General features: G+C 62.2%; 51 protein-coding genes and 1 pseudogene (2 of these 52 only partly in view). 11 read left to right on the top strand and 41 right to left on the bottom strand.

Translation table 11 applies throughout. From position 1 onward, the window contains the following. Positions 1-938 carry the final stretch of a 5'-nucleotidase C-terminal domain-containing protein gene (locus tag DLM86_RS17090; RefSeq protein WP_158289522.1) on the top strand. Its footprint begins 1,033 nt before the window's first position, so only the last 938 of its 1,971 coding nucleotides appear in the window; the start codon falls outside the window, past its left edge; the stop codon is at positions 936-938. A gap of 289 nt (positions 939-1,227) precedes the next feature. Here the strand turns inward: DLM86_RS17090 and DLM86_RS17085 are convergent, their stop codons facing one another. The 3 genes from DLM86_RS17085 to DLM86_RS17075 all read right to left on the bottom strand — a co-directional run bounded on the left by DLM86_RS17085 (position 1,228) and on the right by DLM86_RS17075 (position 4,007). Beyond that, a complete protein-coding gene (locus DLM86_RS17085) occupies positions 1,228-2,064 on the bottom strand; it encodes a YitT family protein (protein ID WP_245954684.1) in 837 nt (278 codons plus the stop codon). A 154-nt stretch (positions 2,065-2,218) separates the two neighbouring features. After that, a complete protein-coding gene (locus DLM86_RS17080; protein ID WP_245954671.1) occupies positions 2,219-3,082 on the bottom strand; it encodes a DMT family transporter in 864 nt (287 codons plus the stop codon). A 157-nt stretch (positions 3,083-3,239) separates the two neighbouring features. After that, a complete protein-coding gene (locus DLM86_RS17075) occupies positions 3,240-4,007 on the bottom strand; it encodes a DeoR/GlpR family DNA-binding transcription regulator (RefSeq protein WP_110841377.1) in 768 nt (255 codons plus the stop codon). Between the two features lie 230 nt (positions 4,008-4,237). Between DLM86_RS17075 and DLM86_RS32735 the strand changes: the two are divergent. The 4 genes and pseudogenes from DLM86_RS32735 to DLM86_RS17055 all read left to right on the top strand — a co-directional run. Continuing rightward, positions 4,238-4,435, top strand: a pseudogene (locus tag DLM86_RS32735) (YiaA/YiaB family inner membrane protein); the annotation flags it as partial. Next, a complete protein-coding gene (locus tag DLM86_RS32730; protein ID WP_245954682.1) occupies positions 4,415-4,681 on the top strand; it encodes a YiaA/YiaB family inner membrane protein in 267 nt (88 codons plus the stop codon). The pseudogene DLM86_RS32735 and the gene DLM86_RS32730, both read left to right, overlap by 21 nt. Before the next feature lie 609 nt (positions 4,682-5,290). After that, positions 5,291-5,542, top strand: coding sequence for a DUF4183 domain-containing protein (locus DLM86_RS32105; RefSeq protein ID WP_110841252.1), 252 nt, complete (start codon positions 5,291-5,293; stop codon positions 5,540-5,542). 83 nt (positions 5,543-5,625) lie between these two features. Beyond that, a complete protein-coding gene (locus DLM86_RS17055) occupies positions 5,626-5,910 on the top strand; it encodes a DUF4183 domain-containing protein (protein WP_110841251.1) in 285 nt (94 codons plus the stop codon). 71 nt (positions 5,911-5,981) lie between these two features. Here the strand turns inward: DLM86_RS17055 and DLM86_RS17050 are convergent, their stop codons facing one another. Together DLM86_RS17050 and DLM86_RS17045 are read right to left on the bottom strand one after the other, a co-directional pair. Further along, positions 5,982-6,971: a Gfo/Idh/MocA family protein gene (locus tag DLM86_RS17050; protein WP_110841250.1), complete on the bottom strand. Its 990-nt coding sequence runs from the start codon at positions 6,969-6,971 to the stop codon at positions 5,982-5,984. Beyond that, complete coding sequence (locus tag DLM86_RS17045) at positions 6,968-7,972, bottom strand: Gfo/Idh/MocA family protein (RefSeq protein ID WP_110841376.1); 1,005 nt, start codon at positions 7,970-7,972, stop codon at positions 6,968-6,970. The genes DLM86_RS17050 and DLM86_RS17045 overlap by 4 nt, the downstream gene beginning before the upstream one ends. A gap of 135 nt (positions 7,973-8,107) precedes the next feature. Between DLM86_RS17045 and DLM86_RS17040 the strand changes: the two genes are divergently transcribed. After that, positions 8,108-8,995 carry a helix-turn-helix domain-containing protein gene (locus DLM86_RS17040; RefSeq protein WP_110841249.1) on the top strand — a complete coding sequence of 296 codons (888 nt, stop codon included), beginning with the start codon at positions 8,108-8,110 and terminating at the stop codon, positions 8,993-8,995. Between the two features lie 56 nt (positions 8,996-9,051). Here DLM86_RS17040 and DLM86_RS17035 read toward each other — a convergent pair whose 3' ends face one another. After that, complete coding sequence (locus DLM86_RS17035; RefSeq protein WP_110841248.1) at positions 9,052-9,447, bottom strand: hypothetical protein; 396 nt, start codon at positions 9,445-9,447, stop codon at positions 9,052-9,054. A gap of 178 nt (positions 9,448-9,625) precedes the next feature. Here DLM86_RS17035 and DLM86_RS17030 point away from each other — a divergent pair, with 178 nt between their 5' ends. Further along, positions 9,626-10,597, top strand: coding sequence for an HD-GYP domain-containing protein (locus DLM86_RS17030; protein ID WP_110841247.1), 972 nt, complete (start codon positions 9,626-9,628; stop codon positions 10,595-10,597). An 86-nt stretch (positions 10,598-10,683) separates the two neighbouring features. Here DLM86_RS17030 and DLM86_RS17025 read toward each other — a convergent pair whose 3' ends face one another. From DLM86_RS17025 to DLM86_RS32100, 4 genes are all read right to left on the bottom strand, one after another. After that, a complete protein-coding gene (locus tag DLM86_RS17025) occupies positions 10,684-12,228 on the bottom strand; it encodes a flotillin lipid rafts scaffold protein FloT (RefSeq protein WP_425453973.1) in 1,545 nt (514 codons plus the stop codon). A 16-nt stretch (positions 12,229-12,244) separates the two neighbouring features. After that, positions 12,245-12,808 (bottom strand): NfeD family membrane protein, encoded by a 564-nt coding sequence (locus DLM86_RS17020; RefSeq protein ID WP_110841246.1) that lies wholly within the window; start codon positions 12,806-12,808, stop codon positions 12,245-12,247. 105 nt (positions 12,809-12,913) lie between these two features. After that, positions 12,914-13,717: a sugar phosphate isomerase/epimerase family protein gene (locus tag DLM86_RS17015; RefSeq protein ID WP_110841245.1), complete on the bottom strand. Its 804-nt coding sequence runs from the start codon at positions 13,715-13,717 to the stop codon at positions 12,914-12,916. Then, positions 13,714-13,887, bottom strand: coding sequence for a hypothetical protein (locus tag DLM86_RS32100; protein ID WP_158289521.1), 174 nt, complete (start codon positions 13,885-13,887; stop codon positions 13,714-13,716). Before DLM86_RS32100 ends, DLM86_RS17015 begins: the two co-directional genes overlap by 4 nt. 95 nt (positions 13,888-13,982) lie before the next feature. Between DLM86_RS32100 and DLM86_RS17010 the strand changes: the two genes are divergently transcribed. Genes DLM86_RS17010 through DLM86_RS17000 form a run of 3 tightly spaced genes read left to right on the top strand, consistent with a single transcriptional unit; the run spans position 13,983 to position 16,200 of the window. Beyond that, a complete protein-coding gene (locus tag DLM86_RS17010; RefSeq protein WP_158289520.1) occupies positions 13,983-14,615 on the top strand; it encodes a YdcF family protein in 633 nt (210 codons plus the stop codon). 56 nt (positions 14,616-14,671) lie between these two features. Further along, complete coding sequence (locus DLM86_RS17005) at positions 14,672-15,292, top strand: GNAT family N-acetyltransferase (protein WP_110841243.1); 621 nt, start codon at positions 14,672-14,674, stop codon at positions 15,290-15,292. Positions 15,293-15,297: 5 nt separating this feature from the next. Continuing rightward, the gene (locus DLM86_RS17000) at positions 15,298-16,200 is read left to right on the top strand and encodes a carbon-nitrogen hydrolase family protein (protein ID WP_158289519.1); all 903 of its coding nucleotides are present in this window, start codon (positions 15,298-15,300) and stop codon (positions 16,198-16,200) included. Here the strand turns inward: DLM86_RS17000 and DLM86_RS16995 are convergent. The 9 genes from DLM86_RS16995 to cymR all read right to left on the bottom strand — a co-directional run bounded on the left by DLM86_RS16995 (position 16,197) and on the right by cymR (position 22,502). Beyond that, positions 16,197-17,270 (bottom strand): AI-2E family transporter, encoded by a 1,074-nt coding sequence (locus tag DLM86_RS16995; protein WP_110841241.1) that lies wholly within the window; start codon positions 17,268-17,270, stop codon positions 16,197-16,199. The two genes, DLM86_RS17000 and DLM86_RS16995, sit on opposite strands and share 4 nt — an antisense overlap. Positions 17,271-17,373: 103 nt before the next feature. Beyond that, entirely contained in the window at positions 17,374-17,718 is a 345-nt protein-coding gene (locus DLM86_RS16990) for a DUF6463 family protein (RefSeq protein WP_110841240.1), read from the bottom strand. Positions 17,719-17,737: 19 nt separating this feature from the next. Continuing rightward, positions 17,738-17,983 (bottom strand): hypothetical protein, encoded by a 246-nt coding sequence (locus tag DLM86_RS16985; RefSeq protein ID WP_110841239.1) that lies wholly within the window; start codon positions 17,981-17,983, stop codon positions 17,738-17,740. 3 nt (positions 17,984-17,986) lie between these two features. Continuing rightward, positions 17,987-19,186 (bottom strand): ArsA family ATPase, encoded by a 1,200-nt coding sequence (locus DLM86_RS16980; protein ID WP_110841238.1) that lies wholly within the window; start codon positions 19,184-19,186, stop codon positions 17,987-17,989. Positions 19,187-19,289: 103 nt separating this feature from the next. Continuing rightward, positions 19,290-19,772 carry a MarR family winged helix-turn-helix transcriptional regulator gene (locus DLM86_RS16975; protein WP_110841237.1) on the bottom strand — a complete coding sequence of 161 codons (483 nt, stop codon included), beginning with the start codon at positions 19,770-19,772 and terminating at the stop codon, positions 19,290-19,292. Between the two features lie 163 nt (positions 19,773-19,935). Continuing rightward, entirely contained in the window at positions 19,936-20,133 is a 198-nt protein-coding gene (locus DLM86_RS16970) for a hypothetical protein (protein WP_110841236.1), read from the bottom strand. Positions 20,134-20,138: 5 nt separating this feature from the next. Beyond that, positions 20,139-20,657, bottom strand: a complete 519-nt coding sequence (locus DLM86_RS16965) for a PRC-barrel domain-containing protein (RefSeq protein WP_110841374.1) — start codon at positions 20,655-20,657, stop codon at positions 20,139-20,141. 260 nt (positions 20,658-20,917) lie between these two features. After that, a complete protein-coding gene (locus DLM86_RS16960) occupies positions 20,918-22,069 on the bottom strand; it encodes a cysteine desulfurase family protein (protein WP_110841235.1) in 1,152 nt (383 codons plus the stop codon). Positions 22,070-22,082: 13 nt separating this feature from the next. Beyond that, entirely contained in the window at positions 22,083-22,502 is a 420-nt protein-coding gene (cymR, locus tag DLM86_RS16955) for a cysteine metabolism transcriptional regulator CymR (RefSeq protein ID WP_110841234.1), read from the bottom strand. A gap of 374 nt (positions 22,503-22,876) precedes the next feature. Between cymR and mnmA the strand changes: the two genes are divergently transcribed. After that, positions 22,877-23,968: a tRNA 2-thiouridine(34) synthase MnmA gene (gene mnmA / locus DLM86_RS16950; RefSeq protein WP_110841233.1), complete on the top strand. Its 1,092-nt coding sequence runs from the start codon at positions 22,877-22,879 to the stop codon at positions 23,966-23,968. A gap of 68 nt (positions 23,969-24,036) precedes the next feature. Here mnmA and DLM86_RS16945 read toward each other — a convergent pair whose 3' ends face one another. From DLM86_RS16945 to DLM86_RS16840, 22 genes are all read right to left on the bottom strand, one after another. Next, entirely contained in the window at positions 24,037-25,149 is a 1,113-nt protein-coding gene (locus DLM86_RS16945; RefSeq protein WP_158289518.1) for a Gfo/Idh/MocA family protein, read from the bottom strand. Between the two features lie 292 nt (positions 25,150-25,441). After that, positions 25,442-26,233, bottom strand: coding sequence for an IclR family transcriptional regulator (locus DLM86_RS16940; protein ID WP_110841231.1), 792 nt, complete (start codon positions 26,231-26,233; stop codon positions 25,442-25,444). A gap of 153 nt (positions 26,234-26,386) precedes the next feature. Further along, positions 26,387-27,820: an ABC transporter substrate-binding protein gene (locus tag DLM86_RS16935; protein ID WP_110841230.1), complete on the bottom strand. Its 1,434-nt coding sequence runs from the start codon at positions 27,818-27,820 to the stop codon at positions 26,387-26,389. Positions 27,821-28,062: 242 nt separating this feature from the next. After that, positions 28,063-29,268: an N-acetylglucosamine-6-phosphate deacetylase gene (locus tag DLM86_RS16930; RefSeq protein WP_110841229.1), complete on the bottom strand. Its 1,206-nt coding sequence runs from the start codon at positions 29,266-29,268 to the stop codon at positions 28,063-28,065. Between the two features lie 46 nt (positions 29,269-29,314). Next, positions 29,315-30,142, bottom strand: a complete 828-nt coding sequence (locus tag DLM86_RS16925; RefSeq protein ID WP_211326547.1) for a carbohydrate ABC transporter permease — start codon at positions 30,140-30,142, stop codon at positions 29,315-29,317. Between the two features lie 19 nt (positions 30,143-30,161). Further along, positions 30,162-31,043 carry a carbohydrate ABC transporter permease gene (locus DLM86_RS16920; RefSeq protein WP_158289517.1) on the bottom strand — a complete coding sequence of 294 codons (882 nt, stop codon included), beginning with the start codon at positions 31,041-31,043 and terminating at the stop codon, positions 30,162-30,164. Between the two features lie 119 nt (positions 31,044-31,162). Next, on the bottom strand, positions 31,163-33,478 hold the full coding sequence (locus DLM86_RS16915; RefSeq protein ID WP_158289516.1) for a helix-turn-helix domain-containing protein: 2,316 nt from the start codon (positions 33,476-33,478) through the stop codon (positions 31,163-31,165). A gap of 108 nt (positions 33,479-33,586) precedes the next feature. Continuing rightward, positions 33,587-34,540: an aldo/keto reductase gene (locus DLM86_RS16910; protein WP_146250231.1), complete on the bottom strand. Its 954-nt coding sequence runs from the start codon at positions 34,538-34,540 to the stop codon at positions 33,587-33,589. Beyond that, on the bottom strand, positions 34,537-35,310 hold the full coding sequence (locus tag DLM86_RS16905) for an SDR family oxidoreductase (protein WP_110841224.1): 774 nt from the start codon (positions 35,308-35,310) through the stop codon (positions 34,537-34,539). Before DLM86_RS16905 ends, DLM86_RS16910 begins: the two co-directional genes overlap by 4 nt. 39 nt (positions 35,311-35,349) lie before the next feature. Further along, positions 35,350-36,132: an SDR family oxidoreductase gene (locus DLM86_RS16900; RefSeq protein ID WP_110841223.1), complete on the bottom strand. Its 783-nt coding sequence runs from the start codon at positions 36,130-36,132 to the stop codon at positions 35,350-35,352. Then, positions 36,129-36,968 carry an HpcH/HpaI aldolase family protein gene (locus DLM86_RS16895; protein WP_110841222.1) on the bottom strand — a complete coding sequence of 280 codons (840 nt, stop codon included), beginning with the start codon at positions 36,966-36,968 and terminating at the stop codon, positions 36,129-36,131. Before DLM86_RS16895 ends, DLM86_RS16900 begins: the two co-directional genes overlap by 4 nt. Beyond that, positions 36,965-38,011, bottom strand: coding sequence for a Gfo/Idh/MocA family protein (locus tag DLM86_RS16890; protein ID WP_245954669.1), 1,047 nt, complete (start codon positions 38,009-38,011; stop codon positions 36,965-36,967). The genes DLM86_RS16895 and DLM86_RS16890 overlap by 4 nt, the downstream gene beginning before the upstream one ends. Before the next feature lie 642 nt (positions 38,012-38,653). Then, positions 38,654-40,015 carry an FAD-dependent oxidoreductase gene (locus DLM86_RS16885; protein WP_110841221.1) on the bottom strand — a complete coding sequence of 454 codons (1,362 nt, stop codon included), beginning with the start codon at positions 40,013-40,015 and terminating at the stop codon, positions 38,654-38,656. Between the two features lie 21 nt (positions 40,016-40,036). After that, on the bottom strand, positions 40,037-40,891 hold the full coding sequence (locus DLM86_RS16880) for a carbohydrate ABC transporter permease (protein ID WP_110841220.1): 855 nt from the start codon (positions 40,889-40,891) through the stop codon (positions 40,037-40,039). Further along, positions 40,881-41,843, bottom strand: coding sequence for a carbohydrate ABC transporter permease (locus DLM86_RS16875; RefSeq protein WP_110841219.1), 963 nt, complete (start codon positions 41,841-41,843; stop codon positions 40,881-40,883). The genes DLM86_RS16880 and DLM86_RS16875 overlap by 11 nt, the downstream gene beginning before the upstream one ends. A gap of 7 nt (positions 41,844-41,850) precedes the next feature. Beyond that, a complete protein-coding gene (locus DLM86_RS16870) occupies positions 41,851-44,946 on the bottom strand; it encodes a family 20 glycosylhydrolase (protein WP_110841218.1) in 3,096 nt (1,031 codons plus the stop codon). A 51-nt stretch (positions 44,947-44,997) separates the two neighbouring features. Further along, a complete protein-coding gene (locus DLM86_RS16865; protein WP_158289515.1) occupies positions 44,998-46,323 on the bottom strand; it encodes an ABC transporter substrate-binding protein in 1,326 nt (441 codons plus the stop codon). 126 nt (positions 46,324-46,449) lie between these two features. Further along, on the bottom strand, positions 46,450-50,883 hold the full coding sequence (locus DLM86_RS16860) for a LamG-like jellyroll fold domain-containing protein (protein WP_146250230.1): 4,434 nt from the start codon (positions 50,881-50,883) through the stop codon (positions 46,450-46,452). A 250-nt stretch (positions 50,884-51,133) separates the two neighbouring features. After that, the gene (locus DLM86_RS16855) at positions 51,134-52,444 is read right to left on the bottom strand and encodes an ABC transporter substrate-binding protein (protein ID WP_110841215.1); all 1,311 of its coding nucleotides are present in this window, start codon (positions 52,442-52,444) and stop codon (positions 51,134-51,136) included. A 19-nt stretch (positions 52,445-52,463) separates the two neighbouring features. Then, on the bottom strand, positions 52,464-53,243 hold the full coding sequence (locus tag DLM86_RS16850) for a response regulator (RefSeq protein ID WP_342773092.1): 780 nt from the start codon (positions 53,241-53,243) through the stop codon (positions 52,464-52,466). Then, positions 53,230-55,047, bottom strand: coding sequence for a cache domain-containing sensor histidine kinase (locus DLM86_RS16845; protein ID WP_245954667.1), 1,818 nt, complete (start codon positions 55,045-55,047; stop codon positions 53,230-53,232). Before DLM86_RS16845 ends, DLM86_RS16850 begins: the two co-directional genes overlap by 14 nt. Positions 55,048-55,257: 210 nt before the next feature. After that, positions 55,258-57,671: the 3' portion of an Ig-like domain-containing protein gene (locus DLM86_RS16840; RefSeq protein ID WP_158289514.1), read on the bottom strand. Its footprint extends 2,179 nt past the window's final position; 2,414 of the gene's 4,593 nt are visible here — the last part of the coding sequence; the start codon falls outside the window, past its right edge; the stop codon is at positions 55,258-55,260.

Genomic DNA, 57,671 nt, shown 5'->3' with positions numbered 1-57,671 from the left:
ACTACCGGACCGACGTCGCGTTCGCGAACGGCGGCGGCATCCGGGCAAGCGCGAAAGCGGGAACGTTCACGTTGAAGGACGCCAAGTCCATCCTGCCCTTCGGCAACAAAATCGTCGCGGCGGAGATGAGCGGGGAAACGCTGCTAGCCGCTCTGGAGAACGGCGTGTCCGCGACCGAACAGCTGGCCGGCCGGTTTCTGCAGGTGTCCGGCGTCTCGTACGTCTACAATCCCGGCAAGCCTACGGGGCGGCGGATCGAGGATGCGGAGGCGAACGGCGTTCCCGTCGACAAGAACGCCCGGTACAAGGTCGCCTTGTCCAACTATATGTTCACGGGCGGCGACAGCTATACGATGTTCGGCGACGCGAAAAGCATCGTCTCGGCGAATGAAGCGCTGACCGACGTCGAGCTGCTCGTGGCGTATGCGAAGAAGCTGGGCACGATCGATGCGAAGACCGAAGGACGGATCCGCGTTAACGGCTTCGTCGACGTCCCCTTCGGTCATTGGGCGCAGGAAGGCGTGTACGGGCTGTACGGCCAAGGCTGGATGGACGGAACGGATGCCGGACGCTTCGGTCCCGATCAAGCGATAACCCGGGCGGAATGGGCCGGGCTGCTGAACCGCTCGTTCCCCTTCGATTCCGGATCGGCGTGGAACGGGAACGGTTCGAACCGGCAAGAGCCGGACGCCCCGTTGATGCGGGAAGAAGCGGCGGTTATGCTGAAGGCGGCGCTGGACGCCAACGGCCGTCCGGTCGCGGAGGCGGAATCGGCGAATTTTGCGGACGACGACCGGCTGTCGGACTGGGCGAGAGGCGCGGTAGCCGGATTGGCCCGGCAAGGCTTGCTGACGGGGCGGCTTCACAACCGGTTCGCGCCGAAGGAATACGTCACGCGCGCCGAGGCCGCCCATCTGCTGTGGAAGGCGATGAAATGAAGATGGAAACGGCTCCCGACTTGATCGGGAGCCGTCTTGAGGCTGTTGAGAAAGTCGGGATAGAGAGGAAGTAGGTAAGGCATGGGGCAAGGGAATGCGCTCCACTTCCGTTAAAATCGAGCTGTTTTCTTTGAAAATCGGGATACAGCTCGATTTTAAAGTCAGCCGCTTCGCTTTACGCGCATCTCCCTCCCCCATTTCGTATCTCATAAACACTCCTAGGACTTTCTCAACAAGCCGGTGACGGCTCCCGATCTAATCATCGGGAGCCGTTGTGTTGAGGGAAGAGCTAATGGATGTCCTTTTTCTTGAACCGGCCGCCCCGCACGTCATGGATGTTGCCGATGGCGAGAAACGCCGACGGGTCGAGCTCCTCGACGATCGACTTCAGCTTCGCTTCCTCGAGCCGGGTGACGACGCAAAAGATGACCTGCTTGTCGTCGCCGGTATAGGCGCCTTCCCCGCTCAAATACGTGACGCCGCGGCCGAGCCGGTTCAAAATCGCGTCTCCGAGCGTCCGGTACTCGTCGCTGATGATCCAAACCGACTTCGACTCGTTGAACCCCTCGATCGTCAAGTCGATCATTTTGAAGGCGATGTAGTACGCGATCAGCGAGTACATCGCGCGGTCCCAGCCGAAGACGAAGCCGGCGCTGCCGAGAATGAACAGGTTGAAAAACAGGACGATTTCGCCGACCGAGAACGGCGACCGCTTGTTCAGCAAGATCGCCACGATCTCCGTCCCGTCGAGCGAGCCGCCCGTCCGGATGACCATGCCGACGCCGATGCCGAGGATGATGCCGCCGAATACGGCCGCGAGCAGCGGATCGATCGTAATCGGAGCGACCGGGTGAAGCAGCGCCGTGCCGACGGACATGACGATAACGCCGTACAGCGTGGACAACGCGAACGTTTTGCCGATTTGCTTGTAGCCGATATACAGAAACGGCAAGTTGATCACCGTCAAAAACAGGCCTAACGGCAGCCCCGTCAAATGCTGGCTGATGATCGAGATGCCGACGACCCCACCGTCGATAATATGGTTCGGCACCAAAAAAATTTCGAGACCGACGGATACGAGCGCCGCGCCCAAAAAAATAAGCAGCGCCCGGCTGACGATTTGCAGCTTCGTGCTGCGCTTGTGCTGCCGGCAAGCTTCGGCCGGCGTTCCGGGGGATGACGCCAATGCGAACGTCTCCTTTCTGCCACAGGTCGGAGTGGATCACGGTTGTAGTGTACCCACGATTCCCCTTCGTTACCAACCCGGCTTGCGGAAGCGTTCACCGGTAGCCCGATACCGCGATGAGGAAAATGCCCGTTACGACGACGACGGAAGCCGCAATCCGGACCGCGCCGTGCTTCTCCTTCAGGACGACCATGCCGAGCAGCGCCCCGAACACGATGCCGACCTCCCGCAGCGGCGCGATATACGTCACCTGGGCGTGCTGCATCGCGAACAGGAACAGCAAATACGAGCCCGGCGACAGAACCGCCCCTACCGCGAACGACTTCCAGCGGCGGACGACCGTGCGCCGGATGGCGCCGGAGGCGACAGCCGCCGGGGTCAAGCCCAGAATGAACCCGACATTCGTGACGGCGAGCAGCGCGAGCGGCGACAAGGCAGCGAGATTAAGCTTGTCGACGAGCGTATAACACGTCGTGCATAACCCGACGGAGAGCGCCAGCAAAAACGGCTTGAACGGCACGTGCGGACGGCCGCGCAGCGGATTCCAGCCGCTCATGACCGCAAAGCCCGCGATCAGGCACGCGATGCCGAGCCAGCCTCCGACGGGAAGCGACTCGCCGAGGAAGACGACGCCGAGCACGGGGATGAGCAGCGTGGACGTTCCCCGCATGACCGGGTAAGCCTGGGACAGGTCGCTCCGCTTGTACGTCCGGGCGAGCAGCAGCGCGTAGACGCTTTGGAGCGCGATCGACAGGGCGACCGGAAGAAGCGCCCGGGCCGTAACGGGAAGCCGCGACGCTTCGGCCACGGCGAGCGGCAGCAGCGCAATCGTCGACGGGATGTACATCGCCCACAAAAAAGCGGCCTTGTCCTCGCTTTGCTTGGCAAACAAATTCCACACCGCATGGGCGAGTCCCGAACCGATGACGAAAAGCAGCGAAAGCTCCGGCAATGACATGACGTCCCTCCTCATTTCACACAAAAACAAATATACACACATATATACAACATAATTAACATAAATACAACATCATTTTCGGGCAAAAAAAAGAACCGACCGTTTCTTCGGCCGATCCCGTTCGAATGTCCGCCTTCCTTTCCGTTCCTTGCCCGCCCTACTCGAAGACGATTTCGATTCCGTGCCGGGCATATCGCTCCACAATAGCCCGGTCGATGCCCGGGTCGGTGACGAAGCGCTCCACCTCGCCGGCGCCGCATATTTTCGTCAGCGACACGCAATCGAACTTGCTGCTGTCCGCCAGCGCGATCGTGCGCTTCGCGTTGCGCAGCATCGTCTTCTTCACCTGGATTTCCCCGATGCCGAAGTCGGTTATCCCTTCGGCGATCGTCACCCCGCTCATGCTCATGAAGAACAGGTCGGGATGGAACCGCGCCGCGAACTGTTCGGCCAAGTCGCCGATGACGCTCTGCTCCGCGTTGCGGATGACGCCCCCGATCAGCACGATCGTATAGTGAGGCATGTCGACGAGCACGTTCGCGATCGGCAGCGAGTTCGTAATGACCGTCAGCCGCTCGAACTTCGTCTTCAGCAGCTTGGCGAATTCGGTATTCGTCGTGCTGACGTCCATGGCGATCGACTGCCCTTCGGAGACGTACCGCGAAGCGATTTCGGCCAGCTCGCTCTTCTCCTTCCGGAAGGCCGTCTCCCGGACCGGAAGCGGAATTTCCCGGCTGTAATCCAATTCGTTCGAGATCGCGCCGCCGTGAACGCGCTTCAGCGCTCCTTGCGCCTCCAAATGCTCCAAATCGCGGCGAATCGTCTCGAACGACACGCCGAACAGCTCGATCAGCTCCGACGCCTTGACCGATTTTTCCCGCTCCAGCTTTTGAACGATCGCTTGATGCCTTTGCTGCGCAAACAATCCGTTCCCCTCCGTCCGCATCGCCGCCGCCGGCGGCACATCGCTATGTCCCACAGTGTACCATAAAGCCCGGTACTACGGAAAGTTAGTACTATTCCGCCGCTTGCCGCCGTCGTAAACTAGGATCAGGTGCTAAGACGTGACCATAACCGTCCGATAACGCGGACGATACCGGGCTCAAGGCTCATCCGCAGCGTCCGGCGCCAAACTCCCGAACGAGGTGTTGGATCATGACAAGAAGAAGAAATACGGCGGCATTTACGTTTCTGGCTTGGGCGTCGTTCGCCTGCGCGTTTATCGCCATGTTCATCGGCATTTATACGCTGGAGGAGCCGCTTTCGGTCAAAGGCTACTACGCCGTAGCGGCCCTGTACTTGACGATGTCCGCTTTCGTCCTGCAGAAGACGATCCGCGATAACCAGGAAGACGCCCCCACCGGCAAAAGACGGAATACCGGCGCCTTCACGTTCCTGTCCTGGGCGGCGTTCGGCACCGCGCTCGTCGCCATGTTCATCGGCATTTGCAACCTGAACCAGCCGCTGTCGGTGCAAGGCTACTATGCGGTATGCGCGCTGTTTCTGACAATGTCCTCGTTCGTTCTGCAAAAGACCGTCCGCGACAACAAAGAGGACGACGACCTGATCGTCTCCGTCCCGTCAGAGCCGCACGAGTAACCGGGCGCGATGCGCCGGTTGCAGCCGGAAAGTCGGGCTCCCGTCCGCCTCCATGCCGGTCACCCGCCCCTTTCGGATCGGCGGGCGCCGACATACACATATTGGAAAATAGGGAATCGGGGGAATGCGAAAATGGGATGCCGACGAACACGAGGGCGATCCCGACGGGGTGCCATGCGCGTCAAAACGCGAAAGCGAAAAAGTGTGCGCGGCAGACGCGGAGCGCGTGTATGGAACAGGCGCTCCGCCTGTAGGCGCGTACGAAGACGGCGGAGAGGATGGCTCGCTTACCGGCCCGGGCCAAACGGAGCCCGGGGACCGGGGGGGCTGCTTGGCCCGCCCGGACCGGCGGGGCTTCCGGGGCCGGCCGCCGAGGGGCCGGCAGGTCCGCGAGGAGCGGAAGGGCCGGGCGGGCCTCCGGGCGGAGAAGGGCCCGCGGGGCTGCAAGGCCCTCGAGGCGCATCGGGCGGGCCCGGCGCCCGCGGCGAGAGCGGCGCGGCCGGTCCCGTCGGGCCGGAAGGGCCGCAAGGCATACCGGGGGAGGTCGTCGTCCCTCCGATTGCGATCGTCCCCGGAGGGGGACGCTATTTCTACATCGCCGATTCGGACATGGACTTGACGGCGCCCGTCGTCCTCCCGGCCTCCGAGTTTACGAACGACGACGGAGCCGAGGTCGCCTCGTTTCCGACGCTCGGGCCGTTCAGCTATACGAATTTGTATGTCAACGGCATGATGCAAGGAGGCGGATCGTTCCGCGCGACGCCAACCGCGCTTACGCTTAACGCGGGGGACGGTACCATTATGGCCGGAACGCCGATCGTTCTCGAGGTGATGAACTTCACCGCCGTCCCGCTCCTGTAAAATTGAGGAAATCCACCCTCGCGCTCCGCCCTTCCTTTTCGAGACAAGCTGCATTTACTAAGGAAAGGAGGGAGGTGAGCACAATGCCGATAGTCAAACCGTTTATGGCCGGCCGGCGCTTCTCCGGCACGTTCGGAGCCGGTACCGGCACCGGCGCCACATTCGCCATCGCCGCCACGGCGTTCACCGACGATACCGGCGCCGCCGCGACCGCATTCCCGGCCTCGTACGCGTACTACAACCTGTATATCAACGCGGTGCTGCAGACGGGCGACACGTCCACCGTCACGACGACGGCGATTACGATTCCGGGCGGCGACGCCCTGGACGACGCCACCCCTCTTATTGTCGAATTTATCATAACCTGATTCGTCCGGCCCAAAACAAAGAAGCAGAGAGCGATTGGCGTCTCTGCTTCTTTGTCGTCCGGCTTGCCGACTTACAGCTTGACCGGCTGGCCGAGCTTGACGGATTCGTAGCCGGCCAAGGCAACCTCGGCGGAACGAAGCCCGTCGACCCCGCTGATCGGGGCGGGGGCGCCGCTCAGCAGCGCGTCGACGAACGATTCGACCATGTGATGGTCCATCGAGTCGCCCCAGAACAAATACTGCCCTTTCCCCGCATCGTCGTTGTAGAGCTCGGTCTTCTGCGCGAAACTGTCGACCGAGATCGAGCCTTTCGTGCCGACGATTTCCATCGTCACATCGCCCCAGGTCGGGAACGACTTCGGCCGCGACCAGCTCGTGTCGAGCACGCCGAAGACGCCGTTTTCGAACTTGACGTGGATCATTCCCGCGTCGTCCACCTTGAGCTCCTCATGGAACAGCGTGGCCGCGTACGCGTACACCTCCGTTACCTTCGAGCCGGTAAACCAGTTCATCAAGTCCATGACGTGGACCGTATGGTCGAGCAGCGCACCGCCTCCGGACAGCTCCGGCTCGACGAACCAATTGCCCGGCATCGAGCCGCGGTTCGTTCCTTTGATCGCCAGGATGCGTCCGATTTCGCCGCGGTCGATCGCCGCCTTGGCGTTGACGACGGCCGCTATGTACCGGCAAGGAAACGCCGTCATGAGCTTAACGCCGTTTTCGTCGCACGCATCGATCATCCGTTTCATTTCTTCTACGGACAGGCCGAGCGGCTTTTCGCAAATGACGTGCTTTTTCGCTTTCGCGGCGTCGATCGTCAGCTGCGCATGGAACGCGTTCTCCGAGCAGATGACGACCGCGTCGAGCGAATCTTGCGCGAGCAAATCCCGGTAATCGGCGTAATAAGCGAGCCCGTGCTTCCCGACGACTTCCTCGACGCGGCTTTTCACCTCGTCCGCGATGCCGACGAGCTCGACTTGCGGAAGCGCGAGCAGCGAGTGCAAGTAAGAGAACGCATGCCCGTGCGCAAAGCTGATCATGCCGACCTTCAGCTTATTCATCGCGATCCCTCCCGTGCTGCGGATTCGAATTGGACGGCTCGGCCGGTACGGGTCGATTCGACGATCGCGAGCCCGATTTCGAGCGCTTTATAGGCGTCCTGCGCCGTTACGAGCGGCTCCCGGTTTTCCCGCATGCAGTCGATGAAATGTTCGATTTCCAGCTCGAACGGCGACCGGTAGCCGGGGCTTTGCGGCACTTCGACGAACGGGCCGCCCGCATCGGCGGCCGCCGCCTTGCGCACCTGGAGCGAAACGGACTTGGAGCTGTCGCTGCGGATGACGCCTTTGCTTCCGGCGATTTCCGCGGCCGTCGTGAACGGTCCCGGGTATCCCCAATACGCCTCGACGTTCGCGACCGCGCCGCTTTCGAAGACGAGCGTGGCCGACGCGTAGTCGACGTCCCCTTCGACCGTACGCAGCCCGTAGGCCGAGCGCACCTCGCCGAGCGACCAACGGAAGAAGTCGATATCGTGAATCATCAGGTCCAGAATAACGCCGCCGCTCTGGGCGTCGTCCATGAACCACGGCCGGCGCAGGCCGGGATGTCCGCCGATCCGCTTGGCGTGGGCGACGCCGACGCGTCCGATCGAGCCGGCTTCGATTTGCCGTTTCATCTGCGCGTATTCCGGGAAGAAACGGACGACGTGGCCGACGAACAGACGGACGCCGTTCGCTTCGCATTCGCGGATCATCTCCGCCGCATCGTCCAGATGGAGGGCGATCGGCTTCTCGCAGATGACGTGCTTGCCCGCACGGGCCGCCTGAATCGCGAACGGCTTGTGCAGGTTGCTCGGCAGCGTGACGCTGACGACGTCGCAGCCGGATTGCGCCAGCATTTCGTCGAACGACGCATACGCTTTCGCTCCGGTACGCTCGGCCAGCTTCTCCCGCAGGTCCGGCTCGATATCGCATACTCCGACCACGGTCACGCCGGGGATGGCCGCATAACAGCTCGCATGCACGTTCCCGAGTCCGCCGCAGCCGACAATGGCTACTTTCATGGCTTTTCCTCGCTCCATTTCGTTGTATAATGGTAACTAAAGCCTAGATTACCTCCTTTGCAGGGCGGCGTATATGCCGTCATTTGTCCGCTTTGTATCCAATTTTGTCACGACCGAAAGCGCGGTGCGTCCGAAATGGAAATTTATAAGGAACCGATCCATTATTTAAATCCCGTCTTGTGCATCAAGGTGGGGCAGTTCATGGTGCAGCCGCCGAAGCGTCCGGCCGTCCATCAGGAGATTCGATGGCATTATCATAAGGAAGTCGAGTTCATCCTCGTCCAGCAGGGCGTTCACGAAATTTATACGCCGAACCGGGCGTACACGCTCCGTCCGCGGGACGTCGTCGTCATCGGCTCCTCTCAGCTGCACCGGGGCCGAGCCTCCGGCGACGAGGAGCTGGTGTACATCGTGCTGCACGTCGATCTCGAGCCATACTTCGACCCGGCGATGATGCGCTATTACCGGCATTTCTCGGAGGTGCACCATCCTCTCGAGGAGCTGAATTACATGTTTCGGGAAGATCCGGACGTCCGGGCCGAGGTAGGATTCATCATCGAAAAAATTCACGAGGAAATGACGGGGAAAGCGAAGGGGTACGAAATCGCCGCCAGCATGCATATCAAGCATTTGCTGCTGACGCTGCTGCGTGGCGATACGCGCGGGCTGCTCCAAGCGCATGAATTCGTCGACGCCGGCGTCATGAAGCCGATTCTCGAGTATGTGGACCGCCATCTCGCGGAGAAGCTCGATATGGAGACCGTCAGCCACATTGCCGGCATGAGCTACTTTTACTTTTCGAAATATTTCAAAAAAGCGATGGGCTCCTCGTTCATCGACTACGTTAACCGGAAGCGGATCGCCAAGGCGGAGCGGCTTCTCGTCACGAGCGGCGAAAGCGTGAACGAAATCGCCCGGTCGGTCGGCATCGAGAATATGGCCCATTTTTACGAGCTGTTCAAGCGGTACAACGGCTGCACGCCGAAGCAATATTTGCGCAAAATCGGGACGGGGGGCGAATGAAGGCTTGGCGCGAACCGGACGCCCGGCCCCGATCACAACGGATGCCGTTCGTTATCTCATTGTCCGCCCCCCGACTGCTGCCGGCCGGTTGATGACTTTTTGTCGCCTCCCTGCTTCTTGTCCTCCTGCTTGTTTTTGTCCTCTTTCTTCTGCCCGCCCGCCTTTTTGTCTTTCGAGCTCATCCCGCCTCCCGCCTTCTCGGAGGACGTTTTCTTGAGCTGCTCCTGCTCGGCCTTCTGTACCTGCTGCCGGTCGTACTGCTGAATTTCTTTGTACATCTGATAATGCTTTTTCAACTCCTGGTCGATGATGCTTGGCTGCTGCTGCTGTTGCTGCGACTGCTGCTTTTGGGCGTTCTGGTCCTGCTTCTTCACCGGTCCCCCGCCTCCCCCGCACGAAGTCAAGGCGACGGCGACCGCGGTCGCGACGATCCATTCGGCACGCTTCTTCATGGCGTTCCTCCGTTCTTTTTTGGGTTTAGCTTTCCCCCATTTGCGACGCTCATGCCCGCGGCAGAGTCGGACCCCGATTGGAAAAAGTTTCATCCCTCCAATTGTTCGACAATAATTGACACTGTTCGTCAAAATCCTATACGATTATGGCAGTCTCTATTTTGCGCGGAGGGTTCTTATGCGACTGATCCAAATCTCGGAATACGACGAACGCACGATGCAGCTGGCCAAGCCCGTGTACGACTCGCACCGCCGGGTACTGTTAGGTGCGAACCACCGGATTCATCCGAAAATTCTCGATCGGCTCATCGATATGGGCATTCGCATTTTGTTTATCGAAGATGCGGAATCGCGGGGCATTACGATGGAGGAAATGATGGACATGCCGACATGGCTCGACGTCGTCCAAGTCGTGCGCGAATGCTTCGACGCCGCGTCCGCCAAAAAACCGTTGGCGGTCAAACCCGTGCTGGCCGCCGCCGGGAAGCTGATTGCCGAAATGAAGCAGCGTCCGGTGCTCGTCCCGATCCCGACCACGACGGTCCCTGCGGAGCTGAAGGCGTATGCGCACGCCGTCAACGTGGCGCTGCTGTCGCTGCAAATCGGCAAGCATCTCGGGTATAACGAGCTGCAGCTGCGCGACCTGGCGGTGGGCTGCCTGCTGCACGATATCGGCAAGGCGATCGCCGCCGATCGCGCGAAGCATCCGGAGGCCGGCTTCGAGCTGCTTCGCGGCATCCGCGAGCTGAGCCTGCTGTCCGCCCACGTCGCGTTCCAGCACCACGAGACGCTGGACGGCGAAGGCTTCCCGCGCGGGCTCAAAGGCGACGTGCTCGAATTCGCGCAAATATGCGGGCTCGCCAATCTATACGAGAACGCCGTATCCGAGCGAAGCTTGCCGCCGCACGAGGCGCTCGAAATCGTCATGACCAAAAACGAAACCGCCTATGCCGGCAAGCTCGTGCAGGCGTTTGTTACCGGCGTTCCGTCCTATCCGCCCGGCACGAAGGTGAAGCTGAGCAACGGCTTCGATGCGATCGTCGTCCGCATCGAAGCCCACATGCACCGTCCGGTCGTCCGTCTCGTGTCAAACGAAACGGAGCTGCCGCTGGCCGACCATCCGTCGGTGACGGTGCTTCAAGTATGCTGACGGTCGGAACGCCCGATATACGGCGAAAAGCCGTGAAGCGAAGCTCGCTTCACGGCTTTTCGTCATTTCGTATTTCGTATCGTCTTTCAGGAAGTAGCCGTAGAGTCCGGCTCCTTGACCGCCGGCTGAACCGTCGATCCCGTTTCGGTCGCCGCCGCCACCGGCGGCAAACCGGCGGCGCCGGACAGGCGCGAGGTCAAGCCCTTCACCAGCTTGTCGACATCGATGCCCGAGACGCTCTTGAGCATCTCCGGGGCGGTCGCCATCAGCGACGTTACGTAATTGCTCACGCGAGCCGCTCCTTCGCCGTGCCCGGTATCGACGACGGTCAGCTTGTCGATCGAGCCGATCGGCTCGGCGACTTTGCCGGCCAGCTCCGGCAGCATCTTCACGATGATGTCGAGCACCGCCGCCTCGCCGAACTTCTCGAACGCCTCGGCCAGCTTCTGCTTCGCTTCCGCCTCGGCGAGGCCTCGCAGCCGGATGACCTCGGCCTCCGCCGCCCCTTTCGCCCGCTCCGCCTCCGCGATCGCGAGACCTTCGAGCCGCTTCTGCTCGGCCATCGCCCGCGCTTCCGCCTCGATCTTATACTGCGTCGCATCCGCCTCGAACATGCGCCGCGCTTTGTCCGCCTCCGCCGCCTGCTCGACGGCGTACCGGTCGGCGTCCGCCTTCTTCTTCACTTCCGCGTCGTACTGCTTCTCGCGGCGCAAAATTTCTTTCGCCTCGAGATCGATTTCCCGCTCCTTGCGGACGAGCTCGACCTTCATCTGCTCCTCGACGACGCTCTGCTTCGACCGGGCCTCCTGGATATGATACGCCTGATCCGCTTCGGCTTTCGCCATATCCTGGTCCTTCTTGAACGCCGCCGTCTTCAGCTCCTTCTCCTTCGTCGCCTCGGCGATGTTCGTATCGCGCAGCAGCTCGGCCTTCATCCCTTCCTCCTCGGCTTTCGCCTTCTGGATCCGGGAATCGCGGATCGCCTCCGCTTCGGCGATTTCGGCGTCCCGCTTCACCGCCGCGATGCGCGGCTTCCCGAGCGAATCGAGATAGCCGTGCTTGTCGCGCACGTCCTTGATCGTGAACGAGACGATTTGCAGCCCCATCTTCTTCAAATCTTTCGCCGCGACGCCTTGGACCTCCTGCGCGAATTTATCGCGGTTGCGGTATACCTCCTCGACCGTCATGGAGCCGAGAATCGAGCGCAGATGGCCTTCGAGCACTTCCTGCGCCTCGCCCTTGAGCGCCTCCGTCGGCTTGCCCATGAACTGCTCGGCCGCCGTCGCGACGTCCTCCACCGATCCGCCGATCTTGATGATCGCGACCGCGTCCGTCATGACCGGTACGCCCTGCTCGGTATACACCTCCGGCGTCGACACGTCCAGCTTGAGCGACAACAGCGACAAAAATTCGGCTTTCTGGAAAATCGGAAGAATGAATGCCCCTCCGCCGCGCACGATTTTGATGCGGCGTCCCGTCTCGTCGACGAGCGTATTTTTGCTGCCCAAAAACGATCCGGTCACGATCATCGCCTCGTCCGGACTGACCGTCTTGTACCTCGCCCAAAAGGCCAAACCGAGCACCACGATAACGCCCACGACGATTACGGGAATCAACAACGCTTCCGACAATACGATCTCTCCTCTCCTAATTGGCGTTTCCTTCGGTATGACCGCGCTCCGTACCGCCGTCGAAACGGCTGACGAACAGCGTGTCGTCGCGCACCTCGACGACGACGACGCGCTCTCCCGCATGGAGCGTCTCTCCGTCGAAGCTCGCGGCGATCTGGTTCGTACGGCCGGCTCCGACCTTCACCAGCACTTCCCCGTAGCCTCTCGGCGGAATCGGGACGAGCACCTCGCCGATCCGGCCGGTCAGCTCGCGGATGGAGAAGGCCGTGGAATTCTCGCTGTCGTCCATCGGCCGGACGTACGCGACGTAGACGACGTACGCCACGACGACGGCCGCGACGAGTGAAACGACGACGGCCGGCGCCCCGCCTAGAGGCGTATAGTGCAGCAGCAGCAAGCCTGCGCCGCCGAACGCCGTAATGCCGCTGACGATCACCATCGGCTTCAGCTTCCGGTGGCCGTCGACGGACAGAAAGTCGAGCATCCCGTCCACCGCGTGGCTGACCAAATCGCCGAAGATGACGGTGACGACGGCGAACAGGACGCCTCCCGCGAGACATGACCAGAACAGTTGCTCCACGCGCTTCGCCTCCGTTTCTTCCTGCTTTTGTCAAACCGGCAAGCGGTTTTCCAGTCGTCAGGTAATACGCGCGTACTCCGCTTCGGTTTCACAATTTCGACATATTTATGGCCGATTCAACAGCCGGTTGACGAACGCGATCGAGCGAACCGTATCCTCGACCATCGACCGGACCGGCTTCGTCTCGGGCGGATGCCACAGCTCGAGCGCCAGCCAGCCCTCGTAGTTCGCCGCTTCGGCGGCGCGGAACAGGCCGGCGAAGTCGATGTCGCCCTCCGTCAAGTCCTCCGTCGGCACGCGGCCCGATTGATTGCGAAGATGGAACGCGAAGACGCGCTCCGGATATTGCCGCACCCACTCCGTCGGATCGCAGCCGGCCGAATGCGCCCAGCCGGTATCGACGCACAAGCCGACCGATTCGCCGGCAAACTCGACGACCGAGCGGAGATCGGCTTCGCAAAGCGCCTTCGAGTCGGCGTGGTTGTGCATGCATACGTTCAAGCCCAGCGTGCCGACGCGCTCGGCGATGCGAGTCAAGTTCTCGCCCTGCCGCTTCAAATCGTCGTCCGTCTTGGGCTGGCGCTCGCGCCATGAGCCTTTCGGATCGGCGTTAAGCAGCAGGTCGGTTCCGCCCGCCTCGGCCAGCCGTTCGGCGAACGGCATCACCGTCCGGTCGGCGTCGATATCCGCGTAAGGGACGTGCAGCGGCAAGCCGACGTACGAGGCGGAAACCGCCAGCCCGAAAGAGCGCGCAAGCGCAAGCGTCTCCGGCGTCGCGTCGATCTCGACCGCGTCGATCCCCGCCTCCGCGCAAGCCCGGAACAATTCGGCGAAAGCCGGCTCCTTGCCGTCCGCCTTCCACCGTTCCGTCCAGCCGTACATCCCGGTCGATATTCCCCGTACGTTCATCGTCCCGCCTCCCGCTCTTGTTCCGGTCGTCTCACGGCGACCGTTTGGTTCTCTCCGGTTTCCGCGCAAGCGCAAATCGCCGCGATGCAGCGGAAACGATCGACCGCGTGCGCGCCGACGTTGGCGTGCGTCCGGGCGATAACGCCCGCTCCGTTCCAATAAACTCTCATCCGGCTCACCTCGTCTACTATTTTGAGTTTCGGCTTCGAAACAAGTTATAATGGATCATATTTATACTAACCCTATTCTTACGGCGGGAGAAGCGATGAAAAAAAAGAAAACAAAGCGCCGTCCGTTCCGCGCGCTCGCCCGCTTGCTGCTGTTCGCCGTCGTCCTGTCCGCGCTGTTCGTCGGGGGGATGAGCGGAGTTATTCTGTATACGTGGAAAACGTCCTCCGGCTCGCCCGCCGACTGCATCATCGTGCTCGGCGCCGCCGTTTGGAACGGCAAGCCGAGTCCGGCGCTCAAGGAGCGGCTCGACGTGGCGCTCGACGCCTATAACCGCAAGCTGGCCCCGCGCCTTATCGCCACGGGGGGAATCGGACTGCCGGGAGAGCCTTCGGAAGCCGAGACGATCAAATCGTACTTGGTTCAGCACGGCGTACCCGCAAACGCCATTCTCGTCGAAGACCGGTCGCGCAGCACGTACGAAAACTTGCAAAACAGCCGTGCGCTTATGCGGGAGCGCGGCTGGAAGAGCGCCGTCCTCGTCACCCACGGCTTTCACGCGTTTCGCGCGCATATGATGGCGAACATGCTCGGCATCGAATCGACCGTCGAGCCGGTCCGCATCCGGCCGGGGCGATTGGCCTATTATACGATTCGAGAAGTCGGCGGCATCGCTTATTTGCTCGTCACCGATCCGCTTCGCTCGATTCGGGCGATGCTTGCGTCCTGAGCTTGTCCGTATCGCCCTGATCCGTTAACCCGATCCGATTGACAGGAGGGAGTCCGTTGTCCGTTATCGTGCGTTCCTATACGTTGGACGATTATGAAGCGCTGCTGGACGTCCAGCGCGAATCGTTCCCGCCCCCGTTCCCCGAAGAGCTGTGGTGGAAGCGGGAGCAAATTGCGGCCCATGTGGCCACTTACCCGGAAGGCGCGATGGTCGCCGTCTGCGACGGGGAAATCGTCGGCTCCGCCACGTCGCTGCTCGTCACGCATACGGGCAAGCCGCATACGTGGGAGGACGTATCCGACCGCGGCTACATCCGGGGCTCCCACGACCCGAACGGCGACAGCTTGTACGGCATCGATCTTTGCGTCAAGCCGGCGTACCGGTCTCGCGGCGTCGCCGCGGCGCTGTATGACGCGCGCAAGCAACTCGTCGTCCGTTCCGGCCTCAAGCGGTTTTTGGCCGGCTGCCGCATTCCCGGCTACCACCGGTACGCGGACCGGATGAGCGCGGACGAATACGTGCGCCGCGTCGTCGCCGGCGACATTCGGGATCTCGTTCTCTCTTTTATGCTCCGCCAAGGACTTACTCCGCTACAATTGCTCGAACATTATGTGGAGGACGAGGAATCGCTCCATTATGCGGTGCTCGTCGAATGGGCACATCCGAAAGGAGTATAACGACCATGAAACCGAACCGAATCGCCGCCGTCCAATACGGCATCGGCCCGCTCCGCTCCGAGAACGAGTTCTGGAACCGGATTCGCCGTCATATCGCCAAGGCGGAAGCCGAAGAAGCGCGGGTGATCGTATTCCCCGAATATATGACCGGCCATCTGCTCTCGCTCGCGTCGCCGATGAGCAACGTCGAAGCGTGCGAATATTTGCACCGGTTCACCGACGAATACAAGTCCCGGTTTACCCGGCTCAGCCGCGAAACGGGCATGCTCATCCTGGCCGGCACGCACATCCATCGGGACGGCGCGCCGACCGAAGCGGAATCGCACGCCTACTACAACGAAGCGTTTTTGTTTTTCCCCGATGGGCGTATCGAAGGGCATAAGAAAAACCACCTGACCCCTGAGGAACGGCGGTCTTGGCCGCTTTTGCCGGGGGACCGGTATGCGGTGCACGACACCGATATCGGCCGGGTGGCGATACAAATTTGTTACGATATCGAGTTTCCCGAAGGCTCGCGCATACTCGCCGACATGGGAGCGGATATCATTTTGTGCCCGTCCTATACCGACGCCGCCGCCGGCTATTGGCGGGTACGCCACTGCAGCCAGGCGAGGGCGATCGAGAATCAGCTCTACGTCGCGCTGAGCGGCATCGTGGGCAGCATGCCGGACGTCGCCCAAGTGGACGAAGGGTATTGCCAGGCGGGCATCTTCGCGCCGTGCGACCGTCCGTTTCCGCCGAACGGCATCCTTGCCGCCGGCACCGTCAACCGGAACACGATCGTATGCGCCGACGCGGACTTGGAGCGGCTGGCGGAAAACCGCAGCTTGGGCGCCGTTTCCCCGTACTTCGACCGCCGTCCCGACCTGTACGCCGCCTATCCGGCCAACCGGGAACGCCCGAGCTAAGTCGTCGGCTTGCGCTGCACGTAGTAGAGGAAAATATGCTGGACGATTACCTTCAGCACCGCGAAGCAGGGCACGGCTAGGATGAGTCCAATGATGCCGGCCAGCTCGCCGCCGATCAGCAGCGCGAAAATGATGAGCAGCGGATGCATATGCAGCGTCCGGCCGACGACCTGCGGCGAAATGACGTTTCCTTCGAGAATTTGCACGATCAGATTGACGACGACGACGAACAGCACCATCTTGAACGAGACGGTCGACGCCATGACGATGGCCGGAGCCGCGCCGAAAAACGGACCCAGATACGGGATGATGTTAAACACCGCCACGATGCTCGCCAGCAGGAGCGCGTACGGCATCCCGATCATCCAATAGCCGACGTACGCGAGCAAGCCGACCAGCAGACAGACGAGAAACTGGCCGCGGATATAGTTGCCGAGGGCGGTGTCGATGTCGATGACGAGCTTGATCGCGTTTTTTCGGTGCGCGCGCGGAACGGTTGCCAGCACCGTTTTCTCGATCAGCCGGTAATCTTTCAGAATGTAGAAGGCGAGGAACGGCACGATGAACGCGACCATGAGCATGTTGATCGTGCTGCCGATACCGTTGACGAAATTTTCGACGAAATGGGCCAGCCCGTCCTCCGCTTTGGCGAGCGCATTGTTGATGCCGCTGCGCACGCTCTCGGGCACCATCCGGTTGTCGTTCAACCCGTCGAACAGCCCCTGCGCGCGCATCGTCAGCTCCGGCATATGCTCGTTCAGCTCGCCGAACTGCTTGACGAACATCGGCGTCAAATTCATGACGACGACGATGACCGACGTGACGAACACCGCGTAAATGAGCAGCACCGCCATCGTTCGCGGTACTTTGCGTTCATTCAGCAGCCGGACGATCGGATTGAGCACGTATGAGATGATGAGCGCGATCAAAAACGGCGCAAGCACCGCTTTCAAAAATCCGTAAGCCGTCGACAGCATCGGCTTGATTTGCTGCAGCAAGAACAAGATGATGAGGCCGAGCAGCATGTAGACGAGCGCGACGAACGTCCGGCTTTTCAAAAACTTATCCATTCCCCGCCCCCCTTTCCTCTTACAGTATATGTACAACCCCGCCCGGATCATTCAACAAGAAAAGAAGCCCGTTCCGTCGGGCGGAAGGGGCTTTCGCATAGAGCTATCGGCGCAGCAGGACGATCGCCTGCGGGATGACGAGCCAGAAGCCGGACAGCGGCGCGAAAAAGACGCCGATCAGGCCTACCGCAAGCAAATGCGCTCCGAGAAAGAGCGGGACACGCTGCCCGTTGTTCGCCAGCCAGCCGACGACCCGGGATAACGTCCAAATCATGGCTCCGAAAAGGAAAAACCAAAAGGCGCTGCTGCGGCCGCCGGAGTCGACCGAATTGAACAACCCGTCCCTCGCCATATCGGCGAGCTGTCCCCTGTACAAAAAAATGCCGACGACCGTGTGCAGCACGGCCGTCCACGCCAAGGCGACGGCAACGAATCTTTTCGATTTCATAAGCATTCCCTCTTTCCGGTCAATCGTCGATTTCGATTTTACGGTTCGAGCTTCGCTTGCCCGCCTCTTCGCCGGGGTTCGTCGACGTCCCCGACTTTTCCAGCTTGCCGATTTCGGCGTCGAGCAGGGCGCGTACGCCTTTGAGCGCCTCCGCCCTCGAAGCGCGGAAGTGACGCATCGCATCCGATGGCGCGAACGCTTCCTCGAACGTTTCGCGGATCAAGCTTCCGGCCTCCAGCAGCTTCCATACCGCCTCTCGTTTCATCGCTTATTCCTCCTCCGCCCGTTCATGTTCCCGCTGCCGTTCCCCGAATCGGAGGACCAGCCTGCCGTCCGTAAAACGCGCCCCTTCGATCGAGCGGCCGAGCAGCAGATTCGGCAGCACCACTTTGCGCTTGTACGGACCCGCCTGCACGGTCAGCTCGTCGCCTCGCTGGTTAAGCTGCAGCAGCTCCTTTTCGACGAACGGCAGCGCCAGCTCCATCAAGTAGCCGTCGCCTTCCTTGCGGATCGATTGCGTTTTGTCCCGGTGCAGCACGGCGGATACGTCACTCCCCTCGAAGGCGATGTCGCCGAGCCGCTCCAGCATCGGAACGCCCACGACCTCGGACTCCATCATCGGGATGCGGAACGTCGGCAGCGCGCCGAAGCTGTCCTCGATTTCCTCCATATATTTCTCCTGTACGGTCCGCCATTTCGTCCAATACCCGCCGGTCGCCTCGGGCGGCCAAATCCGGTTGACGACGACCGCATCGGTATGGAAGCCGTATAGGTTCAAGTAGGTGAACGCCCGTCTCGCCTCGGAGATGACCATCTTCTCGGGATTGACGACGAGCCGCACCGTCGTCACGTCGCCGTCCATAATCCATTCCTGCAGCGCTTCGAGCTCGCGGACGAACGATTCCACGCTGTTCATCACGTTGTCGTCCGGCAGCTCGAGACCTCCGGCCACCAGCTTCGCGACGGGGCGAGCCAGCTTGATCAGCCTGCGTTCGACCGGAAAAATTTTGTTCACCCACCAGCCGAGCACGCTCGGATAGCTGAGCAGCCGCAGCGTCTCGCCCGTCGGCGCGCAGTCGACGACGATGGCGTCGTATTCGCCACCGGCCGCATGACGCTTCAGCTCCATCAAGCTGAACAGCTCTTCCATGCCGGGGAATACGAGCATCTCCTCGGTTGCGACATCGTCCAGCTTCGCCCAGCCCATAAACCCGGACAGCCAGCCTTGCACCGCTCCCCAATGCTTCTCGGTCTGCTTGACGCTGTCCACCTCCTGCGCCCACAAACGGTCGGATACGTGCACCGGCTCGGGGCCGAGCGTCGTATCGAGCGAGTCGGCCAAGCTGTGGGCGGCGTCCGTGCTCATGATGAGCGTCCGCAGCCCCTGCTTCGCCAGTCGAACCGCCGTCGCCGCCGCTACGCTCGTTTTGCCTACGCCGCCTTTTCCCGTGTAAATGATAATTCGCATGGGTATACCTCCCGCCGATTATTAATACGATTTCGTAGTATTAGGCTGAAAAGGAAGGCAGCGACGGAAGCCGTCTCTCTGCCCCTTTCCTTTCGGTTGCCGGTCAATCGTCGATCCGGATGCGCGACAGCTTCTCCTTGCCGGCGGCCGGTTTCTCCTTCGCGCCCTTGTCCTGCTGCAGCGCCTTCCCCACCTTGAGCGCCAGAGCCAAAAACTGCTCCAGCTCCTTCGGCGTCAATGCGGCTTGCACGCGTTCGAACCATACGCTCATCGTCGCGTAGGCCCGATCCCCGATCGCCTTCCCTTCGTCCGTCAAGCGGACCCAGTAGACGCGCTGATCGGCATCGGACCGGGTGCGTTCGATCCAGCCTTTGCGCACGAGCCGCTGCGCCAAGCTCGTCACCGTGCTGAGCGGCGCGCCGAGCTCGGTCGCCAGCTCCGACATCGTCAGCCGGCCGCGGTAGCGGATCGTAAGCAAGGCGGCCAGCTCCGAGCGGTTCATCTTGCTTTCCAGCTCCGCCGCACCGTCGAGCAAGCTTAACGGACGCAGGCCGTTGCGGAAAAACAGCTCGAACAGTTGCTCCATGCCGAATGCATCCTCCATTGCCGCGAATTGTCAACGTTGCTTGGATGGTTTTATAATACTACGATATCGTACTAATTGCAATCGGTTTGTTGTTTTCGCTTCAAAAACGTCAAAAACCCGTCCGGTTCGATCGGACGGGTTGGCCGGCAGGCCGGCTTTCGCATCAGGTAGCGTGAACTTCGGGCATTTCCTCTTCGAAGAACAGATCGTCCAGCGAGCTGAGCGTCCCGTCCTCCTCCACTTGGTAAACGGACATTTTGTCCCCGTTCACGGTCAGCTCGATAAAGCAGCTCCAGCAATAGTATTGGTGGGAGCCGATTTTCCCTATATCTTTCGAATTGCAATTCGGACATCTCAACATTATACTCACCCTATTTCATGAAATGATGGCGTGTCTTGCGCGACGCAACCGACGGGCACGATGACGGCGTCCTCCCCGATCGTCGCCGATTCCGGCGAGGGGAGCCATTTGCGCCCTTCCTTGATGTCGGATATGAAACCGCCGGACAACTCGTAGCCTACTATCTTTTTATCCATTTTTTCCCCGAAGTAAACATCCTCCACCAGGCCGAGCTGATCGCCGTTCACCGTAATGACCGGCATTCCTTTCAGCTTGAAGTTGCCGTTCAGCAAGCCGAACGTGTCGGACTCGTCGTCCCAGCTTCGGACCGCTTCCTCGTTCCCGATCGTGACGGCGTCCGCCCCGATCGAGACGATGTCGTCCCATGCCACATACCGGGGAGAAGCGAACCAGTGCTTCGATTCGAGAAGCACACCCTGAAGATTCCAATCGCGGTCGATCAGAAAATCTTTTGCTGTCCCTACTTGCTTGCCCGCCTCGATCTCGATGACGGGAAGCCCCATGATGTCTTGTGCCCTGCGCAAGGTGTACCCTCCTAAGAGCTTTGCCGGAGGCAAAGCTTGCATCGAAAGCATCCGCTTAGCTTTGCCGGAGGCAAAGCTTGCATCGAAAGCATCGGCCAATCCGTATATATGATGCACGCACCGGCGGAATTTCATTCCATCGGATGCAGGTTGTCCTTGCATGTACAGTTCGTTCCATCCAGTCGAATCAAGAGCGTACCCGAACGCAGCGTCCTTCGACGCGATGCTCACCTCCTTGCGATACGGTACGGGGGATGCCCTTACGATCTATTACGAATGCGGCGCGAAATGGTTGCAGCTTTTTCCGCCGCATAACGAATTTGTTCGAAATTTTGCGAATAACCGAAGCTGAACCGAACGGCGGAGCGCATTACCGCGTCCGGCAGCTTCATCGCGCGCAGCACGTGGGACAGCTCGAGCGACCCCGACGTGCAGGCCGACCCGCTCGCCGCGGCGATGCCTTCGAGATCGAGGCTCATGAGCATCGTCTCGGTGTCGACTCCCGGAAAGCTGACGTTCAAAATGTGCGGCAGCACGTCGGAAGGATGCCCGTTCACGGTAAAGCCGTCCGCTCCCAGCTCGCGCGTCAGCGTACCGATCATGCATCCGCGCAGCTCGGCTACGTGTCGCGCGTTGTCCTGACGGGCGGCGACGGCCAGCTCGGCCGCCTTCGCGAAGCCCGCGATGCCGGCCACGTTCTCGGTGCCGGCGCGGCGCTTCCGTTCCTGGGAGCCGCCGTACAGAAGAGGCTGGATCGCGATCCGCTTATTCACGTACAGCGCGCCCACGCCTTTGGGGCCGTACAGTTTGTGCGCGGAAAAGCTCATCAAATCGACGGGCAGCTCCGACAGGTCGATCGGCAGCATGCCGAACGCCTGCACCGCATCCACATGGAACGCGATGCCGCGCTCGCGGGCAAGCTCGCCGATTTGCCGGATCGGCTGCACCGTGCCGACCTCGTTGTTGCCGTACATGACGCTGATGAGCATCGTGTCGCCGCGGACGGCCGCTTCCACGTCCTCCACGCGGACAAGGCCGGTTTCGTCGACCGGCAAGTATGTGACGTCGAAGCCGGCCCGCTCCAGCCGCTCGCAGGCATGAAGAACGGCGTGATGCTCGACTTGCGTCGTCACGATATGTTTGCGTTCGGCGCCGAATTGCGCCGCCGCCCCGAACAGCGCGGCATTGTCGCTTTCCGTACCGCTGCCGGTAAAGATCAGCTCTCCCGGCGCGCAGTTCAACAAGCCGGCGAGCGTATCGCGGGATCGGCTCACGGCAATGCGAGCCTCCCTGCCGAACGCATGGAGGCTTGATGGGTTGCCGAACGTTCCGGTGAAGTACGGAAGCATCGCCTCCAGCACTTCCGTCCGCACCGGCGTCGTCGCGGCGTGATCGAGATAAATCGGATTCATCGGTCGGTTCCCGTCAAATGTAGAACATGTAGTTCTCGTTTTTGCCTTCGTCCTGGTACGAGATCAAGCCGGCGAGCGTCGTCGAATCGAGCACTTCGGCGATGCTGTTCTTGATCCGGATCCACAAATCCCGCTTGGCCGGGTCGTCCTCGTCGGTGAAATCGACGGGGCTGATCGGTCCTTCCAATACCCGGATGATATCCCCGGACGTCACTTCCTCCGGCGGCCGCGACAGCACGTAGCCGCCGTAGGCGCCGCGAATGCTTTTGACCAGCCCCGCGTTGCGCAGCGGCGCGATGAGCTGCTCCAAGTAATGCTCCGACAGCTGGTGTTTCTCCGCAATGCTCTTGAGCGATGTGGGGCCCTCTCCGAATCTGGTGGCCAGCTCCATCATGATCGTAAGCCCGTATCGGCCTTTCGTCGATATTTTCAAAGTTGCACCTCATTTGCCATTGTACGTTTCTATTTATTGTAGCCAAGCGGCGGACGATGATTACGTTCCGCCCGGCGGAATATTGGAAAAAACTTGCATATGGTAGCGAATATCATATATATGTTATCATAGTTGCCCCCGTTATGGTATCCGAAACGTTGACAACTTCGAGAAAAGTTTGCGAAAACCGATAGGGAAGTTTTGGCGGGAACAGGCCCATCCGGAGGCTTCCGCGGGAACGACCGCGTCATGCGAAGACCGGCGCAGCCGCAAAACCCGGACGCGTCCTCCGAGCGAAATCGAATCGTTTGTGGTAATATAGAGGGATCGATGGCAGCATTACGAAGAACGTCGCGAAAAGAGGTCGACACATTATGGCAACGAACCACGCCAACACGCGGATCGTCGTCGGCATGTCGGGCGGAGTCGATTCGTCCGTCACCGCGCTGCTGCTCAAGCGGCAAGGGTTCGACGTCATCGGCATTTTCATGAAAAACTGGGACGATACGGACGAATTCGGGCATTGCACGGCCGAAGAGGACGCCGAAGACGTGCGTCGCGTCTGCGCCCAGATCGATATTCCGTTTTATACGGTCAATTTCGAGAAGGAATATTCCGAGAAGGTGTTTCAATATTTTCTCGACGAATACCGCAAAGGCCGGACGCCGAATCCGGACGTCATGTGCAATCGCGAAATCAAATTCGGCGAGTTTTTGCAAAAGGCGCTCGCGCTGGGCGCCGACTATTTGGCCACAGGCCATTACGCCCGCGTCGAGCGCAAGGACGGCGAGTACAAGCTGCTGCGCGGCGTCGATCCGAACAAGGACCAGACGTATTTCCTGAACGCGCTGAACCAAAGCCAGCTGTCCAAGGCGATGTTCCCGATCGGTCATTTGCCGAAGGCGAAAGTGCGGGAAATCGCCCTCGAAGCCGGGCTCGCCACGGCGAAGAAAAAAGACAGCACCGGCGTCTGCTTTATCGGCGAGCGCAATTTCAAGGAATTTTTGAGCCAATACTTGCCGGCCAAGCCCGGCGAAATCCGGACGTACGACGGCGAGGTGAAGGGCCGGCACGACGGGCTGATGTACTATACGCTCGGTCAGCGCCAAGGGCTCGGCATCGGCGGGTCCGGGACGGGAGAGCCGTGGTTTGTGGCGGGCAAAGATTTGGAATCGAACGTCCTGTACGTCGTGCAGGGCGAAACCGATCCCCGTCTGTACACGAAAGGACTTTCCGCCACCGACTTGAACTGGATCAGCCCGACGCTGCCGGAAGCGCCTCTCGCATGTACGGCCAAGTTCCGCTACCGTCAGCCGGACCAAGGCGTGACGGTCCGCTTCACGGGAGAAGGCCGCTGCGAGGTCGAGTTCGACAAGCCGCAAAAAGCGGTCACGCCGGGACAAGCCGTCGTCTTCTACGACGGAGAGACTTGCCTCGGCGGTGCGATTATCGACAAAACGTACTGAATTTATGCGAAAGGCGGGAACGTCCCGCTTCCGGCCGATCCGGAAGCGGCGTTCCCGCCTTATTTCGTTTATCGGTCCGGCACGATCGGGACCTGCTGCGGCACGCCACTACGTCTGGAGCTCATCGCGGCCGACGCCGTCGCGATCGACAGGAGCGCGCCCGTGCCGTCGAACAGCGCCCGTTTGTCGTCCTCGATCGGTTTCCCCCCGATCGCGTCGAGGAAGCATCGCATCTCGCGCCTCATCGCCGTCTGCAAAAAGGCGGGAGGCCGTTTTTGCGGGTCGCCGTAAATGACGCCGCCGTCCATCACCTCGTAGATGCGGATGCGCTCCTCGTTGTCGAGCGGCTCGTCATGCAGCCCGAACGAAACGGTCCTCTCCCCCGGCTTGCGAAGCTCGACGGCGGACCGGCGGAAGTCGATCCGGATCGCGCCCTCCGTGCCGTTGATTTTCATGTAATGCTCGCCCCAGCGGAAGCCGGAGCCGGTCTGGAGCGTGCCGAAGCCGCCGTTCGCGAACCGAAGCGTGAGCAGAAGCACGTCGTCCTCGTCGCCGAAGCCCGGTCCGCGATGCGCCACGTTGTCGCCCGCCATGTACAGCTCCGCCGGCGCTCCCATCAAGGCGAGCATCAGCTCCAGCTCGTGGATGTGATGGAACAAGTGTCCGCCGGACTCGCGTTCGTTTTTTTTCCAGCTGACGTCCGGCTTCGGCTCCTCCCAGCCGGTCCGTTCCGAGTGAATCGCGATGGGCCGGCCGATGACTCCCTCCCGGATCCACCGCTTCACCCGCTCGATGCCGTCGAAGAAGTGCAGAATATGGCCGGCCATGAACCGAACGCCGGCGCTCCGGCACGCCTCCGTCATGTCGCGGCAATCTTCATTGCTCAGCGCGACCGGCTTTTCGCAAAAGACGTGCTTGCCGTGCCGCGCGGCCAGCAGCACCGGCTCCCGGTGCAAGTGATTCGGGCTCGCCACGACGATCGCGTCCACGTCGTCTCGCCGCACCAAATCTTCGAGCCGCTCCTCGAAGCCGCAGCCGATTTCCTCCGCGACGGCGCGCGCGCTTTTCCCGCTCCCGCCTTGTACCGCCGCCACCCGTGCCCCCTCCATCTCCTGCAAAAGCCGGGCGAACTCGCCCCCGAAAAAGCCGCAGCCGACAATGCCGAATCCGATCGGTTTCATCTTCATCTCCGCCTTCATAAATATAATATGGTATGACCAATAAAACATGAAAAAAATCCAAGTCCGACTCTTTCGATTCTCCTTTACGCTCCGTCGCCATTATGCCGGAAACGACTATTCTCACCCCGGTTCCCTATCCTCCTTATTTATATATATGATGGTCATACCACAATGATCGTTTCTCTCTTATTGTACCCCGGCGCCGGGAACCGGTCAATCCTTTTCCTTCGCGGCCGACGCAGCCGGGTACGGCGCCGACTGCCGGCGCCGTACCCCGTATCCCCTTCCCCGGTCAAGGCCCGTCGAAATAGCCGATCCGGCGCGACAGCTGGGACGCCAAGCTTTTCACCGTAAAGCCGAGCTCGTTCATTTTCTCCTCCGCCACCCCGTAGCCGCTCGTGCTGATCGCGGCGATGACGTCGCCGTCCTTGCTGCGTACCGGCGCCGCGAAGCAGCGCACCCCGTAGCTCGACTCCTCGTTGTCGACGGCGAAGCCGAGCTGGCGTACGCGCTCCAGCTCCTTCCTGAATTCTTCGAACGAACCGATCGTATGCTCCGTCGTCTTTTCGAACGAGCAATGCTCCAACACCTTCGCCACCTGCTCCTCCGGCAGCCATGCCGTCAAGCATTTGCCGAGCGCCGTATTGTAGACGGGACGGCGTTGGCCGACGGCGCCGAACAAATATTTCAGATGATCCGGCTCGACGTTGACCATGTACAGGACCGAATCTTTCTCCAGTATGGCGAGATGGGCGGTAAAGCCGACGCGGTCGACGAGCTCGATCAATATTTTTTTGCCTTCGTCCACCAAGTTCGTCGAGTTCGTATAGACCGAGCCCAGCTCGAACGCCTTCGGCCCGACCATATACTTGTCCGTGTTTTTCAGCTGCTCGAGATAGCCGTGCGAGAGCAGCGTCAGCATGAGCCGGTGGACGACGCTCTTGTTCAGCTGCAGCTTGCGGGCGACTTCGCTGACGCCCAGCGGGCGGCGCTCCTCGATGAAGCTTTGCAAAATGCTGAGCGTCCGGTCGACGGACTGAATCATGAAATAAGGGGCTTCTTTGGCCGATTTTCGGTTTTCCATCACGAATCACGTTCTCCTCACGTTCGCATTCCGGCGATCCATGCCGTCTCTTATCGCGTTACGCATTATTATAGCAAACGGCGTGCCGAAAAAGATAGCGGGCCGCTCCGGAGGACGGAAAGTCCCGGAGCGGCCCGCTGCCGCGAACGGCCGTTACTTGTTGTATTTTTTGATAATGTCGTTGAACTTCTTCGAGATCGAATCGATCGTCTGCTTCGGCGTCGCTTCCTTGATGAACATCCGCTGCATTTCCGGGAACATCGCCGCCCGCATTTCCGGGTAGCCTTTAATGCCCCAGCCCGGATCGACGACCGGCCATTCCTTCGCCTTTCCGGCCAGCTTCGCCAAAAACTGCAGCTCCGGATCGTCCTTCGTCCATGCGGGAGCGTCGCCGAACGGATTGAACGTCTTGGAGGCGGTGGCGTACGTCTGGCTGCCGGTTTGCGACCAGTACAAAAACTTCTTCGCCCATTTGTCCTTCAGCGCGTCCTTGCTCTTGAACACGACGCCGAAGCCGAACTCCATCTTGAGCGCCGACTTGCCCTTGGTCGGCGACGGAAAGTTGACGTACATGTATTCGTTCGGACCGACCACCGAGCCGTCCTTCAACCCGTTCTTGATAATGTCCGCATGCGCGGTGCCGGCGACGACCATGCCGTTTTTGCGCTGCTTCCAGTAGTCGAGCGCGTTGACGGCCGACAGCGTCTCGGGGTGCGGGTGCACGAGCCCTTCGTCGACGAGCGATTTCACGAACTGAAGCGCCTGCTCGGAAGCCGGGCTGTCGGCCGCCGTGAACTTCGAGTAATCGTCCGTGAACAGCTTCGCGCCGTGCGTCACCATCAAGTTGTTGTACAGCTGGTCGCCCTGCTCGTTCAGCGCGAAAAGCGTCATCCCGTATACGCCCTTGTCTTTGTTCGCAACCGCTTTCAAGGCGGCCTTGAATTCGTCCGTCGTCCACGTCCGGAATTCGTCCTGCGGCAGCAAGTTTTCCGCCCCCGCCTCCTTCCAGAGCGACTTGTTCAGGATGAGGCCGACGAGGTTGGCCGAATACGGCATCGTGACGATCTGGTTGTTCACCGACACCATCTTCATGACGTCGGGATTTTTCTTGATCTGCTCGAGATCTTTCGCCGGGATGACGTCGTCGAGCGGTGCAACCGCTCCCATTTGCGCGTAGGCAAGCGTGCGCACCGGGACGTCCAGCAAAATGTTCGGCGCGGTGCTGGAGGCGATCGCCGTCGTAATTTTCTCGTTAATGCCGTCGAACGGAATCACTTCGACGTTTACTTTGATGTTCGGGTACAGCTTGTTCCATTCCGGAATCAAATCTTCCTTCACCCAATCGCCCGGCTTTTGCCCGGCTCTCAGCGTGCCGACCTGGGTCATCCAGATCGTAAGCTCCGTCTTCTCGTCCTGCTCGTTCACCGTCGACGTCTGCCCGCTTGGGGCCGGCTCCCGGGCGCCCTTCGAATCGCCGCCGCCCGTGCCCGCGCCGCAGCCTACCAGGAAAGCGGTCAGCGCGACGGCAAGCGACGACGCCACGATCCGTCCCGGCTTCCATATCCCCGCTGCTCTCCAACTGCTCATGTGCAACCCCTCCTTCAATCCATATCGTTTCGCTTCGGCTTCAGGTCCGCTTGAACGTCGTTCGTCCTGCCGGCTTCCCCGACCCGATGCCGTCACGATAACACGGACGATCCGCGATCGAACAGGTCGAATTCGTCAGGAAACGTGCGAATCGGTCAGCCTGCGGCCCGATCTGCAATATTGAACCGGATTCCGTGAAAATCGACCGTTTCGATTTCCCCAATCATAGCGGGCGGCCTCCGTCATTCGGCGTCTAGCCATTCCCCGCGCAGCATGACCCGTCGGATGCCGATCGTTTCGGTGGCGACGACGAGGTTGGCGAGCTTGCCTTTCTCGACGCTGCCCATGACTGCATCGGCTTTCAGCACCCGGGCCGGGTTCAGCGAAGCCATGACGAACGCCTCCGGTATCGTGCAGCCCGTATGGCGCATCATGTTCCGGACGGCCCGGTCCATCGTCAGCTTGCTCCCGGACAGGCCGACGCCTTCGATGAAGCGGACGTCCCCGTACTCGCCCCCGCCGGCTTCCCCGTCGTCCAAGCCGGCCTCGTCCATCGCGTCGGTGATGACGATGACGCGGTCGGTCCCTTTCGCCTTATGGATCAGCTTGCACATGAGCGGCCGGACGTGAATGCCTTTCGCATCGGGGATCACTTCGGCGTAAATGTCGTCGTGCACGAGGACGGCTTCGTCGACGCCGACCTCCCGCGTGCCGCCGTACCGGGAAGGCGAAGGCGTCACGCCCGAGGCGTTCGTGCAGTGGCACCCGATGCGCAGCCCTTTGCCGACGTACGAAAAGATCGTCTCCGCATCCGCCTCGGAATGGCCGACCGACAGCGCGATGCCGTACCGCGACGCGGCTTCGGCGAACTGCCGCTGCCCGTCGAGCTCGGGCGCGAACGTCCACACCTTGATGCGGCTTCCCGCGGCCGCCAGCAGCTCGTTATACTCGTCCGCATCGACCGGGCGGATCGGGGACGTAATCGCGCCGTACTTCGGATTGATGAACGGCCCCTCCAGATGGATGCCGAGTATCGCGGAGCCGTACGGCGATTTCTCCTCCATCGCCCTCACAATCGCGCGCACGCCCGCCAGCATCTCCTCCCGGCTCTGGTTGTACACGAGCGTGGGCAATATGCCGGTCGTGCCGTGCTTCAGATGCGCGGCGGCGAAGGCGTGCGGGTCGTCCCAGGACCAATGCCCGCCGCCTCCGTGGCAGTGAATGTCGATAAATCCGGGACCGACGTACCGGTCCTCCGCATCGTAGACCGGGATCCCGTCGGGAATCGGGAAGCTGCCGCCCGGTCCGCATGCCGCGATCCGCCCGTCCCGGATCAGGACGGCTCCGTCGCCGACGACGGCGTCGGGCGTGACGATTCTCGCATTGACGATCGCGTGGACGTTCCGCTGCGCCGGTTCGTCCGACCACCTGTATTCGAACGGTTTCATTACGAATCTCCTTCCGGCTCGAGGCTGGTTTCGCTTGGGCGGCGCCTTATCCTTTCAGCGCGCCGAACGTAATGCCTTGGGTGAAATAGCGCTGGAAGTACAGGAAGACGAGCAGCACCGGCAGCGTGGCGCACAGCGCCCCCGCCATCGCGACGCCGTAGTTGATGTCCACCTCTTGCACCTGGCGGGCGATCTTGACGCCGACCGGAATCGTATACATCATTTTATCTTTCAGCATGATCATTTGCCAGACGTAATCGTTCCACGAGTTGACGAACGTGAATATGCCGAGGACGGCGATGCCCGGCTTGGCGAGCGGCAGCATGACCCGCCGGAACGTCTGCCATTCGCTCGCGCCGTCGATCTTGGCCGCTTCGATCAGCGCGCCCGGCAGCGTTTGCATGAACTGCTTCAGCAGGAAGACGCCGAACGGCCAGCCGACGAGCGGCAGCAGCACGCCCCACAGCGAGTTGGTCATGCCGAGCTTGTTCATCATCTGGAACAGCGGAATGAGCAGCACCGTGTGCGGAATCGACATCGAGGCGATCATCGCGCCGAACAGCCATTTCGATCCTTTGAACGGCACCTTCGCGAACGCGTAGGCGGCCAGCGAGCTGACGGCGATGACGAGCACCGTCGAGACGACGGAAATGAACAGGCTGTTGTACAGCCAGCGGAACAGCGGAAAATCGACGGCCAGGATGCGGAAATTTTCCATCGTCGGCTGCTTCGGAAACCATTCCGGCGGTATTTGCAGCGCCACCTTCAAGTTTTTGAACGCCCCGATCAGCATCCAGTAAAACGGCCACAAAAAAAACAGCGTGCTTGCCCACAACAAGACGTTTCCCGCGACGGCGGGCGCTTTTCTTAACATCGGCATGTGTCTCCCCCCATCAATACTCGACGTCCGACTTCAGCAGCTTGAACTGGACGAACGCGATCAGGCAGATGAGCAGGCAGAGCATTATCCCCATCGCGTTGGCGATGCCGAAGTTCATGTTGACGAACGCTTCCCGGTAAATGAGCATCAAAATCGTCGTCGTTTTGTAAGCGGGACCGCCGCCGGTCATGAGCAAGATGATCGCGAACACCTGGAACGAAGCGATCGTCGAGGTGACGACGACGTACAGGACGGACGGCTTCAGCATCGGCAGCGTAATATGGAAAAACACCTTCGTCGGCGGCGCCCCGTCCAGCGAAGCGGATTCGTACAGGTCGCGGGGAATGCCGTTCAGCGCGGCGGTGAATACGACGATGGCGCTTCCGAGCGAAATCGTGATCAGGATGAGCGTGAGCGACGGATAGACGTACTCGGAGCCGAGGAAGTTGACGGACGGCAAGCCGAGCAGCTTCAGCACGTAATTGCCCATCCCGAACTGGTTGTTGTAGATATACTCCCACACCATCGCCAAGCTGACGATGGAGGTGACGCCGGGGACGTAAAACGCCGCCTTGAAAAACGACTGCATCTTCTTCGGATACAGCTGGATGATGACGGACAGCAGCAGGGCGATGACGGTAATCGACGGCACGAGATACAGCACGAAGACGACCGTATTCCAGACCGCCTTCCAGAACAGCGAATCTCCGAGCAGCTGCTTGTAGTTGTCGAGCCCGGCAAACGTATAGTCGACATAATTGAACGAATAGAGGCTGCTCCGGATCGAAGCCAAAATCGGATAGACGACGAATGCGAGGAAAAAGAGCAGCATGGGCAACACGAACAGCCAGCCGCTCAATTCTCGCCGGAACTTCAAGTTCCATAGCTTTTCCATAGGGGTCCCCTCCTCGGACGGTTCGGTCGGCGAACGAGGCTTCGTTCGCCGCGCCATCAACGTACCATAAGCCCGGGGAAGGGAAACAGGTGAAATTCGTCAGGAATAGGGGGGATTTATTAGCCGGAGACGTTGACGGCGCCTTTTATGGCGACGGTTCCCCCTCCGGCCGGGGCGTCTGCCCGATCGCCGCGCGGCACGCTCCCTTTGCGGTATTGGGACGGGGACAGCCCGGTATTGTCTTTGAACCAGACGCCGAAGTAGTGCGGGTCGGCGAAGCCGGTTTTCTCCGCGATTTCCTTGATTTTGAACGGCGTTTCGGTCAACAGGCGCTGCGCGTGCTCCAGTCTTAAACCGCTTACATATTCGGCGAAGCCGACGCCCACTTCTTTTTTGAACAGCTGGCTGAAATAGTTCGCGTTCAGCCCGAGCGTCCGGGCCGCATAGTCGACGCCCAAATCCGGCTGGTCGAACCGGTCGCGGATCAGCTGCAAGCTCTTGTCGATGTTCGGGCTGTACTTCACCTGCTTGCGCACGAGCGGCCCGAGCTGCTTGCGCAGCCGCGCGATAAAGTCGCGGCCGTTCTTCTCGAACGGCTCGAGCGACAGCCGCCCGTTCAGCTTGCCGAGCCAATCCGGGTCGAGACGGCGCTCGTCGCCGCCGAACTTGATCAGCTGCTTGTTCAGCTCGTTATGCAGCACGGTCAGCAGCGAGTTCATGATCGGAGGAGCGACCGGCGTCGCCCGCGCGTAATCGATCAGCTCCTCCATGACGATGGCGCACGTATCGAAGTCGCCTTCGCCCATGTAATACAGCAGCCGGTTCTCGAACGATTCGGGATAATGATGCTCGTACGGCCCCCCGGAGAAAAAGATGGCCGGCTCCGCCTCCATCCGTTCGCTCACCCGGTATTTCAGCTGCGTCTTCGCCTCCTCGAACGACGTCTTGACGAGGTTGACGTCCTCGTAGCCGTTGCCGACGAACGCGTACGCCCGCAAGCCGAGACCGTCGCGCAGATGGTCGAGCAAACCGCGGAGCTGCGAAACCGTCTCGTCTTCCGGCCGGTTGAAAATAAGGCAGTATTGCTCGTCCGCAAGCGTATCGGAAATCATGCCGCCCCGCAGCTCCATGTCGCGGATGGCCGCCTCGGCGGCGCGTAATGCGCTTTCATCGGACGGCTCGCGAATGTACAGAAGCACGACTTGATACCACGACCCTTCGAAGCGGAAATCGAGCTTGCGCTCGAATTCGCGCAGCTCTTCCGGGGTCAGCTTGCGCTCGAGCAGCGAACGGATGAACTTCTCCCGGATGAGCGGGATGCCGTCCTGCAGCTTGTCGAGCATATGGTTGAAGGCGTGCCCCAGCTTGCCGAGCTCGTCCTTGTACAGCACGTTGAACCGGCCGGACAGGTTGCCCCGCTCGACTTCGCGGACGAGCTTCACCAATTTGCGAAGCGGCGTCGTAATCGTCCGCAAAACGAATGCGGCGGCGATCATGATCAGTCCGAGCGACAAAAACAGCAGCGCAAGCCATAAGCCGTTCACGCGCTGCAAATCTTGCAGCACGAGCCGCTGCGGCACTTCGTGGACGAACGTCCATCCGGTCAGGCCGTGCTTGGCGTAGGCGAGCATGTGCGGCTCGCCGTCCCGCTTGACGAACGAGTAGCCCTTGCTCCCCTCCAGCTCTTCCGCGCCGTACGGAGCGATTGCCGCCGCACCGCCGCCGGACGTATAGGCGACGCCCGAGGAGTCGATGATGCTGTTCGTCCCGTCGCCCAGATTGGACGCCGACAGGAACGAGTCGAACACGTTCGGCGATACGGAAATGACGAGATGGCCGATCAGCGACAGGTCGGATTTGTTGTACATCGCGTTGAACATGAGGATCGACGTCTTCGTATCGCTCCAGCGGACGAACGACCAATAGGAGGAGCCGTCCGATTTGCCCAGCCGGTCGTACCAGCCCTGCCTGGCGAACTCCTCCCCCGTCAGAAACGTGGGCATGTTGGCGTTTTCAACACTGATTTTGAATACGTTCTGATACCGGTCGATCAAATAAACGGCGTCGATGCCGTACAAATTGTCCCACATCCGGTGCAGCGAATGGTACACGTCGTTGAACGCGCGAATGCGCTCTTCCCCGGTCAGCTGCGACATGTCCGTGCTGAACCGCTCCTGGATGTTCGGGCTGTATAGGAGCACCTGCGCCGATTTCTGGATGTTCTGGAAGTAGTGGTTGATGCTGCCCGTATAGTTTTCCAGCTGCTGCACCATGACGCGGCCTTCGCGTTCCGTGATGAGCTTCTTGATCTGGGCGGAGGAGACGAAGGCGAACGCGGCGAGCGCGAGCAGCGAGACGAACGTGACGGACAGCCACATTTTTTTGACCAGGGTCAAATCGTGAAAACGACGGATCGCATTGCGGAACGATTTCATAGGGCCCCCCCTTTTTGTTTCTTCGCACGGCATCCCGCGAACCGATACTCCGATACGACCGGAACGAAAAAGCGGAAATCGCCCCTCTTCTTCGTTCCCCGTACGTATTCAATTCCACAAATGAGGCGTAATTACCTTCTCCGGCACGTCCCGGAATCGGACGAGAATCTCTTCGCGCAGTTCGTCCGGCAGCGGCGGCCCGCCGATCAGCGCGATATTGCCGCGCACCTGCGGGATCGTCTCCGCCCCGATGACGAGGCTGTGCACCCCGTCCATGTCGCGAACGAACGACACGGCCATCTGCGCGACCGGGACGCCGTACCGCTCCGACAGCCCGCGCAATTCGGCGATCGGCTTCCGCGCTTCCCGCAGCTTGTCGGGCACTTCCTCCTCGTTCATGTAGAGAAGTCCTTGCAGAAAAACGCTCCGCAGGAACAGCGTCTTCCCCGACGTCGCCAGCGCCCGGAACCGGCCGCCCGCGAGCGGCCGATGGTCGAATACGTTCATCGGAAGCTGGATCGCGCCGAAGGCGTCGTCCCGCAAGTAGCGCTCCAGCATCCGGTATTCGTCCTCGCCGTTATGCGCGACGGATATGCCGGCTTGACCGATCAGTCCTTCCCGGACGGCCGCCCGGAAAGCCGCCGTCACCGCCGCTCCGTGACTTTCCATCGCGTCCGTATTGTGCAGCATCACGATCGGAACGGAGCTCCGGTTCAACCGCTTCAGCGAGCTTTCGATTTCGCCGCGGATCGCGCGCTCGAGTGTCGACGGAGTCGCGCCCGGCTCGGGGTGGATTTTGATTTTCGTCGTAAGGAGCGGGCTTTTGCCGTCGAAAAACTTTCCCAAAATCGTCTCGGACTGTCCGTATACGGAAGCGGTGTCGTACGAACGGACGCCGCCGTCCCACGCCTCCTGCAGCAGCGCCAGGCTGTCCTCCTCCGACGGCATCCCGTCCCGGTTGCGGATGCCGTACGGAATGCCGAGCTGCACCGTGCCCAGCGTCAGCTTCGAAGCGTGCGCCCCGGCTTCCTCGCCCGTCTGCATCGCGATCTCCTCCTTCACCACGCCGTCCACCCGCCGTCGACGACGATATTCGAGCCGGTCATGTAGCTGGAAGCGCCGGAAGCGAGCAGCACGACGGCGCCCGCGATCTCTTCCGCCTTGCCCGGACGGCCCAGCATCGTCTTGCGGCTCAGCTGCTCGAGAAACGCCCCGTTCTGCTGAAAGGCCGGATTCGGGAACGGCCCCGGCGTCACGCTGTTGACGCGAATCCCTTTCGGCGCCAAATGCGCCGCGCAATACCGGGTAAATTGAAGAACGGCCGCCTTGCCGGCTCCGTAGTTGCACGGGTTGTTCGCGCCGCTGTCCCCGTAGATCGACGGATCGGGCGAGACGACGCCGTACATCGAGGCGAAGTTGACGATGCTGCCCCCGCCGATCTTCTCCATGTACGGGACGACCTCGCGCGTGCAGCGGAAGACGGTGCCCGCCGCGCCGTCGAGCCCCTTCGCCCAATCGTCGTCGCTCATCCGCTCGACCGTCCCGGCCGGACCGTAGCCCGCGCCGTACGTGGCGCCGTTAATCAGCACATGGATCGCGCCGAACCGTTCCTCCGTTTGGCGGAATAGTCCCCGGATCGACATCGTGTCCGATACGTCGCAGGCGATGGCCGTCAGCCGGTCGTCATCCGGCCGGCGGTCCGTCACGTCGGCCACGACGACGTTCGCCCCCAAGTCGGCCAGCGCGCTCGTCACGGCGCTTCCCAAATAACCTCCGCCACCCGTCATGACGACGGTTTTGCCCTGCATTCCGAATAAGTCGTGAATCGACATCTTAGCCGCTTCTCCTCTCCATATCGCGCCGCTCGCGCGTCACTTCGCCGTATATCCGCCGTCGACCGGCAAATTCGCCCCCGTCACGTAGACGGACGCGTCCGAGGCCAGGAAGACGACGCTCCCCATCAGGTCGGTATCCCCGGCCATCCGGCCGAGCATCGTCCGCTCCGCGTACCGCTCGACGAACGTTTCCGGTGTGCGGTGCGAGGCGAGGCCCCCCGGGCTGATGCAATTGCAGCGGACATTGCGCGGACCGTAGTAGCTGGCGACGAACCGGGTGAAGTTGACCATGCCGCCTTTATGGAAAAAATAGTCCGGGACGAAGCCGTGAAAGTCCAAGTCCTTGTACAGCGCCGCATCCGGTCCGATCATCCCCTGGATCGAGCCGATATTGACGATCGATCCCGCGCCTTGCTCCGCCATGACGTCCCCGAAGGCTCGGGTTACGGCGAACAAGCCCGTCGCATTGATCCGCATGCTGCGTTCGAACGTTTCGAGCGGATCGTTCCACGACGCCATCGTTCGCGCGACCGCGTTGTTGACGAGAATGTCGATCCGTCCGTGCTTCTCGAGAATCCGGTCGCGCAGGTCGAGCACCGACCGCTCCCGCTCCTGATCGAAAGGAAGCGCCGTCACGGCGACGCCGTCGCGGGCGAAGCTTTCCTCAAGCTCCGGCAGCTGCTCCTCGCTCCGCGACGTCATATGGGTCGCCGCCCCGGCCTGGGCGAGCGCCAAGGCGATTTGCCTGCCGTACAGTCCGGCCCCGCCGGTGACGAGCGCCACCTTGCCCGCCAATGAAAACGATTGCAGCACGCTCATGGCGACACCTCCGTCGGCCGGTCCGAATAGACGCTTCCGATCGAGCCGGCGTCCCGCTTGCGCAGCTCGCTCATGATGCCGCGATAATACTGGGTCAATCCGATGACGTCCGCCCCGATGCTGAGGAACCGGTAGCCCATCGCGACGAGCTCGTCCGCGTTGCCCGTCGATCCGACGGTTCCCGCGAACTTGCCGTGCTTGACGGCCAGCTCCGCGATCGTCCGCCGCGTCTCGGTCAAGAGCGGATGGTCCATCTGCCCGGGGGCGCCGATCGATTGGCTGAAGTCGCCCGGACCGAAGAAGATCATGTCGAGCCCCGGCAGGGCGATAATGTCCTCGAGCTCGTCGAGCGGCTCGACGTCCTCGATCTGCAATATGTTGAAGCGCTGCTCGTTCGCCTGACGCAAATAATCGGTGAACGGAATGCCGCAGTATGCGCCGTCCGCATTGCCCCCGTCGACCGGACGCAGACCGAGCGGATGAAATTTCGTCCGCCGGACGACCTCTCTCGCATCGTCCGCGCTCATAATATGCGGCACCATGATGCCCGCCGCGTCCATCTCGAGCGGACGGATGTAGTCGCTGTAGCCGCCGCGGGCGACGCGGACGATCGTGTCGACGTCGTGCGCTTTGGCGGCGAGAATTTGCTTTTCGACGACGGCCCAGTCGTTCGGCACGTGCTCCATATCGGTCCAGATGCAGTCGAAGCCGCTCAGGGCGGCGATCTCCGCCGCGCGCGCATCTCCCAGGTTCAGCTTCATCGCGTACGCGACTTCTCCCGCTCTCAGCTTGCGCAGCACCCGGCTCGGGCGCATCGCGTGTGTCGTTTCCTTCATGCCGTTACCTCCTTGGTGGCGTGCCCGTCGAGCAAGGACGGGGCGATTTCCGAAAGCCGCACTTCCCGCCCGCCTTCCTCGCGGCTGCGGATGCCGGCGATGACCAGCTTCATCAGCTCGACCGTCTCCGCGAACGGAAACGGCCGCTCCCCGGTCCGCAAATAATCGACGAACGCCTGCAATTGCGATTTGAACGAATAAAACGTGTCCTGAAACGGCACGAACGCATGTCCCGCCGTCCCGCACAGCTGCAGCAGGCCGAACGCCCCGTACAGGTCGGCGTGGGCCGCGGCGACGATATCCGCCCCGCAGGCGTGCTTCAGATGGACGACGTTCCGTTCGTTCGTCCCCGTATTGCGGACGGAGACGAAGCCCGGGCCGAAGATCGGATAAATCCCTTCCAGCGCGTGAATGCCGTACCGCTCCCACGATTTCGGCGTCGTAATCGTGGCGAACCGGAGCTCGCCCAGATTGGAGGTCGACAGCCGGTACGGCATAAATTCTTTGCTGTAGCGCATGCAGCTGGACGATAAAATCGGCTTCCCCTGCGCCACCCAATCCGCGAACGCGAGCAGGTCGCGCTCGTTGTCGGCAAGCGGCTTGTCGACGAAGACAGGCAGCCCGGCCTCGACGAACGGACGGCACCGCTCGACATGCTCGTTTCCTTTGTCCGTCGCGATAACGACCGCATCGACACGGCCGATGACGTCCTCCGGCCGGTCGACGACGTTCGGGATGAGCGAGGCGCGGGCCACCCGGACGGCGTCCTCCGGGTCGTCCGTCCATATGTGCGTCACGTTCGCGCCGCGGATGCGCAGCGTCTCCTTCGGCTCCTTGTCGAGGTACGCGGGGATGCCCGGGTACGGGCAGCGCCTCATTTCGTCCGGGTCGTAGCCGTTGAACATGGCGCTCCACGAGTACGGGTGCCCGTTGCCGTCGACCATGCCGAGCATGGCGAGACGAATCGTCTCCCGCTCGACGAGCGGTCGAGCCGCGGCCGGCTCCGGCTGCGCGCGGTGATGCGTACGGTGCGATTCTGTCACGTAGCGTCCTTCCTTTCCTGTCGCTTGACGCGATCGTCTGCGAACGTTCGTCCGCTTTTTCCGACAAATCGTCTCACATTATGTTACATTGTATCAAAATAATATTACTCCGACTCCGCTTATCTGTAAACGCGGAACGAGCGTTCGGGCAAGACGGGCCTTAATCGGGGGGTGACAGACGGTGCGGGAACGGAAGGCCGCCGAACGCACGAAACCGCATCGCGGCGCGCCCGGCGCCTTCTTTTCTCCAGTGTATGTGAAGGATCGGGATGCAAAAAACGTGAAATTTCTCAGTTTTGCGGTAAATTGGTCAGCACGGGGCGGCGGGTAGGCACGGCGGCTGGCTCCTAGGGAGAATACATGGACTGGAGGTCTTAGCTGGGAGGTGAATCACCGGGGAAGAGTTGCGGGGGCCGGTTCATTTGTCCCCGAAATAACGGACGTACGATCCGATACGGAGCGGAAGCATGTGAAAAAAGCCGGAGGCGCTCGCCCCCGGCCGTTTCCCGCAACCATACCGACCATGTGCCGCGCACATGGTCGTGTCCTTGCGCGCCATCGCGGACGTGCGTCGCCGCAATCGGAGCGCGCAACCCCCAACGCAGCACGGCGCCGCCGCGATCCCGCCGCCCTCACGCTCCGCTACCGCTCGCCGCGCAAAATCGCTCCCTGCTCGGCCAGCTTCCGCTGCAGTACCGCCGCGTCGAGCAGATGCGGCTCCGTCCTCGCCAAGGCGGCGAGCGCCGCCGCCGTTCCGGCTGCGTGGCCGGTCGCCATGCAGCTCGGCGTCAGCCGGGTCGTCGCCATCGCTTCGTGCGTCGTCGATATGCATCGCCCGGCGGTCAGCAGGTTGTCCGTCCGCGTCGGCAGCAGGCACCGGTACGGGATATCGTACGCGCCGTCGCCGCGGACGGCCGCCTCCGTCACCCCTTTGCCGGTCGGATCGTGCAGGTCGATCGGGTAGCCGCTGCGGGCGATCGCGTCCTCGAACGCCGCGCCGCGAACGACGTCCTCCCCGCGCAGCGCATACAGCCCTTCGACGCGCCGCGTCTCGCGCACGCCGATCTGCGTCCCGACCTGCGAGAGCGACGCCCGCTCGAAGCCGGGAAGGCACCGCTTCATGAAAGCCGCCACCTGCAGCACCTGCTCGCGGCCGAGCCGCTCCGCCTCGGTCAGCTCCTCCGCGTCGGTGCCCCGCAGTCCTTGGACGCGCGTCGTATTGACGAGCACTTCGTCTTCGCCCGGACCGGTGAAAAACAGCACCTGATCCCGGTTGATCGGCAAATCCGCCTCCGTCCAATGCTTATAAAAGCCCGATACGCCGGTGAGCGGCAGCCGCTCGAGCTCGGCGAACGGCGTCTTCGCGTAAAATTCGTCGGGGTGGTCCAGCATATACCGCTTCACCGCCTGCAGATCGACGCCCTTCATCCGGAACTTCATCGTCATCGGCTGCGTCCGCCCGTCGCCTTCCCGGCCTTCCGCACAAGGCGTGCCGGACAAGTAGGCCAAGTCGCCGTCACCGGACGCGTCGACGAATACGTTCCCCCGGACGCGCAGCCGCCCCGACTTGCCCGTCAGCGTAACCGCCTCGATGCGCCGTCCGCTCATGATCGCCTCGTCGACGAAGCTGTGGCCGATCAGGCGGACGCCGGCCTCGCGCAGCATCGCCGGGACGAGCGACTTGAACGTCTCCGGCTCGTACGGCGTCACCGTATGCACGAACCCGACCGTGTCGCGCAAATGGCCGGGAGACGCACCGAGCTTCATGAGCCTGTCGACTATTTCCTGGGCAATGCCTCCGATCACTTGCCTGCCCTCGGCCGTATGGAACGTCATCCACGGATAGACGAGCGCCGCCGTCGACATGCCGCCGACGAAGCCGTACCGCTCGATCAAAATCGTCCTGGCGCCCGTTCTCCCCGCCGCGAGCGCCGCGCATATGCCGGCCGGGCCTCCTCCGACTACGACGACGTCCGCCTCAAGCGGCGCGCTTCCCACACCCATGCTTCCTCTCTCCTTGTCTCTCTACTTCAAGCCGGTCATCGCGATCCCTTCGACAAACTTTTTTTGCGCCGCGAAAAAGACCGCCAGCAGCGGCACCGTCGCCATGACCGAGGCGGCCATCAGCAAGTGCCATTCCGTCCCGCTCTCGTTCGTGAACAGCGACAGCGCGAGCGGCAGCGTATACAGCCGGCTTGTGTTCAAATAAATAAGCGGCTCCAAAAATTCGTTCCAGCTGTGCAAAAAGGTGAAAATGCACAGCGCGGCAAGCGCCGGAGCCGACAGCGGCAGCATGATGCGCCAAAACGACGTCCACGGCGTGCAGCCGTCGATGCGGGCCGCCTCGTCCAGCTCTCCCGGCACCGTGATGAAAAACTGCCGGAGCAGGAAAACGCCGAACATTCCCCCCGCCCCGAGCATCGGCGGCACGATCAACGGGATGTGCGTATCGACGAGTCCGAGCCGCGACATCCAGTCGAACAGCGGAATCGCCGTCGCTTCCGTCGGAATCATCATACTGCTCAGCAGCAGCAAGAACAAGACGTTGCGAAGAGGAAAGGCGAGCTTGGCGAACGCGTAGCCCGCGAGCGCCGCGAAGAAGCACGTCCCCGCCGTTACGACGGCGGCGATGTACAGGCTGTTGCCGAAGTACAGATGGAACGGCTGGCGTGCGAACACTTCGACGTAATTGTCCCAATGAACCGGTGCCGGCAGCCATTGCGGCGGGAAAACGAACAGCTTCGTCCGGTCCTTCAGCGACGTGGCCGCCATCCAGTAAAACGGCACGAGCATGGCCGCCGAAACGGCGGCAAGCAGCGCGTAGCGGACCGTCCGGTCGAGCCGGACGATCGCCCTGCGGGATTTCGGGTCACGTTTCATGGAACACCCACCTTTTCCGTACCGTCCACTGCACGATCGTCAGCAGCAGCGTCAATACAAACAGCAGGAACGCGATCGCCGAGGCGTAGCCGAACTCGTACAGCTTGAACGCCTGATGGTAAATGTAGTAGACGAGCACGTGCGTGCTCGTGCCCGGCCCGCCTCCGGTCAGCACGTAAATTTGCCCGAACGCTTTGAGCGAGCCGATCAGCGTCAGGACGAGCGCGAGAAAGACGGCGGGCGAAATCATCGGCAGCGTGACGCGGGTCAGCCGCTTCCATCGGGAGGCGCCGTCGATGACGGCGGCCTCCTCGTACATTTTCGGAACGTCGTGCAGCGCGGCAAGGAAGATGACCATATTCAGGCCGACGTTTTTCAGCACGCTCACGACGATGACGACGGGCATCGCCAAGTCCATATCGTACAGCCAGGCCGGTCCCTTCACCCCGAACAGGCCGAGCAGCTGATTGAACAGGCCGGCGTCGGTCGCCAGCATATATTTCCAGACGACCGACCAGACGACGACGGACGTGACGACCGGGGTGAAGATGGCGGTGCGGAACAGCCCCATCCCCGGCAAGCTTCCTTTCAGCAGCAAAGCCAGCAGCAGCGCAAGCAGCAGGTTGAGCGGGACGAGTCCGGCGGCGAAATAGAGCGTATTGCGGACCGTGATCCAAAAGACGGGGTCTTCCGCGAACGCTTGCCGGTAATTGTCCAGTCCGACGAACGACAGCTCCCGGAGGAGCGACCAGTCCGTCAAGCTCATGGCGAATGCGGTCGCGATCGGCCCGAGCAGGAACAGCGCATAGCCGATCACCATCGGCGAAACGAACAAGTACCCGTACCAGGCCTCCGTGCGGCCCCGCCGCCGCTTCCGTTTCCGTTCGCCGACGGCCGTGTCGATCCGAGGAGAGGCAAGCGCTGCGCCGGGCGTCGGCTTCGAAACGTTCATGTTGTCGTTACACCCCTCTGCCGTATACTTGAAGATCGGACACGTGGACGCTGTTGTTGGCCGAGTTGAACGTGACGGTCACCCTGACGTACCGGGCCTGCAAAGCGGCCGCGTAATAGTCGCCCGCGTCCGTCGCGGGCTCGTCGGTCGTCTTGGCGGCGATCGGCGTCCAGCTGACGCCGTCCGCGCTGCCCTCGATCGTGTAATGATAATACCGGGTGCCGTCGACGAACTGGCGGATTTTGACGCCTTCGATCGCGCTCAAGCTGCCGAGGTCGACGGTCAGCCACCGGCCGGGCTGATCTTCGAGCGCCGCGTCCCAGTAGCTCGCGTTCGACGCATCCGCATCGACGGCCAGCTCCGGTCCGTGTCCGGCCTCGTAGGTAGCCGCCGTCACCGTTTTGCCCGCGGCCAAATTGATCGGATACGATGCGTACAGCTGCGCGATTTCCGCCGCGCCGAGCGCCCGGTCGTAGACGCGAAGCTCGTCGACCGTTCCTTTGAACGAGCTCGTCGTCTTGCCGACCGCCTGCAGCGGCAGCTTGATGCGGACCGGATGCGTTTCGCTGAACGTACCGTCCACGTAAAGGGACGTCCCCTGCGCGTTGCCCACGAACGTCAGATGCTTCCAGTTGCCGTCCGCCGGGAGCGCGTATTGGAACGAATAGTCGTTGATTCCGTTGCGGGTAAAGCCGACTTTGCCGGACAAAATTTGCTTGACGCGCAGGCTCGCCTCCGGGGAGCTCATGAGCACTTCCGCGCTTTGGCTACTGCCGACCCGTCTCACCCACACGGCCGCCGTCCATTCGTCCGCGATGTCCGGCATCGACGTGTAGACGAAATCGTCGCCGCCGCCGAATTCGAGTCCTTGGCCGACCTTGCCTCCGGCCCGCACCGGTCCCTTGAAGCCGGCATCGTTACTCAAGCCGGAGCCGTCGAGAACCGCCACCGGGTCCGTCTCCTCCAAGCTGTAGTGCAGCACGAGCCCTTCGTACAGCGACCGGACCGCCGTAGCGTCGAGCGCCCGGTCGAACAGCTTCGCTTCGTCGAGCGTTCCTTTGAACGAGCGCTGCGAGGCGCCGATCGTCGTCATCGGCATCGGCACGCTCTGGCCGATCGTGTCCTGCAGCGTGCCGTTCACGTACAGCGACGTACCCGCCCCGCTTCCGACGAACGTCAGGTGCACCCATTGGCCGACCGGTGCCGTATAGTTGAACGCATAGTCGCCCGTGCCGTACTTCGTGACGCCGACTTTGCCGCCCGCGTTCACCTGCTCGAGCCGCAGGCTCGAGACCGGGGAATCGAGCAGCTTCGCCGCGACGGCGCCGCTCGCCTGTCGGTTCACCCAGAACGACGCCGTCCATTCGCCTTCGACGTCGGGCTGGCCGATATGGATGCGGTCGCTTCCCCCTTGGAAGCTCAAGGCGCCCGTGCCCGTACCCGACCGCCCGGCTGCCGCGACCGGCCCGTAGATCGTCCCGTTGCGGCCGAAGCCCGAGGCGTCGGCCGCTTTGCCGGATGCGGCGTCGCCCAGCTTGTAGTCGCCGATCAGGCCGAAGCCGTAGCCCGGCACGTTGCCGATCCGGTCCGCATCGGAGAGGAACGCGGCGTACGACGCCCGCTTCGGACTGCCCCAGATGCGCTCGGCGAACACTTTGAGCGTCGTCGATATTTCTTTGTCGATGGCCGATTCCGGTACGAACGGGGTGTACAGCCCGTCGCACCAGACGTGCAGCTTCGCCCCGAGCAGGTGCGGGTCGTTCGGATTCGTCAGCCGGCCGTCGGCGGCGGAGCTCCAGATCCACGGCTCCCACGTTTCGTACAAATGCTTCTTGTCGGGCACGCTGCGTCCCGGGATGATGTACAAGTAATGATAGCTGGAATTGATCAGGTCGAATCCGGCGTCCGACTTCGATTGGATGCCGTTCTCGCCGAGCCACGCGTCGTAGATGATATCGTTGTCGACCGGCATGCTTCCGACGTAGTCGAACCATTCCCAGATGCGCGTCTTCTTCCCTTTGGACTTGATGTAATCGTTGATCTCGTTAATGAACTCGCGGTACAGGTCGCCCGGATCGGAATACCCGCGCGCGGCCGCCTCGGTCATGATTTCGGGGCAAGCCTGCAGCGAGTCGAGCTGGTATTGCCGCGATTTCGTGAAATACGTATATTCGTCCGCGCCGATATGGAACGAATCCGCGTCGAAGATGGGCAAATATTCGTCGATCAGCGCCTTCACGAACGGCACCGTGTTCGGGTTCGTCAAGTCGAGGTCCCCGGTATCGCGCAAGTTCGGACAGCTGTGGCGAAGATCGGTGCGGACGTTCGTGATCGCCTTCGTATGGGCGGGAAAATCGATCTCGGGGATAATCGTGATTTGGTACTTTTTTGCGAACGCGACGAGCTCGATCATTTCGTTTTTCGTATAATGCTGCGGCGACGTCAGCCCCGGGACGCTGCTCTCGAGCCGGAAGCCCTGGTCGTCCGTGAAATGAAGGTGCAGCACGTTCAGCTTCAGCCACGCCATCTGCTTCACGTATTCCTTCAGAAAGTCGAGGGTGAAAAATTTGCGCGCCGTATCGAGCATGAGCGCCCGTTCCTTGTAGGCGGGCACGTCGGTGGCGGTCCCCTTCGGCAGCGCGGCGCGCTGCTCGCCGTCCTGCTTCAGCGTCTGCAGCACGGTCCGCGTCCCGTAAAACACGCCGCGCACGTCGTCTCCCCTGATGTCAACGGTGGTGCCGATCGTAAGCGTGTAGCCCTCCGGTCCGATCGCGGCGCCGCCTGCGGCAAGCCCCAGCACGATGTCGCCCGCCTGCGGCGTCCCGCCGGCGACGACGGCGAGCTGCAGCCGGTTCAGCTCGCGAAGCTCGTCCCGGAGCAGGGCGGCCGTTTCGTCGAGCGTCGGATCGAGCGAGACGATCCGCGACGACCCGTTCAAGACGAAGACGCCGCCGCCGGCCGCGTCGGTCCAGCTTTGCAGATTGGGAATGACGTTCGGCTTTTGCGCCGCCGCGGTGACGGCGAAGGCGGCGAACAGAAGCAGCGACAGCAGCGCTCCCTTGACCAACAACGCCGGGCGCAACGTCCAATCGATTTTCCTCATAACGAATCGCTCCTTCGGATTGGGCCCCCGCAGGGGCCCGTAATCGCAAATCTACTTCAGCAATGGCGTCACGTCCTGCTCCATTTTTTGCAGCACCTCTTTCACCGAAGCGCTTTGGGTGTACAAGTAGTCGAGATGGGTTTGCACCTTCGTGTCGATTTGCTGCCAGTTTTTGTGCAAGGGCAGCCCTTCCGCCGCATTCATCTGCTCGAGGACGGCGATGCGGATGCCTTCCTTCGTCGGTCGGTCGCCCGCGTTTTGGAACGCGTCCGATTCGAGCGCGCTTTTCCGCGAAGGCACGAAATATTTGCTCGTCGCCGCCATGGACTCCTTGCTCGAGACGAATTTCAAAAACTCGGTCGCTTCCTTCGGGTGCTTGCCGCCCTGGAAAACGGCGTAGCCGGCGAACCCGACCCAGGCGCCCGCGCCGTTCGGTCCTTTGGGCATCGGCGCGATGTCCCACTCGAAATCTTTGATCGCGCGCGCCTTCGTCACGCTGCTGTACACGTCGCGGAACATGCCGAGCTTGCCGCTTTCGAACGTCGTCTGGTCCCCCGGCTTCGGATGGACGCCGTCCCTGAACATCATGTCGTAGTACAGCTGGACCGCCTTCTCGCCCTCCGGCGAGTTCAGCAGAAACTTCGTCCCGTCTTTGCTGAGCACGTCGCCGCCGTACGCCTTCACGAGCGAATACAGCGTGCTGGACCAGCTTTTCCACTCGCGGACGAGCTTGACGCCGTACACGCCTTTCGCCGGATCGGAAATCGCCTTCGCCGCCTTGAGCATCTCGTCGTACGTCCAACGGCCTTCCTTGTACAGCTCCGCCGGCGTTTTCAACCCTTTCTGATCGAACAGCGTCTTGTTGTAAAAGATCATAGAGGGCGGCGTCGAGAACGGAACGCCGTACAGCTTGCCGTCCTTGGTTAGCGGCGCGAGCGTGGACGGGAACATATCGTCGAAGGCGTACGCCGGATCCGACCGGATCGACGACACGTCGGCGAGCTGGCCGGACTGCAAAAACTGCGGAATCATCGTATCCGACAGCCACCCGATATCCGGGGCGGTTCGGGACGACATCATGATCGACAGCTTCTGCTGGTAATCGTTGAACGGAATCGTCATCACCTCGACCGTCACGTTCGGCCGAATCGTTTTGTACTTGGCGGCGATTTCCTCGATCGTCTTCTTGTGGTCGTCGTTCCCCCAGATGCTGAACGTCAGCTTGACGTCCTCCGCCGGCTTCGCCGGTTCGTTCGGCTCCGCCGTCTTGGGCGCCTGCTGCCCGCCGGCGGGCGCGCTTCCCGTCGAAGACGAGCAGGCGGCCAGCACCGGCAGCAGGACGGCCGCCAGGGCGATCGTTTTCCAACCGTGTTTCATCGTTCGTCCGTTCCCCTTTTCGTTTGGATTTCGTTCGTACATCCGCATTATATAAAGGGGGGACATCTCGAAAAAATCACTTGGTTTGCAGAAAAGGTACGGAATTTCTAGTTTTCGAAAACGCTGTCAAGGGACGGCCAGGGCGGCGATCTCCGATGCGCCGAGCGCCCGTTCGTACACGTGCAGGTCGTCGATCGTCCCTTCCAGCGGATAATACGTGTTGCCGACGTACTGCAGCGGCAGCGGAATATCCGATGCGATCGACTGCTGCAGGACGCCGTTCGCGTACAGGGAGACGGACGAGCCGTCCGATACGAACGCCACGTGCGTCCATACTCCGACGGGCGCTTCGTACGTGAATGTGTAGTCGGCCACGCCGTAGCGGGTGAAGCCGAGCCGGTTCGTATAGCCTTCCTGCTCCAGGGCGAGGCTCGTCGACGGAGAGACGAGCAGCTTCGCGCTCCGGTGCGGGCTATCCGCCCGCTTCACCCACATCGCCGCCGTCCAGGGGCCGTGCACGTTCGCCCGGTCGAGCCGGATATGCGAATCGAGCCCGTCGAAGACGGCGCCGTTGCCGTGCTTGCCCGCCGCGGCCAACGAGACGCCCGACAGCATGCCGCTATGGGACAGGCCTGACGCGTCGTACACCGCGTTCCCTACGGTCTGCTCGAAATCGAGCTGAAGGAACAGCCCTTCGTACAGCGATTGAATCGCCTCGGGCGGCAGCGCCTTGCCGAACAGCTTGATCTCGTCTACGGTCCCTTTCAGCGAATTGAACGAATGGCCGATCGTATCCGCGGGCAGCGGAATCGCCGCGGCGATCGTGTCGCGCGGCTGGCCGTTCACGTAGAGCGTCGTGCCGGCCGGCGTCCCGACGAATGCCAAATGGGTCCATTGTCCGACCGGCGCCTCGTAATCGAACGTATAATCCGCGGAGGCGGCGTAATCCGTCAGGCCGACCCGGTTCGAGAAGCTGGCCTGCTCCAGCCGGACGCTCGCCTCGCCGGAGTTAAATAGCACCGAGCTGCTGTTCGGATTGTCTTCGCGCTTCACCCACAGGGCGGCGGTCCACCACGTCGCGGCCGAATCCGGCAAGCCGGTATAGACGACGTCGTCGTCGCCGTCGAACCGGAGCGCGCCTCCCGACTTGCCGGCGCTCGTTCGCACGGCGCCGCGAATCGTCGCATCGCGCCCGTTCCCCGAACCGTCGGCTGCAGCGGAGCGATCCGTACCCGCTCCCGCGGTCGCCGCGGGCTCGTCGAACCGCCAGCTCGCCAGCAGCCCGATCCGTTCGTTCGGCCCGGGCTCGATCAGGCTCTCGCCGTACTTGGCGATGTCGTCCGGCGTAAGCGGGGCCAGCTGGTCGTCCCACGCCTGCAGCTCGCCGGGAGCGGCCGCCGCCAGCTGCTGCGCGATCCGCTCGACCGGCGCCGTCTTGCCGTCGTCCGCCCACACCTCGTCGGCGGTACGATCGTACGTTTCGACGTTCGCGAAGCCCGCGGCGAGCAGCGCGTCCCGCAGCGCTTCGGCCCGGTAGCCGCCGAAGTTGTTCGTCGCGTCGATCCAGACCGGAAGCTGCTCGACCGCCGCGTTCGGAAAGCGCGACAGGATCGTCCGCTTCAAATTGACGGCGACGAAATCGTTCGCGACCGAGGCCGGATCGTTCCCTTGCCAAAACAAGTAAGGAACGTAGCCGATGCGCGATTCGTAGAACGGGTGCGCGATCAAATACGGGTTGAGCACAATGCCGCGAACCGGCAAGCTGCCGGGGTTTCCGGCCGTCAGCACCGCTTCGTTTTTCTTGTAAAAATCGAGCATGATCCGGCTCGCCGCTTCGTACAGGTTGCCGACCTGGTCGAACAAGCCCGTCATGGCGGCAATCGGCGTCCCGCTGCGGATGCCGTCGACGAAGGCGGCGATTTGCGGACGGACGATTCCGCTTTCCCAGTCGGACGCTTTGCGGTACTTGCCTTCGAGCGAATACCGGCCGAGATCGGGCAGCTTCGTCCGAAGCTCCGCCAAATCGGCGGACGAGCCCTTGTTCGGATAAATGACGTACATGTCGCCGTCCGCAGGCTCCATCGACTCGGAGGCGGCGGCCGCCGCGGATACGATCCGCTTCGCCGTCGTTTCGCCGAGAAGCCCCTCGCTGCCGACGAAGACGACATGCCGTACTTGGTGGCGGACGAGGAAATCGATGTACGCCTGCGGGACGGACAGCAGCTTGATCCACGCCACGCCCGCGTCCGGAACCGAGCCGTCATGACCGATCGTCGCATAGGCGCGCATCCCGTCCTTTCGCGCCTGCTTCAGCATCGTCTCCACCTCGAACACGCCGTCTACCGATGCCAAATAGTGAAGCGGCAGCACCGGCGCCTTCATGGCGCGCGACAAGTAAGGGACCGAAGCGACGCCGGTGGAGACGATGACCGTATCGAACGGCGTGTTCGCCCCGAGCCATTGATCGTAATACGACGTCGTCCGCTCGACCGACTGCTTCAGAAACGACGGCTCGGCCCGAACCGGATTCGGCCCTTGCCCCGGCCCCGATACGTACCACGAATGCGACGTGCCAGCGGACAAGTTTTCCAGCGCCTTCTCCACCGTATACTCGGCGCTCATGCCGCCGTCCAGCGCATAAACGGGGACGCCGCCGTGCGTGAACCGTTCGATTTCGTACGTATGAAGCGCGCCGGTGCCGCCCACCCGGAAAAACCCGCCGTCGAACTCGTCGACCGCGCCGCCCGGACGATGAACGAACAACCGGACGGCATACGCTTGGTCCGGCTCGCTCGTCCCGAGCTGCCGGAGAAGCCGCTCCGGCAGCTCGACGGACTGCCCGGGCGCGACCGTGACGCCGGACGCCAGCTCGACGTCGGCCAAGGGCTGCGGCAGATCGGGATCGACGATGCGCGCCGTCACTTTCATGGCGGTGATCGGCTTGGCGGAGCCGTTGGACAGCCGCAGCGACATCGTCACCCGCTCGCCGGCGGCGTACGACGGCTCGTCCGGCTGCGCCTCGACCCGGAGCGCGTCGCGGTCGACCAGCTCGGCGATTTGCGCGTCCGTCAGCGCGCGGTCGAACAGGCGGACCTCGTCCAGCCGTCCTTTCATCGAATGAAAGGCCGCGCCGAGCGAACGCATCGGAAGCGGAACGGCCGCGTTCGGAACGGAGCCGACGAGCGTCCCGTCGGCATACAGCTTCATGCCGGCGCCGTCGCTCACATAGGCGAGGTGGGTCCACGTCTGCAGCGGCACCGTGTAGTCGAACGTATAATCCGCCGTGCCGTACAGGGTGAAGCCCGCCTTGTTCGCGCCGCCTTCCTGCTCGAGACGCAGGCTGGCCGCGGCGGATTCCATTAGAATCGCGGCCGCGTTCGGGCTGTCCTGCCGGTATACCCAGAACGCGGCGGTCCAAGGGCCCGGCAGGTCGGGCCGATCGATCGCGAGCCGCGACCGGACGCCGTCGAATTGAAGCGCCCGCCCGCGGAAGCCGTCCGCGACGACGGCGTCGATCGGCACGCCGTCCGCATCGCCGGCGCCGTCGCGCATCCGCGCGCCGTCGTCCTCCATGCTCCACCGGACCGCCTCGGCATACGGCCGGACCGGCCCGCCGTACGCCTCGAAGTCGGACAGGTGGACGGCGTCGTTCGCCGTGTTGCCGGTCATGTGCATCCGCAGGTAGCGGGCTTGGACGCCGCCGGCGGCGTACCAGTCGCCGACATCCGTCGCGGCGCGGAAATCCGTCTTCGCCGCTACCGGGTGCCAGTGCAAGCCGTCCCGGCTCGCTTGCACCGAATACGTGTAGGAGCGGCTGCCGTCGACGTATTGGCGTACGCTTACCGCGTCGATCCGGTAATCGCCCGCCAAATCGACGTACCAATACTCGCCGTCCTCCGCCTGCGTCGCCGCTTGGCGGTTGACGTAGGCGCTCCAGTAGCTGGCGTTCGTCGCGTCCGCGTCGATCGCCAGCTCCGCCCCGTGACCGGCTTCGCTGTCGTCGGCCCACGCTCGTTTGCCGCTCGTCAGCTCGTCCGACGGCGAGCCGTATGCCGCGAACTCGGCGAGGTGCACGCTGTTGTTGGCCGAGTTGAACGTCATCGTCACTTTCACGTACCGGGCCGCCCTTCCGATCGGATGAACCGTTCCCGACGAGGTCGCGATCGCGTCGTCCGTTTTTTCCGCCGCCGTCGTCCACGTCGTACCGTCCAAACTGGTCTCCACGCGGTACCGGTAATACCGGGTCCCGTCGGCGTACGTCCGCACGACGACCCGGTCGACATCGTGGACGCGGTCCATCTCCGCCTTCCACCATACGCCGTTGCCCGTCCCGAGACTTGCATCCCAATACGTGCCCGGGTCGCCGTCGATCGCCAGTTCCGCCTCGTGGCCTGGCGCGGACGCCTCCGCGGACGCCCGCGCCAGCGCGATGGCCGGGTAAGCCGGCGCCGTCACCGCTACCGGTTCCCCGCCCGGCGCATCCGCCCTTGCCGGCGCAGCGGCCGCCCATCCGGCAAGCGCGGCTCCGAGCAGCGCGAGCGCCATCGTTCGTTTCCACACGTCATATCCCGCCTTTCGAATGGAGTAAGCGCTCCGTTTGCGAAATCGGGCAGCCAATTTACGTGGAAGCGCTTCCACTTTCTATTATAAGTCCCCCCTCTCTTCCTCCATATCCCGCCGCGTTTAGATTTGGTACGATCTTTGCAGAAGTGCGGACGTCGGCGCCTCTCTGCCGGCTGTTCCCGGCGCGCCGGTACCGTCCGCCCCCCGTATCCGAAAACCCATTGCACGCAGCCGTTCGCCTCACCCGCTACGGCTCGCGCAGCAGCGGCTCGATCTGCTCCCGCACCCACCGCACCGTCTGTTCCGGCGTCAGCTCGCGGGCCCACAGCCGGTCCAATCCGCTCATGACCGCCGTGTCGATCGCCTGCCAGTTCACGTGCCCGGGCTGGAACCGGGCCGACGCCATCTGATCGATAACCGCCTGCTTCACGTTGGCGGGCGCGCCCGGCTGGCGCAAAAAAGCGTCCGCGTTCAGCACCGACGCGCGCGGCGGCACGAAGTAGACCGACGTCGCCTCGATCCCTTCCCGGCTCGCCAAAAACCGGAGCAGCGCCTTCGCCTCCTCGGGGTGCTTGCTTCCTTCGAACACGACGTAGCCCGCCTGGCCGAGCATCGGGACGGCCCCTTTCGGTCCGGAAGGCAGCGGGGCGATGTTCCAGCGGAAATCGCGGATCGTCCGCGCCACCGACACGTAGCTGTACACATCGAAGAACATGCCGACGCCGCCTCCCTCGAAGCCGGCCTGCTCGCCCACCTTCGGATGCGATCGCTCGTCGAACATCATCTCCTCCAGCATCCGCATCGTGGCCACGCCGGCATCGTCGTCCCACGCAAACGCCGTCATCCGCGCATTGAAGGGACCGCTGCCATGGGACCAAGCGTAAGATCCCAGCTGAATCCACGTCTTCCAATCGCGGAAAAAGTTCGCCCCGTACACGCGTTCTCCGCCCGAGCTTAAAGCGGCAATCGCCCTGGCCGATTCCCGGAACCGTTCCCACGTCCACCGTCCTTGCGCGTGCAGCGTATCCGGCGGCGTCAGCCCGGCCCGCTCGAACAAATCCGCGTTGTAAAACATGACGCTCGGAGGCGTGGAGAAGGGCAGCCCGTACAGCATCCCGTCTTCGCCGCGAAACATGTCCAGCGTGGACGGAATGAAGTCGCCGGGATCGAATCCCGCGTCCCGCGCCGTCTCCGACACGTCCGCCAAAATGTGGTTCGCCCTGAACTGGGGAATCATCCGGTCGGCCGCCCAGGCGATGTCGGGCAGCTCCCGGCCGGCGGCGAGCACCGACAGCTTTTGCTGGTATTCGGGATACGGAACCGACTCGAGCTCGATCGCGATATCCGGCCGGAGCTCGGCGAACCGGTCGAGCAGCCGTTCGTACATATCGAGATGCGACGGGTTTCCCCAAGTCATGAAGACCAGCTTGACCGGCTCGGGGGGCGCCCCGTCCCCGGCCCAGTCCCGCTCCCCGCCGGGCGGGAGCGCGAGAGCGATACAAACCGCGGCGGCCGCCGCCGCTGCCGCAAGCGAGACGACGATCGATCGTTTGCCCATGCCGGGCCTCCTTCCCCGTTCATCCCGGCTCCGTCCCGGCCGCCTGCCGCGCCCGGTAATCGCTCGGCGTCACGCCGGTCGCCTGCTTGAAGACGAGCATGAAATGCTTCGGACTTTGGTAGCCGGACAGACGCGCGACGTCGAATACTTTCAGCCCCGTCGTCGCGAGCAGATGCTTCGCCCGCTCGAGGCGCGCCTCCGTAATGTAGTCGGAAAGGTTCGATTGCGTCACCGCTTTGAACAGCTGGCTCAAGTAAGCCGGATTCAAGTGGACGATATCCGCCAGCGTCTGCAGACGCAAATCGCCGTCGGGATGCGCTTGGATGTGCGCCTTCACCTTGCGGATCAGCTGGTGGCTCTCCGCCGGAGGCCGCTCGGGAACGTCGCCCGCGGGCGGCTCCTCCCGGACGCCCGACGTTTTGCGAATGAGCGCCTTCACCCTCTCCAGCGCCTGAATGAGCGCCGTCCGCCGAATCGGCTTGATCAAATAGTCGGCGACGCCGAGCCGCAGGGCGCCGTGGGCGTAGGCGAAATCGCTGTGGCCGCTGACGATGACGATCGGCAGGTCCGGGTACCGCTCGCGGATTTTGGCGCAAAGCGCAAGTCCGTCCATCTCCCTCATCCGGATGTCGGTAATGACCGCGTCCGGCATATCGGTTTTCAAAATCGCCAGCGCCTCCTTGCCGTGGGACGCCTCCCATCCGATCGCGAATTCGCTCGTCACCTGCGGGATCCAATGCCGGAACCCTTGCCGGATCACTTCCTCGTCCTCCACGAGCAGCACTTTATACATCGCCATCGTCCCGCTCCTCTCCTTCCCCGATCGGCAGCGTAATCGTAAACGAAGCCCCCGCGCCGGGGCTTCCGTCGATGTCCAGGTCGGCCCCGTCGCCGTACAGCAGACGGATTCGCTGATAAATGTTGGCCAAAGCCATCCCCCCGCCTTCGCCGCTCTCGAACGTCGGGGGCCTCGACATGGAGCGCTTCAGCCGTTCGATCGCCGCTTCGTCCATCCCGCATCCGTCGTCCCGGACGATCAGCAGCAGCTCCCGTTCGAACCGGGCGACCGCGATCCAGATCGTCCCGCTGCCGTCCCCGATGCCGTGATAGATCGCGTTTTCGACGAGCGGCTGCAGCAGCAGCTTCGGAACGGCGACGTTGCCGAGACGGTCGTCGATATCGTAGACGACGCGCAGCCGGTCGCCGTACCGCATCTGCTGAATCCGGACGTAGGAGCGGATCGATTCGAGCTCGCGGTCGAGCGGAATCATCCGGTCGTACTTGTCGATCGAGTGGCGGAGCAGCGTCCCGAGGGCGGTCACCATGTCGGACACGTCTTCGTTGCCGCGGCGGACCGCCATCATGTTGATCGATTCCAGCGTATTGTAGATGAAATGCGGGTTGATCCGGCTGAGCAGGGCGGCGAGCTCCGCCTCCTTCTCCCGCAAGCCGATGACGTACACTTCGTTGACGAGACGGTTGATCTCCTCGACCATCCGGTTGAAGCTCGCGTTCAGCTGCCCGATCTCGTCCTTGCTTTCCGCCGGCAAGCTTTCGCGGAAATTGCCCAGCTGAACGCGGAACATTTTGCGCCGCAGCTCGATCAACGGCTTGCTCAGCCGGTACGAAAAAAACATCGCCAGCCCGCAAGCCGCGGCGAGGCAAAACAAGCCGATCCCCGTTATGAACGCGCGCATCCGCTTCGACTCTTTCAAAATCGTATCGACGGGGACGACGCTGATGACCCGCAGCCCGGTCGCGGACGAGCGGTCCGCGAAGGCGTAGTAGCGGTCCGAGCCGATATCCAGCCGCCGGCTCGCCGCCTCCGCGCCGAAGTCCGGCAACGGCGGCAGCGGAACGCCGGGGTCGATCCGCTTCTCGAAAAACGGCTCGTTGTCCCCGTTCACGACGACGATCGTGCCGTACTCCTCCACGTCCCAATTCGATAAAATCCGATCGAACAGCGACAGCTTCAAATCCATCTTGATGATGCCGAGCGCCCGGTTCGTATACGGCTCGCGCAGCAGCCGGGCGAACGAGACGACGTCTTCTCCCCCGCCGTCCGGCATATAGGACGGCGTGTGCCTGGCGATCAGGACGCCCGCCCCGTCCGCCGCCGCCGTCTTCCGGTACCAGCTTTCCTCGCGGAACCGGTCGGGCAGCTTGACGAGCGAAGGGTCCATGTTCGTGAAGGCGTAGCCGTCGTTCGTCATGATCTGGATCGACTTCAGCTCCGGCCGGTTGAACAGGATGCCGTGAATGTACGACGACATTTTCTCCATGTTTCGTACGGACGGAAGCGAGTCCGGCCGGGCTTCGCCGTGCTTTTTCAAAACCGCGACGACTTCCTGGTCGTACAGCGGCATAAGCGACAGCCGCTGCATTTCCGTAAACGTCGTGTCCAAATGCTTGTTGATCTGATCGGCGATCCGCAGCGTGTAATCGGCCGTCTTCCGCTTCACGACCGAAGAAAAGTCGTGGTACGCGACGTAGCTCTGAATCGCGAATGGAAGCGTTATCAACAAGATGAAAATCGAGACGATCTTCGTCCTCAGGCTCATATTCGCGAAAAGGGCGAAGCCCGGCTTCGGTATCGGCCCCATCGGCGGCCACCCACTCTCCAGTTAATTCCAATTCCAATATAAAACAGATTGTCCGGATTGAAAAGAGCCCGGCCGCCCGGATACGGCGATAGTTCCGGGCAGCAAGAAAACGCCGCGTGCGGCTTGCGGCTTGTCGGGGACGTCCGCAAAGACGTTTCCCGGCAAGCCCGGCCGTACCCGGCGTCGTTTGGAAAAGAACGGCGCAAGCCGTCACTCGTGTCCTTTGCCCGGCTTCTTCTTCGTCTCCACCGTCAGCTCGAGCGGATCGCTCCGGTTGCCGGCGGCGTCCAGCGCGAACACGCGGAACGAATACGCGTTGTTTTTCTTCAACCCTTTGACCGTCATCCCGGTCGATCCCGTTTGCAGCACGTTGTCGTCGAAGCGGACTTCGTACCGGACGACTCCGACATTGTCCGACGCGGCAGGCCATTTCAGCTCCACCTTCGTCGTCCCGTTGCCGTCCGCGGTCAGTCCGGCCCCCGCGGGCCACGTCGGCTTCGTCGCATCCGCCGGCGCCGGCCCTTCCGTCACCGCAAGCGTGTGCGAAGCGGTATGCGCTCCGTAGGTCGCCGAGATGACGGTTTGCCCCGCGCGATAAGCGGTGACCGTGCCGCCGTCGTCGATATCGGCGATCGACGGATCGGCACTTGCGTACGAGACGCCGGACGACGGGAACCCGACCGTTCCGTCGTCGCGGACGGCGACGACGGAGACGGAGCGCGTCTCGCCGGTCCGCATGGCCGACAAGCCGTCGAGCGCCAGGCCGACAACCGGAACCGGCGCGTCGTCCGGCTTCGCCAGCGTTATCGTGCCGTTTCGGGCGATCAGCCCGAAATAGCCGGGCTTCCGGATCGCACCAACGGCCGTATCCAAGTAATCGAACACGGTTTCCCCGTCCACGGTCATGATCAGCCTGACCCCGCCCGCCTCCGGGACGGCGCCCAATTGAAGGCGGCGCTCCTCGTTGAACGGCAGCATCGTGTTCGGAATGGCCGGACCGGCCAGGCTCGGATAGCCCGGAATATCGCCGTAGATGACGGTTCGCGCCCCGGCGTTGAACCGCTGCAGCTCGATGCCGCCCGCGGACACGACCGCCAAATACGTATCGTCGGCGCTATAGCCGAGCGTTTCGCTTTGCTTGCCGAATTGGAGCGCGTACCAGCTCGAGGAGGCGTTGATCGTCATCTTGAAATCGAGCAGCTCCCCGCCGAATTGGCGCCCTTGATAGACGGCGTGCCCGCCGTTCGGCGTCCCGATCGTGATGCGGCTGTCGCCGCTTTGGACGTTGTTTCCCCCTTCGGGCGATACATGCCACGAACCGGCATCGTCGATCTCGCGGCGCAGCGCGTACGGCTCGGCCGTTCCGCCGCCCCCCACTTTCAGATGGTAGTAGCCTTTCCGTTCCGTTCCCTTATAGGTACCCGAAAGCGCCAGCACGGCGGAGCCGGCTTCGCGGGCGGTCAGGACGCCGTCCGTCGTGACGGACGCGACGGCCGGGTTCGACGACGAGAACGCGACGGCGTCCAGCTCGACCCGATTGCCGAACGTCGTATTTCCGTACGCCCGGAGGGCGGCGGTAGCGCCTTGCTCGGCGTAAGCGACGTTGCCGGCGACGCCTTCCAGCCGAATATCCGAGAGCGTCTCGCCCACGAATACGTCCGCCTCGATCGTTCGCAGCACGGAGCCGTTGACGATGTCGATCGTCACCTTCGTGCTTCCTTCCCGCAGCCCCGTTACCTTGCCTTCGCCGTCGACGGAAGCGACCGACGCGTCCTGCACCGAATAATATAGGCGGCTTGTATCGAGCGTCAGCGGCCGGTCTTTGCCGTCCTTGGCGGCAAGCGCCACCGGCTGCGTCTCCCCGACGTTCAGACGGACCGGTTCGGCGGTCCATCGGCTGACGGCGCCGTCGGCCAGATCGAGATAGCTCGGCTGCAGTCCCGCATTCCCGATAATCGCGAGCGCCTCGGACGGCCAGTCGGCGTCGGGGAAGACGCGGGTATCCCGGAACACGTTGTCGAAGCCGTTGTCGATATAGGCGGACTCCGTCGTATAGTTGCCGACGAATTCCTGGTCGTGGATCGTGGCCGCCCATGCTTGCGCCCACCGCTTGGAGCTGTGCCATGGCGGCGATTCGCGCAGGTCGATGACGTTGCTTTCGTATTTCCAGTACGCCGATCCTTCATCAGCATACAGCGGGGCCCCGATGTCCATCTGGTTGCGAATGTAGTTGCCGGCTACGACGTTCTTGTCCTCGGCCGTCGCGCCCGACGTGCCGAGACTGTAGAAGGCGCCTCCGTCGCGCAGTCCCATCCCCATCAGGTCGTAGATCAGATTGTTGCGAATGTTCACGTTGCGGGTGACGGGATCGAAATCCTTTGTCCAGCCGTAGCCGATATGGGTTCCGCTGTAAGGGATGTTGTAGATTTCGTTGTGGCTGATATCCATATCGACCGGGAAGCCCGCGGATATGGCGGCGGCCGACATGTAATCGACCCCGATATCGTGAATGTAGTTGTTGACGATATCGTTGTTTTTCATCCACTTGCGCTTGTCGGCCGAATGATACACGTCGGGATCGTTCGAATTCGGCTGGCCGACGTTGATCGCGCCTCCCGAAATGT

Origin of the sequence: Paenibacillus flagellatus (genome assembly GCF_003217775.1) — a bacterium.
Taxonomy (GTDB): domain Bacteria; phylum Bacillota; class Bacilli; order Paenibacillales; family NBRC-103111; genus Paenibacillus_AB; species Paenibacillus_AB flagellatus.
This window is presented reverse-complemented; position numbering and strand designations above follow the sequence as displayed.

What these genes read in the sequence shown, in the direction of transcription:
- DLM86_RS17050 (WP_110841250.1), bottom strand. Translation starts at nt 6,971, where the DNA reads ATGAATAAGCTGAAGGTCGGCATGATCAGCTTTGCGCACGGGCATGCG.
- DLM86_RS17015 (WP_110841245.1), bottom strand. Translation starts at nt 13,717, where the DNA reads ATGAACGTACGGGGAATATCGACCGGGATGTACGGCTGGACGGAACGG.
- DLM86_RS16945 (WP_158289518.1), bottom strand. Translation starts at nt 25,149, where the DNA reads ATGAAACCGATCGGATTCGGCATTGTCGGCTGCGGCTTTTTCGGGGGC.
- DLM86_RS17055 (WP_110841251.1), top strand. Translation starts at nt 5,626, where the DNA reads ATGCCGATAGTCAAACCGTTTATGGCCGGCCGGCGCTTCTCCGGCACG.
- DLM86_RS17010 (WP_158289520.1), top strand. Translation starts at nt 13,983, where the DNA reads ATGAAAAAAAAGAAAACAAAGCGCCGTCCGTTCCGCGCGCTCGCCCGC.
- DLM86_RS16925 (WP_211326547.1), bottom strand. Translation starts at nt 30,142, where the DNA reads ATGTTAAGAAAAGCGCCCGCCGTCGCGGGAAACGTCTTGTTGTGGGCA.
- DLM86_RS17030 (WP_110841247.1), top strand. Translation starts at nt 9,626, where the DNA reads ATGCGACTGATCCAAATCTCGGAATACGACGAACGCACGATGCAGCTG.
- DLM86_RS16875 (WP_110841219.1), bottom strand. Translation starts at nt 41,843, where the DNA reads ATGAACGTTTCGAAGCCGACGCCCGGCGCAGCGCTTGCCTCTCCTCGG.
- DLM86_RS16920 (WP_158289517.1), bottom strand. Translation starts at nt 31,043, where the DNA reads ATGGAAAAGCTATGGAACTTGAAGTTCCGGCGAGAATTGAGCGGCTGG.
- DLM86_RS16980 (WP_110841238.1), bottom strand. Translation starts at nt 19,186, where the DNA reads ATGCGAATTATCATTTACACGGGAAAAGGCGGCGTAGGCAAAACGAGC.
- DLM86_RS16990 (WP_110841240.1), bottom strand. Translation starts at nt 17,718, where the DNA reads ATGAAATCGAAAAGATTCGTTGCCGTCGCCTTGGCGTGGACGGCCGTG.
- DLM86_RS17045 (WP_110841376.1), bottom strand. Translation starts at nt 7,972, where the DNA reads ATGAAAGTAGCCATTGTCGGCTGCGGCGGACTCGGGAACGTGCATGCG.
- DLM86_RS16895 (WP_110841222.1), bottom strand. Translation starts at nt 36,968, where the DNA reads ATGAAGGAAACGACACACGCGATGCGCCCGAGCCGGGTGCTGCGCAAG.
- DLM86_RS17080 (WP_245954671.1), bottom strand. Translation starts at nt 3,082, where the DNA reads ATGTCATTGCCGGAGCTTTCGCTGCTTTTCGTCATCGGTTCGGGACTC.
- DLM86_RS16880 (WP_110841220.1), bottom strand. Translation starts at nt 40,891, where the DNA reads ATGAAACGTGACCCGAAATCCCGCAGGGCGATCGTCCGGCTCGACCGG.
- DLM86_RS16915 (WP_158289516.1), bottom strand. Translation starts at nt 33,478, where the DNA reads ATGAAATCGTTCCGCAATGCGATCCGTCGTTTTCACGATTTGACCCTG.
- DLM86_RS16935 (WP_110841230.1), bottom strand. Translation starts at nt 27,820, where the DNA reads ATGAGCAGTTGGAGAGCAGCGGGGATATGGAAGCCGGGACGGATCGTG.
- DLM86_RS16975 (WP_110841237.1), bottom strand. Translation starts at nt 19,772, where the DNA reads ATGGAGCAACTGTTCGAGCTGTTTTTCCGCAACGGCCTGCGTCCGTTA.
- DLM86_RS16865 (WP_158289515.1), bottom strand. Translation starts at nt 46,323, where the DNA reads ATGAAACACGGTTGGAAAACGATCGCCCTGGCGGCCGTCCTGCTGCCG.
- DLM86_RS16885 (WP_110841221.1), bottom strand. Translation starts at nt 40,015, where the DNA reads ATGGGTGTGGGAAGCGCGCCGCTTGAGGCGGACGTCGTCGTAGTCGGA.
- DLM86_RS17040 (WP_110841249.1), top strand. Translation starts at nt 8,108, where the DNA reads ATGGAAATTTATAAGGAACCGATCCATTATTTAAATCCCGTCTTGTGC.
- DLM86_RS17000 (WP_158289519.1), top strand. Translation starts at nt 15,298, where the DNA reads ATGAAACCGAACCGAATCGCCGCCGTCCAATACGGCATCGGCCCGCTC.
- DLM86_RS16930 (WP_110841229.1), bottom strand. Translation starts at nt 29,268, where the DNA reads ATGAAACCGTTCGAATACAGGTGGTCGGACGAACCGGCGCAGCGGAAC.
- DLM86_RS16970 (WP_110841236.1), bottom strand. Translation starts at nt 20,133, where the DNA reads ATGTTGAGATGTCCGAATTGCAATTCGAAAGATATAGGGAAAATCGGC.
- DLM86_RS32100 (WP_158289521.1), bottom strand. Translation starts at nt 13,887, where the DNA reads ATGAGAGTTTATTGGAACGGAGCGGGCGTTATCGCCCGGACGCACGCC.
- DLM86_RS16850 (WP_342773092.1), bottom strand. Translation starts at nt 53,243, where the DNA reads ATGGCGATGTATAAAGTGCTGCTCGTGGAGGACGAGGAAGTGATCCGG.
- mnmA (WP_110841233.1), top strand. Translation starts at nt 22,877, where the DNA reads ATGGCAACGAACCACGCCAACACGCGGATCGTCGTCGGCATGTCGGGC.
- DLM86_RS16960 (WP_110841235.1), bottom strand. Translation starts at nt 22,069, where the DNA reads ATGAATCCGATTTATCTCGATCACGCCGCGACGACGCCGGTGCGGACG.
- DLM86_RS16855 (WP_110841215.1), bottom strand. Translation starts at nt 52,444, where the DNA reads ATGGGCAAACGATCGATCGTCGTCTCGCTTGCGGCAGCGGCGGCGGCC.
- DLM86_RS32105 (WP_110841252.1), top strand. Translation starts at nt 5,291, where the DNA reads ATGGACTTGACGGCGCCCGTCGTCCTCCCGGCCTCCGAGTTTACGAAC.
- DLM86_RS16940 (WP_110841231.1), bottom strand. Translation starts at nt 26,233, where the DNA reads ATGGAAAACCGAAAATCGGCCAAAGAAGCCCCTTATTTCATGATTCAG.
- DLM86_RS16985 (WP_110841239.1), bottom strand. Translation starts at nt 17,983, where the DNA reads ATGAAACGAGAGGCGGTATGGAAGCTGCTGGAGGCCGGAAGCTTGATC.
- DLM86_RS16845 (WP_245954667.1), bottom strand. Translation starts at nt 55,047, where the DNA reads ATGGGGCCGATACCGAAGCCGGGCTTCGCCCTTTTCGCGAATATGAGC.
- DLM86_RS16905 (WP_110841224.1), bottom strand. Translation starts at nt 35,310, where the DNA reads ATGTCGATTCACGACTTATTCGGAATGCAGGGCAAAACCGTCGTCATG.
- DLM86_RS17035 (WP_110841248.1), bottom strand. Translation starts at nt 9,447, where the DNA reads ATGAAGAAGCGTGCCGAATGGATCGTCGCGACCGCGGTCGCCGTCGCC.
- DLM86_RS16900 (WP_110841223.1), bottom strand. Translation starts at nt 36,132, where the DNA reads ATGAGCGTGCTGCAATCGTTTTCATTGGCGGGCAAGGTGGCGCTCGTC.
- DLM86_RS16995 (WP_110841241.1), bottom strand. Translation starts at nt 17,270, where the DNA reads ATGGATAAGTTTTTGAAAAGCCGGACGTTCGTCGCGCTCGTCTACATG.
- DLM86_RS16870 (WP_110841218.1), bottom strand. Translation starts at nt 44,946, where the DNA reads ATGAGGAAAATCGATTGGACGTTGCGCCCGGCGTTGTTGGTCAAGGGA.